Consider the following 54,689-nt stretch of genomic DNA (forward strand, 5'->3'; position numbering starts at 1 on the left):
GCACGGCCGCCTCGACGTGCTCGTCGCGAACGCGGGCGGCCACGGCTTCGCCGCCGTCGGCGACACCGACGACGCTGCCTGGGAGGCCGCGATGCGCGCGAACCTCACGACCGCCTTCGTGATGGCCAGGGAGAGCCTGCCCGCCCTCATCGAGTCGAAGGGGCAGATCGTCGTGATCTCCTCCCTCGCCGGGCTCTTCGCCGGACCCTCCGTCGCCGGCTACACCGTCGGCAAGCACGCCCTCATCGGCCTCACCCGCACGCTCGCGCGCGACTACGGCCGCCACGGCGTGCGGGTGAACGCGGTCTGCCCCGGTTGGGTGCAGACGCCCATGGCCGACGAGGAGATGGACGAGTTCGCCAAGCACGCGGGCTTCGACGGCGGGCGCGAGGCCGGCTACGCGGCCGTGACCGCCGACGTGCCGCTGCGCCGCGCCGCGGCCCCCGCGGAGATCGCCTCGATCGTGCGCTTCCTCGGCTCGGGGGAGTCCTCCTACATGACCGGCTCCGTGATCGTCGCCGACGGCGGCGCGCACGTGGTCGACCTGCCGACGATCGCCTTCGAGCACGCCGGCATGTGACGAACCCCGAGTCGCCCGGCTTCCTTGGAAGTCGGGCGACTCGGGTGTTCGCTCAGGCGGCGGCGCCGCCGAGGTAGGCGCGATGCAGCAGGCTCGCGTCCTCGCGGAGCGTCGCGGCCGGGCCTTGGAAGCTCACCTGGCCGCTCGCGACGACGAGCGCCTCCTCGGCGAGGCCGAGCGCGAGGTGCGTGAACTGCTCGACGAGGAGCACCCCGACGCCCTGCTCGGCGATCTCCGAGACGATCGGCAGCAGCCGCATGAACACGACGGGTGCGAGGCCGAGCGACATCTCGTCAATGAGCAGGAAGCGGGGCCGCGCGGCGAACGCGCGGGCGAGCACCACCATCTGCTGCTCCCCGCCGGAGAGCAGCGCGGTCGGCGCGTCGATGCGCTTCTCGAGTTCCGGGAAGCGGGCAAGCGCGGCGTCAATCTCCGCCGGCGTGCGGGCGGTGAGCGAGAGGTTCTCCCGCACCGTCAGGGAGGGGAACACCGCCCGCCCCTGCTCGATGTGCACGATGCCCTGCTTCGCCCGGGCGACCCGGGAGAGCTTCTCGATCGGCGTCCCGTCGATGCGGATCGTGCCCGCCGAGATCGGCGCGACTCCCGAGATGCCGTCGAGCAGGCTCGTCTTGCCAGCGCCGTTGGGGCCCACGAGCGCGGTCACCCGGCCCTGCTCGAGCCTGAAGGACACGCCCTGGATGACGGGCCCCGCGCCGCGGCTCACCGCGATGTCGTCGATGATCAACGCACTCACAGCATCTCCGTCTCACCCATGTACGCCTTGATGACCGCGGGGTCCGCGAGCACCTCGTCCTGCGGGCCGCTCGCGAGCACCCGGCCGAAGTCGAGCACGGTGAGCGTCGAGCACACCGTGCGCACGAGGTCGAGATCGTGCTCGATGAGCACGATCGCCATGCCGTAGCGGGCGGGCACCTCACGCAGGCGCGCCCCGAGCTCGAGGTGCTCCTCGTGCGACAGGCCCGCAGCGGGCTCGTCGAGCAGCAGCACGCGCGGCTTCGCGAGCACGTTGGCTGCGACCTCGACGAGGCGTCGCGTGCCGACGTCGACCCCGGCGAGCCGGGTGCGGGCGGGCGGGCAGCCGAAGAAGTCGAGCACCTCGGCGACCTCCTCCGCGGTGACCCGGCGGCGGGCGACGAAGCGCACGTACGCGTCGACGGTGAGGGCGGGCGGCACGCGGTCCTGCTGGAAGGTGCGGCGGAGCCCGAGGCGGGCGCGCTTCGTCGGCGACATCCGGCCGAGCGCCGTGCCGCCGAGCCGCACCGTGCCGCTCGCGTGCGGCAGGAAGCCCGAGATCGCGTCGACGAACGTCGACTTGCCCGCGCCGTTCGGGCCGATGAGGCCCATCACGCTGCCGGCCGGCACCTCGAGGCTCACCTCGTCGAGCGCCTTGAGCGCGCCGAACTGCACGGTGAGCCCCGTGACGGAGAGCGCGGGCTCGTCGCTCGCGGACGCAGCAGGAGGGGCGGGCGGCGCGGATGCCTCGGCCGGCGGCTCGACCGCGGCCCGATCCGCCGCGGCATCCGCCTTGGCCGCCTCGCGCGCGGCCGCGGCGCGGCGGTCCGCGCGCTTCCACCAGAGATTCCGGATGCCCTGGCCGAGGTTCGTGCCGCTCGTGAGCGCCTGCACGCCGAGGGCGCCGAAGATCACGAAGCCCCAGTCCTGCGGCACGCCCCAGCGCTTGAGCAGCTCGGGCACGAGCACCCAGAGGATGCCGCCGAAGATCGCCATGTCGATGAGGTACGCGCCGCTCATCACCGCGAGCACGTACAGCGCGAGCGACTGCAGCGGGGTGAAGCTCGACGCGAAGGGCAGCTGCACCTGACCGGCGAGGAGGCCGCCCGAGATGCCGCCGAGCGCCGCGGAGACCGCGAAGGCGGTGAGCTTCGCCTGCTGCACGCTCTGGCCGACCGAGGCGGTGCCGCGCTCGCTGAACGCGACGGCCTTCCAGCTCGAGCCCCAGCGGCCGCGCTGCAGCCAGAACACCACGAGCCCGCAGACCGCGAGCACGATGATGCTGAAGAAGAAGTAGCCGCGGTCGGTCGAGAAGCCCTCGGGCCGCAGCACGGGGATGCCGTCCTTCGAGCCGGGGAACTGGATCTGCAGCAGCGTCACGTCGAACGCCGCGGCGAAGCCGAGCGTCACGACGGCGAGGTTGACGCCCCGCAGCCGCAGCGCGGGCAGACCCACGAGGATGCCGACGACGCCCGCGGCGAGCCCGCCGGCGATCAGCCAGACGACGAAGCCGCCGGGCACCTCGAGCACGTTGAACAGCGAAACCACCCAGGCGCCCACCGCGGCGAAGGTGAGCTGGCAGAGCGCGATCATGCCGGCCGAGCCGGTCACGATGCCGAGACCGAGGATCGCGATGGCCGCGGTCACGGCCGAGACCGCGAGGAAGACGAAGTAGCCCGAGAGCCCGACGCTCAGCAGGTAGCCGGCGACGACGCCGACGACGGCGACGGCGAGCGGCCAGAGGAAGCGCAGGGCGCGCGAGCGGGCGAGGCCGGAGTCAGCGTGCGGCATCCCACACCTCCTTGCGCTGCGTCCAGAGCAGCAGCACGACGATGAACAGGAACGGCAGGAAGTTGCGGATGAGCGAGACCTCGTCGATCTGCGCGACGAGCCCCGAGAGCACGCCGAGCACGAGGCCGCCGACGACGGCGAGGTCCAGCCGCTTGAAGCCGCCGAGCAGGGCCGCCGCCGCGGCGGGCACGATCAGCATCGCGAGGCTGATCGCGTCGTTCGACTGGGTCGGGGCGACGACGACGATCGCGATGGCGCTGATCACCCCGGTCACGACCCAGACCGCGATCGAGAGGGGCTTCGAGGGGATGCCGAGCAGCTCCGCCGTCGTCGGTCGCTCCGAGAGCGCGCGGAGCCGCGTGCCGATCGCCGTCCGGGTGAGCAGGATGCGCACCGCCACGGCGACGACGATCGCGAGCGACACGGTGACGAGCGTCACCTGGCTGATCACCACCCCGCCGACGGTGAACGCCGGCCCCGAGATGATCGAGGCGAAGGGCTGCGGCTTGTTGCCGAACAGGATGAACGAGAGCGAGATGAGCAGCAGCAGCGGACCGACGGTCATCGCCGAGCGGGTGGTCGTGTCCGCCTCGGACAGCCAGGTCGCCGCGATCCAGCCGATGACGCCGGACAGGACGCCGGCCAGCAGCACCCCGAGCACCGAGCCGAGCCAGATCGGCAGACCGGTCTCGGTGACGAGCCACACGGCCACGAAACCGCCGAACATGCCGGTCGCGGCCTGCGAGAAGTTGACGACGCGCACGAGGCGCGACATGAGGGTGAGGCACACGGCGAGCACCGCGTACAGTCCGCCGGCGGCGAGTCCGGCGAGCGCGCCCTGCAGCATGGCGTGCTCCTTCCTTGCGGGGTTCAGGGAGGGGTCGGGGAGCGAACGGCGGGACCGGCCGGGGGGATGGCCGGTCCCGCCGTCCGGCTCACTCCGGGATCACGATCCAGTCGTCCCCGTTGGACTCCCACGCGTTGGTGCCGCTCAGGAGCTTGATCGGCCAGCCGGCGGTGTTGTCGTGGTGCGCGTCGGCGGTGCCGAAGACCCAGGGCGTGCCGACCATGGGGTTCTCGATCGGCTTCATGTCGTGCAGCGCCTTCGTCACCGACTCACGGGTGATGTCGCCGTCCATGCCCTCGAGCACCTCGATGAAGTACTTCGCGGCGAGGAAGCCGCCCTGGCTGAAGGAGGTGAGCGGGATGTCGTTCGCCTCCATGAGCTCGCGCCACTCCTTGTTGACGTCGCTCTCGGCGTCGGTGAAGGGGTAGAACTCGGCGGGCACGTACACGCCGGCGCCGACGTCGGAGACGGCCTTGGCGAAGTTCTCGCTGTAGACGCTCGTGAGGTAGAGCCAGGTCACGTCGTCCCAGCCCTGGGCGGCGGCGGCCTTGACCTGGCCGATGGCGTCGGGCTCGACGGGGTTCACGGCGACGGCCTTGCAGCCGGCGTCCTTGGCCTTCACGATGTACGGCGTGTAGTCCGAGGCGCCGTAGGGCACGGTGTCGTCGACGTAGATCGGCTCCTTGCCGGTGACCTCGGTCCAGCGGTCGATCGCGGCCTGGTAGGTCGGTCGGGTGGAGCCGGCGATCTCGAGCAGCACGCAGATGTCGTCGAGGCCGAGCACCTCGGAGCCGTAGTACAGCGTCAGCGTCATGTCGTTGAAGGGGCCGACGTTCGCGGGGGCGATGTTCGGGGTCGAGAAGCAGCCGGTGTCGACGCCGATGCCGGGGATCGAGAGGATCTGCTCCTGCTCGTAGTACTGCGCGTTGATCTCGCACTCGATGAGGCTCGCCGAGCCGACCATGGCGACGGCCTCGTCGCTGCCGACGATCTCGCGGGCGGCCGCGGAGGCGCTCGCCGGGTCGCCCTTGTCGTCGAGGGACTTGTACTCGATCTTCCGGCCGTCGAGGCCGCCCGCCTCGTTGAAGGCGTCGAAGACGGCGGCCGCGGCGAGGCTCGCCTCGGGGAAGGTCGCGGGGCCGCTCTTCGTGTTGACGGAGCCGACGACGATGGGCGAGCCGCCGTCGCCGCCGCCGGAGTCGCCGCCGGCGCAGCCGGCGAGCACGAGCGCTGTCGCGGCGGCGAGGGCCGTCGCGCCGAGGAGGTGATGCTTCATTGGATCCTGCCTCTCGATGGCCGCGGGGTCGACCGCGGCATCCGTCGTCGATCCGGGCACGGAACGACGTTGGTGCGTGGCATGCAGTCTCCAGCGGCGCCGTGCGCCCTGGAATGCCGTGCAGCGCACGACGCTTGCCTGAGCGGGAAGACGCGCGCGCCGGGTCCCGGCCCGCCCGCTCCGGAGGGGGCGGGCGGGCCGGCGACGGGTGCTGGCCGGTTCAGGCGGGGCGGATGGCCCGGTTCACCAGCTCGGTGTCCGTGAACTGCTCGAAGCCGGTGACCCGGCCCTCCGCGAGCCGCCAGACGTGCGCGACGCGGGCGGCGAAGAAGCGGCCGGTCTCGCGGTAGGTGCCCGAGTAGGTGCCGATGCCGACGACCGTGTCCCCGCCGTCGACGACCTCGTCGATCGTGAGCGTGTAGTCGTCCCACTCGGCCTGGATGCGCTCGAAGACGTGCTCGGCGACCGCCTGCGGGCCGACGTACGTCCCGGCGTACGGGAAGCCCGCCGCCTCGGTCCAGCGCACCGAGTCCGCGAGCGGTGCGAGCATGCCCGCGAGGTCGCCGGCGTCGGAGGCGGCGTAGTGCGCCCGGATGATCTCCGCGTTGCTCATCCCGGTCACACCGGCTGCGCGTCGGGGTACGCGACCGAGCCGAGCGGGTAGACGTGCCCGCCGGCCTTGGAGTGCTCGCTGCGGCCGTCGCCCGTGAGGCCGAGGAAGTTCCCCGTCGTCATGAGCTGGTAGCCGAGGTCGTGCAGCCACACGCTCGCCACGGCGATCCGGAACTCGCGGAAGCAGAACAGGTACAGCCCGTCGTCGAGCCTCCACACGGTCGAGAGGTCCATGTCGCCGTGCCCGCGCTGCACGCCCTCGAGGCACTGCCACGCGTAGCGCAGGCTCGAGACGTAGACGTGCTCGTAGAGGTGCTCGGGGCTGTAGCGGTACACGTTGCGCTTGCCGATGAGGTCGCGGCTCGGGCCGGGGGCCTCGCCGCTCGGCTCGACGCCGTCGATCGTCGCGGCCCAGAAGGTCTGGCCGACCCGGGGCACGTCGTCGGGCGTCTCGTCGTCGGCGATGCGGCTGAGCACGACGATCGCGCGGCCCGTCGGCGCGGAGAGCACGACCGTGATCGACTCGCGCTCGCGGCTCTCGAGGGGGAGGGTCACGAAGTGCACGCCCTCGCGCACCTCGACCGCGTCGTACGGGTCGACGGCGGGCGCCTGCTGGGCGAGGGCGCCGCCGCCCGTCCAGCGCACGGTGCCCTCGTCGAAGGCGAGCTCGAGCCGTTCGCCGTCGTCGAGCGAGAGCCCGACCCGGCGGCCGGCGAGCGAGCCGCTCGGCAGGCGGTACGTGTCGATCCCCGCCGCGAACTCGTCGTAGGTGTGCCAGTCCTCTTCGCCCTTCACCGGGGCGGTGGTGTCGGTCATGCTGCGTCCTTCCGGTCGGTGTTCGAGCCATGCTCGGCCCGGGCCGGAGTCCGCCTCAAGGGCGGCGGCATGATCGTGCGGGGCTGGTCAATCCGCGTGCCGCGCTCGGCAAGCGGGCATCGCGCTCAGCGGGCGCGGAGCTCGCTCGGCGCGTGCCCGTAGGCGGCCTTGAACGCGCGGCTGAAGTGCGCGGCGTCGACGAAGCCCCAGCGCGCCGCGATCGCCGCGACGGGGCGGTCGGCGTAGAGCGGGTTCATCAGGTCGCGGCGGCAGCGCTCGAGCCGCCGGGTGCGGATCCACGTCGACACGGTGGTGCCCTGCGACTGGAAGAGCCCGTGCAGATGCCGGGTGGAGATGTAGTGCGCGGCCGCGATGGAGGCGGGCCCGAGCTCGGTCGAGGCGAGGTTCTCGTCGATGTGGGCGCGGATGCGCTGCATGAGCGCCTGGTGCGGGTCGCCGCCCTCGCGGTCGAGGTCGAGCTCGCGGGCGAACACGGTCGTCACGAGGTCGAGGGCGCTGTGCGTGAGGCGGACGCCGGCGGAGCCGTGCAGCTGTTCGAGGTTGCCGGCGAGCTGGGTGAGGTACGGCACGACGAGCGCGCCGAGCCCCTCGTCGCCCGCCATGCGGACGGCGGTCAGCTGTCCCACCACCTCGGAGGGGAGGTCGATGAGGTGCTTCGGGAACATCACGACCATGGTGCGGAACTCGGCGTCGAAGACGAGCGAGTAGGGGCGGTTGGTGTCGTAGACCGCGAGGTCGCCGGGGCGCAGCACCGCCTCGCGGTTGTCCTGGATCAGGATGCCGGAGCCGGCGAGCATGAGGCTGAGCTTGAACGAGCCGCGGTCGCCGCGGGCGATGAGCTCCGGGGTGCGCTCGACGATGTGGTCGGTGGCCCGCACCTCGCTCACGTGCACCTCGTCGACGTTCGCCGCACGGATGAGGCCGCGGAACGGGTCGGGATGCTCGCTCGTCACCTGCAGCGGCACGAAGGCGTCGCTCACGGCGGTGCGGAAGGCGGAGAAATCACGCGCGAGGATGGTCGAGACGGGGCCTTGCTCGGGACGAGCGGCGGGGGAGCTGTGCACGGGTTCACCTCGATGTGCTCGGAACGCGACTGCGTTGTATACGATCCGTAGCGGCGAGCTTAGCAGGCTCCCGCGGGCACGGCACCCGCCCCGGAACGGGGCACGCCGGGCGTCGGTGCGCTCGCGGTCAAGGCCGCTGCGCCCGCGTCACTGCGGTGCGCACCCCGCGCTCGCTAGCGTCGGGAGCGTGCTCGCCCCCGTCCTCACCGCCGCCGCCCTCGGGCTCACCGCGGCGTCCGGCGCCTGCGCGGGCCTCGCCGTCGTGCGCCGCGCTGCGCCGAAGCGGGTCGTGCCCGCGGCGATCGCGATGGCGGTCTCCGCGGTGGACATGCTGCTCCCCGGCACCCTGCTCGCGCCGGTCGCGTGGGGCGCGCTGCTCCTCCTGCTCGCACTCGGCCTCCTCCTCGGTCGCACTGCGGCCACGGCGCGCGCCGAGCTCGCCTGGCACGCCGGCTCGACGCTCGTGATGGCGGCGATGTGGTTCGGGATGGCGATGCCCGCGGCGGCCGCCGTCACGGAGCCCGCCGTCACGGCGCCCGGCGGTGCAGCGCACGGCGGGCACGGCGGCCCGGTGCTCGGGGTGCTGCTCCTCGTCGCGGCCCTCGCGCTCGCCGTGGCGGCGTTCCGGCACCTGCCGCGGGCCCGCCGTCAGGAGCCGGGCATCGCCGCGTGGCGGCATCCGCTGATGGCCGTCGCGATGCTCGCCATGCTCGCCGCCATGCCCGCCTGGTGACCGCCGGCGAGCGGGCGGCTCCCGCGCGCGGCGCGAACTGAGCGACGCTCGACGCACGGTACACTGATGGCGGGCCGAGGTGCCGCCGCGTCCAGTCCTTCCCACTCCGCGGGTCCGTACAATCCCAGACACCCCCGTATTCGAGTGCGGTCGACGCTGCCCACCTGCGCGCGCGAGGCCGAGAAGGACGCAACGTGAGCCACGAGTTCGAAGCCCGACGTCAGGACTGGATCGCCCGAGAGGAGCTCGCCGAGCGGATGATCCCGCTCATCGGCGGCCTCTACCGAGACCACGGCGTGGTCACGAGCATCCACGGCCGGCGGCTCATCAACCGCTCGGCCGTCGAGCTGCTGAAGGCGCACCGCTTCGCGCGCCAGGCCGGCGACGTCGAGCTCGACCTCGAGGACACCATGCGCGTGCTCGAGGCCCTCCGCGACATCGCCCCCGGCCCGGCCTCGATCGACGTCGCCCGCCTCGTCAGCCGCTACGCCGACGCCGCCGGTGAGCTCGACGACGCCGCCGCGCTCGCCGACTTCCTGCGCGCGGAGCTCGCGCCCGTCCTCGTCGACGTCGACGCGGCCCCGGCCGAGGGCACCGATGTCGTGCTCTACGGGTTCGGCCGCATCGGGCGTCTGCTCGCTCGCATCCTCATCGCCCACTCCGGCGGCGGCCAGGGGCTCCGCCTGCGCGCCATCGTCGTCCGCCGCGGCAGCGACAACGACCTGCAGAAGCGGGCCAGCCTGCTCCGCCGCGACTCGGTGCACGGCCCCTTCCAGGGCACCATCGAGGTCGACGAGGAGGCGAACACGATCCTCGCGAACGGCACGCTCATCCAGGTGATCTACTCGGACGACCCGGCGTCGATCGACTACACCGCCTACGGCATCCGCGACGCGATCGTCGTCGACAACACCGGCCGCTGGCGCGACGAGGCCGGCCTCGAGCAGCACCTGCGCTCCACCGGGGTCTCCCGCGTGCTCCTTACCGCGCCCGGCAAGGGCGCCATCAAGAACATCGTGCACGGCATCAACCACGACGTCATCGAGCCGGGCGACCGCATCCTCTCCGCCGCCTCCTGCACGACGAACGCGATCACCCCGGTGCTCGCCGCCATCGACGAGGCCTACGGCGTCGTCCGCGGTCACGTCGAGACGGTGCACTCCTTCACGAACGACCAGAACCTCATCGACAACTTCCACAAGGGCGACCGGCGCGGGCGCTCGGCCGTGCTGAACATGGTCATCGCCGAGACCGGCGCCGCGAAGGCCGTCTCGAAGGCCCTGCCGCAGCTCGAGGGCAAGCTCACCGGCTCCGCCATCCGGGTGCCGACGCCCGACGTGTCGCTCGCCATCCTGAACCTCCAGCTCGAGCGGCCGACCGACAAGGCGACGCTGAACGGCTTCCTGCGGCAGACCTCGCTGACCTCGCCGCTGCGCCAGCAGATCGACTACATCGAGTCGCCCGAGGTCGTGTCGACCGACTTCGTCGGCTCGAACCGCGCCGGCATCGTCGACGGCCTCGCGACGATCGCCGACGGCACCGACGTCGTGCTCTACGTCTGGTACGACAACGAGTACGGCTACTCCTGCCAGGTGGTCCGCGTCATCGAGGCGATGGCCGGCAGCCACCCGATCGTGCTCCCCGAGCGCGTGCCGGTGGTCGTCGAGCGCGAGATCGCCCCGGTTCCCTGAGCGGGGCCGCGACGTAGGCTGAGGGCATGAGCACCGAAGCCGTCATCGTCGACGTCGTGCGCACTCCGGTCGGGCGGGGCAAGCCCGGCGGGATGCTCTCGGCCGTGCATCCCGTGGACCTGCTCGCCGGAGTCCTCGACGCGATCGTGGGGCGCAACGACCTCGATCCCGCGCTCGTCGAGGACGTCATCGCCGGCTGCGTCAGCCAGGTCGGCGAGCAGTCCATGAACCTCGCCCGCAGCGCCGTGCTCGCGGCGGGATTCCCCGAGACGGTGCCGGCGACGACGATCGACCGGCAGTGCGGTTCGAGCCAGCAGGCCGTGGCGTTCGCCGCGCAGGCGGTGCTCGCCGGACAGGCCGAGATCGTGATCGCCTGCGGCGTGGAGTCGATGAGCCGGGTGCCGCTCGGCTCCTCGCTGCAGGGGGCCGACCCGCAGGGCGAGCGCTTGCGTGCCCGGTACCCGGAGGGCCTCGTCAACCAGGGCGTCGCCGCCGAGCTCATCGCGGCGCGCTGGGGCCTCGACCGGGAGCGGCTCGACGCCTACGCCGCGCGCTCGCACGAGCTCGCGGCCGCGGCGGCCGAGTCGGGCGCCTTCGCCACGGAGCTCGTGCCGGTGCCGGGCATCGATCGCCTGAGCGACGAGACCGTCCGGCCGGGCACGACCGTCGAAGGCCTCGCCGGGCTCCCGGCGGCATTCCGCACCGACGAGCTCGCCGACCGCTTCCCCGAGCTCGACTGGCGCATCACTGCCGGCAGCTCCTCACCGCTCAGCGACGGCGCCTCGGCCGCGCTCATCATGAGCCGGGCCGCCGCCGAACGCCTGGGGCTCCCGCCCCGAGCCCGCTTCCACGCCTCCGTCGTCGTCGGCAGCGACCCGATGACGATGCTCACCGGGGTCATCCCGGCGACGGCCCGCGTGCTCGAGCGAGCGGGCCTCGATCACGACGACATCGACGCCTACGAGGTCAACGAGGCCTTCGCCTCCGTCCCGCTCGCTTGGCTCGCCGACACCGGCGCCGACCCCACGAAGCTCAACCCGCGCGGCGGAGCGATCGCGCTCGGGCATGCGCTCGGCTCCTCGGGCACGCGCCTGCTCACCACGCTCGTGAACCAGCTCGAGGCGAGCGGCGGACGCTTCGGGCTGCAGACGATGTGCGAGGGCGGCGGGATGGCGAACGCGATGATCATCGAGCGGACGACGTCCTGAGCGCTCGCCGCTCCGGGCGACGAGCCTGCGCCGCCCGATCCGAACACGACGAAGGGACCACCCAGGAATGGAACTGACCGGCACTTCAGCGATCGTCACCGGCGGAGCCTCCGGCCTCGGCCGGGCCACCGCGCGCGCCCTCGTCGACGGCGGGGCGTCCGTCGTGCTCGTCGACCTGCCGGGGCCCCGTGGCGAGGAGGCCGTCGCCGAACTCGGCGGCACCGCCCGCTTCGTCGCCGCCGACGTCGCCGACGAGGCGCAGGTGCGCGCCGCGGTCGCGGCCGCGAGCGCACTCGCCCCGCTCCGCGTGGCCGTGAACTGCGCGGGCATCGCCACCGGCAACCGCACGGTCGGCCGGGAGGGGCCCGCCCCGCTCGACGTGTTCGAGCGGACCATCCGGGTGAACCTCATCGGCACGTTCAACGTGACCCGGCTCGCCGCCGCCGCGATGGCGGAGACCGAGCCGGTCTCCGCGGGCGTCGCGGGCGGACCGGCCACCGCCGAACGCGGCGTCATCGTGAACACGGCGTCCGTCGCGGCCTTCGACGGGCAGATCGGGCAGGCCGCCTACTCCGCCTCGAAGGGCGGGGTCGCGGCGATGACGCTGCCGCTCGCGCGCGACCTCTCGAAGCTGCTCATCCGCGTCGTCACGATCGCGCCCGGGATCTTCGAGACGCCGATGATGGCGGGCATGCCGCAGGAGGTGCAGGACTCACTCGCCGCCCAGGTGCCGCACCCCTCGCGGCTCGGCTCACCGGCCGAGTACGCCGATCTCGTGCGCGCGATCGTGCGCAACCCGATGCTGAACGGCGAGACGATCCGCCTCGATGGCGCCATCCGCATGCAGCCGAAGTAGCCGCTGCTCAGGCGGCGGTGCGGCGCTCCCGGCTCGCCCGCCAGGTCTTCACCACGCCGTCGACGACATCGGCGATCGCCACGCCGACGACGGTCACGACCGCGACGGCCACGACGATCGGCCCGGCGTCGCCCCAGGGCCAGCCCATCGCCGCGAGCGCGTCCGGGTTGAACAGGCGGCCCTCGAGGAGGAGCCAGAGGGCGGGCACTGTGAACGCGAGGTTCAGCAGCACGTTGACGCCGGCGAGCCACCACGTCCAGCCGATCGCGTAGACGGCGACGGCGAAGAGGATCTCGAGCCCGATGATGGCGATGAAGTAGGGCAGCCAGAAGCTCCAGAGCGCGGGGTCGAGCAGCGGCACCGACTCGAGCTGCGGAACCCACGGGATGCCGAACTGCTGCCACACGATGGCGACGGCGAACACCACGAGGAAGAACACCGCGGCGATGAGATCCGCGAGTCGCGAGGTGCGCACGGGCTCCACGGTCGCGGGCAGCTGATCGAGCGTCCACAGCGCGTCGAGGCCGCGCTTGCCCTCGGGGGCGGGCGAGCGCTCGAGCACGGCGAAGACCAGTGTCGTCCAGAACCCGATATGCACGACGACCGAGAGCGACACGACGACCGCCGAGCCGATCACGTCGCCGATCGGGGCGCCCGAGATCGCCTTGCCGAGGGCGACCCCGACGGCGGAGATCGGCACCACGATGGCGAGCAGCAGCTTCAGCAGCCGCCACCAGGTGAGGTAGTAGCGCGGCCCGATGAGCTGGAGCGGTCGGTCGACGTAGCCGGCGGCCAGGGCGACCGGATCGCCGAGCTCGGTGAGCACCGCGCGCTCGGCCTCCTCGGGGGAGGAGCCCTGATCGAGCAGGGCGTCGGTCTCGTCGCCGATGCGCTCGCGCAGCTCCCGCTCGAGCTCGCGGCGCTGGGCCTCGGGCACACTGCGGGCGGCCGCCCAGACGTAGCGGTCGGTCAGCGTGGCGGTCATGAGTCGTCTCCCGTCAGGCGCGAGAGCGCCGCGTCGATGAGTTTCCAGTCGCCGGTGAGCGTCTCGGCGAGACGTTCGCCGGCAGGGCTCGTGCGGTAGAACTTGCGGGGCCTCGCCTCGTCGGTGTTCCATTCGCTCGTGAGCAGCCCCTGCTTCTCGAGCCGGCGCAGCAAGGGGTAGAGGGTGTTCGCGTCGACCGTGATGCCGAGCGCGTTCAGCGACTCGAGCAGGGCGTAGCCGTAGTCGGCGGTGCGCAGGCGGATGAGGCAGGCGAGCACGACGGTGCCGCGGCGCAGCTCCTGGAGGTGGCCGGCGGTGAGATCGTCTGTGCTCATGACTCACACGATACTGTGCATCACACACTATTGCAAGACGCACGATGACGTGCGGATATTCGGGCGCGCGCGGGTGCGGGCCCGCGAGCTCCGCTCTCTGCCGCGTGGGATCCGCTCAGGCCGAGCGGAGCTCCGCCTCGATCGCGGGGGAGAGGTCGCCCCGACCCGCGACCGCGACCTCGTCGAGTCCCTGCCAGGCGGCGGCGCGTCGCAGCACCGGCACGAGCCTCGCCGCCGTCTCCTCGGGCGCACCCGGTTCGACCCAGGCGGACTGCACGCGCAGCACGCCGGCCTGTCGATCGCTCTTCAGGTCGACCCGGCCGACGATGCGGTCGTCGAGCAGCAGCGGCAGGCTGTAGTACCCGAACACCCGTTGCGGCTCGGGCGTGTAGATCTCGATGCGGTAGTGGAAGTCGAACATGCGCTCGGTGCGCGGCCGGAACCACACCACCGGGTCGAAGGGGGACAGCAGCGCGGTGGACTCGATTCGGCGCGGACGGCGGGCGTCGCGGTGCAGCCAGCTCGGCGTCGCCTTGGAGCCGGTGCGCCAGCCCGGCACCTCGACGGGCAGGAGCACGCCCGCCTCCTCGAGCTCGGAGATCGCGCGCCGGACCGGCGCGCGCTTCATGCGCCAGTAGTCGGCGAGGTCGGCCTCGGTGCCGATGCCGAGGGCGGATGCCGCGAGCTCGACGAGCTCGCGGACAGCATCGGGCTCGGGCGGCGCCGAGTCGATCAGCTCGGCGGGCAGCGCCTGCTCGGGCAGCGCGTAGACGCGCTCGAAGCGCCGCCGCTCGACGCAGACCACGTCACCGGTGCGGAACATCATCTCGAGGGTGCGCTTGACATCGGACCAGCCCCACCAGGGCCCGCGCCGCTCGTTCGCGTCGTGCTCGATCTCGCTCGCGCGCAGCGGGCCCTTCGCCGCGAGCTCGGACCGCAGCCACCCCGCGAGGCCGCGGTCGTCGGCGACCCAGCCGCCCCAATCCTCGCCGCGGTCGCGGTACTCGGCTCGGCGGAACTCGAAGAGCGGCCAGAGCCGCCGCGGGATGAAGGCCGCCTGATGCGCCCAGTATTCGACCGTGCGGCCGCGCCGGCCGTAGGTGAGCCGGTCGAGCGCCCCGCGGTCGTAGTGGCCGAGGCGGCTGAAGGCGGGGAGGTAGTGACTGCGCTCGAACACGTTCACCGAGTCGATCTGCAGCAGGCCGAGCCGGTCGACCACGCCGCCGATCGCTCGCGGGCCGGCGGCCTCGCCCGGCTCGAAGACCGGCTTGCCGATGCCCTGCGCGGCGAGCGCGATGCGGCGGGCGAGCGCGGGGCTGACGGTGTCGACCATGTCGGGAGGCTACCGGGCGCCGCCGACATCCGCCGAGTCGCGTCGCGTTCGCCCAGGCCAGCCCAGGCCGGGCCAGGCCAGGCCCGGCCCGGCCGGGCCCGCATGCCGGTGCCGGAATAGGCCGCATTTAGACTGGAGCGATGGAGGACTCGAAGGGGCGGGCTCGAGGCAGGTTCCTGCGACGGTCGCGAGCGGCCGACGCGGAGGCGACGAAGCACGAGGCTCCCGACGAACGGGACGCCCGCGAGGGCGTGCCCTACGGCATGCGGCTCGCCGCGGCCTGGTCCTGGCGGCTGCTGCTCGTCGGCGGCGTCGTCGCGGTCGTGATCTTCCTCGTCATCCAGCTCCGGCTCATCGTGATCCCGCTGCTCGTGGCCGTGCTGCTCTCGGCGCTGCTCGTGCCGTTCAGCCAGTTCCTGCAGCGGCACCGCTGGCCCAAGTGGCTCTCCGTCACGACGGCGATGCTGGCGATGCTCGCCGTCGTCGGCGGGCTGCTGACGCTCGGCATCTGGCAGATCGCGCGCGGTTCCGACGAACTCGCCGCGCAGTCGCTCACCGCCTGGGAGGACCTCAAGGTCTGGCTCCTCGAGGGGCCGTTCCACATCACCGAGGCGCAGCTGAACGACTGGGTCGGCCAGGCCGTCACCGCGATCCAACAGGACTCGGGCGTGCTGTGGAGCGGGGCGCTCTCGGTCGGCTCGAGCTTCGGGCACTTCCTCGCGGGCATGCTGCTCGCCCTGTTCGCGACGCTGTTCATCCTCATCGACGGCCGCGGCATCTGGCGCTGGCTCGTCGGCATCTTCCCGCGTCGCGGCCGCGCGGCCATCGACGGCGCCGGACGCGCGGGCTGGACCACGCTGCAGAACTTCGTGAAGGTGCAGATCCTCGTCGCGACGATCGACGCGGTCGGCATCGGCCTCGGCGCGCTCCTGCTCGGCGTGCCGCTCGCCATCCCGATCGCGGTGCTCGTCTTCCTCGGCTCCTTCATCCCCATCGTCGGCGCCGTGGCGACGGGCGCGCTCGCCGTCTTCGTCGCGCTCGTGTACAACGGCTGGGTCATCGCGCTCATCATGCTCGGCGTGGTGCTCCTCGTGCAGCAGGTCGAGGGGCACGTGCTCCAGCCGCTGATCATGGGCACCGCCGTCAAGGTGCACCCGCTCGGCGTCGTGATCGCCGTCGCGACGGGATCGCTGCTCGCCGGCATCCCAGGCGCCCTCTTCGCCGTGCCGATCGCCGCCGTCGCGAACGTCATGATCGCGTACATCGCGAAGGGCGACTGGAAGCGCGGCAGCCCGCCCGCCGACTCCGACGCGACCTCCCCGCTCTGGCGCACCGTCCCGCAGCGTCCCGGCTTCCAACGAGGAGAACCCACCCCGTGACCATCACCTTCCCCGGCCCCGGGCTCGCCGACTTCGAGCGTGCCCGCGGGATCGTCTCCCGCGTCGCCCGCGAGACGCCCATGGAGTCCTCCCGCTACCTCGCCCGCGTCGTCGGCGCCCCCGTGCATCTGAAGTGCGAGAACCTGCAGCGCACCGGCTCCTACAAGCTCCGCGGCGCCTACCACCGCATGTCGAGCCTGAGCCCGGAGGAGCGCGAGCGCGGCGTCGTGGCCTCCTCGGCGGGCAACCACGCGCAGGGCGTCGCCTTCGCCGCCCGCGAGCTCGGCATCAAGGCGACCATCTTCATGCCCGTCGGCGTCGCCCTGCCGAAGCTCGAGGCGACCCGCGCGTACGGCGCGGACGTCATGCTCGCCGGCGCCTCCTTCGGCGAAACTCAGCAGGCCTCGATCGAGTACGCCGAGCGCACCGGGGCCGTCCTCATCCCGCCCTTCGACCACCCCGACGTCGTCGCCGGCCAGGGCACCCTCGGCCTCGAGATCCTCGACCAGGTGCCCGACGCCGCGACCATCGTCGTGCCGATCGGCGGCGGCGGGCTCGCCGCGGGCATCGCGAGCGCCGCGAAGCAGAAGGCCGCCGCCGAGGGGCGCACGATCCGCGTGATCGGCGTGCAGGCGGCGAACGCCGCCCCGTACCCCGTGTCGATCGACGCGGGGGAGCCGGTGCAGGTGCCCGTGCTGCCCACGATCGCCGACGGCATCGCGGTGTACCGGCCGGGCGAGCTGAACTTCCGCATCATCCGCGAGGCGGTCGACGAGGTCGTCACCGTCGGCGAGGACGACATCGCCCGCGCCCTGCTGGTGCTGCTCGAGCGCGCGAAGCTCGTGGTCGAGCCGGCCGGCGCGGTGTCGGTGGCGGCGCTCCTCACCGGTGCGGTGCAGTCCGAGGGGCCCGTCGTGGCGATGCTCTCGGGCGGCAACATCGACCCGCTCCTCATGCAGCGCGTCATCTCGCACGGCCTCGCCGCCTCGGGCCGGTACCTGACGGTGCGCGTCGGCCTGCCCGATCGGCCGGGGCAGCTCCTGCGCATCGCGGAGCTCCTCGCCGGCTCGCACGCGAACGTGGTGGAGGTGCTGCACACGAGGCACGGCCGCGGTCTGCAGATCTCCGAGGTCGAGATCGACATCTCGGTCGAGACGCGCGGCCCCGAGCATCGCACGCAGGTCGTCGAAGTGCTCCGCAGCGCGGGCTACGCGCCCGTCGTCCTCGACGACTGACGACCGGCTCGCGACGCGCGAGCGCCGCAGACGCAGGATGCCCCGGGCGATTCGCCCGGGGCATCCGTTCGTCCGTGGACCGGGTCGGCTACTCGCCGCCCCAGGTCTCGACGCGCACGATCTCGACCGCGATCTCGCGGCCGTTCGGCGCCTCGTAGCTCGTCTTCTCGCCGACCTTCAGGCCGAGGATGGCGGCGCCGAGCGGGGACTGCTCGCTGAACACGTCGAGCTCGGAGTCGCCCGCGATCTCGCGGCTGCCGATGAGGAAGGTCTCCTCGTCGCCGGCGATGACGGCCGTGATGACGGTGCCGGACTCCACGATGCCCTTCGACGCGGGCGCCTCGCCCACCTCGGCGTGCTTCAGGAGCTCGGCGAGCTGACGGATGCGCGCCTCCTGCTTGCCCTGCTCGTCCTTGGCGGCGTGGTAGCCGCCGTTCTCCTTGAGGTCGCCCTCTTCACGAGCGGCCTCGATGCGCTTGGCGATCTCCTCGCGACCGTGCGTGGAGAGGTGCTCGAGCTCGGCGGCGAGCCGGTCGTAGGCCTCCTGGGTCAGCCAGGTGACGGTGGCGTCCTGCGCCATGGTGCACACTCCTGTTCGGAACTGCGTCCGGAATAGACGTGTCGCCCCGGCGGATGCCGGAGCGAATCTCCAATGTTAGGTGAGCCAGCACCGGTTGATCAAACCGGTGTTCGCCTCCTGCGCGGTGCGCACCGTCTCCGTGAACTCGCGGATCGGCTTGTCGGAGGCGGGGATCTCGACGACCTTCCAGCCGACGACCGTGAAGTCCTCGTTGAACGCCTGCACGATGCACGCGGTCTCGTTGCCCGCGGGCACCGAGAGCTGCCAGGTCACCTCGACGGCGCGCTCGTCGGGCTGGAGCACGTGGCCGAGGTCGGTCGCCTGGATCTGCGGCTTGCTGCCGTCGAGTCCGGCCCACACGACCCAGGCGACGAGCACGATCGCGACGGCGGCGCCGCCGAGCACGAGCAGCAGCCGGTCGCGCGATCGGTTGCGCTTCGTGCGACCGTAGCGGGCCTCGATCGCCTCGGAGGGCGCCGCGGGGGTGTCGGCATCGGCGGGCGACCGTTCGTCGCTCGGGGCGGATGCCGCGGCGTCGGCAGGGCTCACTCGGGCTCCTTCGAGGTGGATCGACTAGGCTGCATCCAGCCTAACGCCGCCCCCTGAAGGGATCCCGATGTTCCTGTCCTCCGCCGTTCCCGCGCTCTCCGCCGTCGTCGTCGCGGCAGAGAAGGAGGAGTTCGACCCGAACACGGTGACGCCCGGCGTCATGGGCTTCGTCGTCACCTTCCTCGTGGCCGTCGCGGTGCTGCTGCTCATCCTCGACATGACCCGCCGCATCCGCCGCACGAACTACCGTGCGCAGGTGCAGGAGCAGCTCGACGCCGAGGAGCGCGCCGAGGCCGAGGGCGCCGCGGAGTCGAGCGACGCGGGCGAGCCCGCGGCCGCCGGCGCGGATGCCTCGGACGCTCCCGCCGAGCCCGGCGCCGCGAAGCGCGACTGACCGCGCGACCGGCGGGTCAGCCCGCGTTGTAGGAGGGCGCGAGCGCGATCAGCAGCGTGGCGGTCCAGTGGCACATGAAGGCGAGCACCGTGCACACGTGGAAGATCTCGTGGAAGCCGAAGTGCCCGGGCCACGGGTTCGGTCGTTTCACGCCGTAGACGACCGCGCCGATCGTGTAGAGCACGCCGCCCACGATCACGAGCACCATCATCGCGACGTTCGCGGCGAGCAGATCGCCGAGGTACATGACCGCGGCCCAGCCGAGCAGCAGATAGAGCGGCACGTAGAGCCAGCGCGGCGCCGTGATCCAGAAGACGCGGAAGCCGATGCCGAGCAGCGCGCCGGCCCAGACGATCGCGAGCAGCACGAAGCCCTTCTCAGGCGGCAGCGCCAGCACGGCCAGCGGGGTGTAGGTGCCCGCGATGAGCAGGAAGATGTTCGCGTGGTCGATGCGCTTCAGGATGACCTTGGTGCGCGGCTTCCAGTTGAAGCGGTGGTAGAGCGCCGAGTTGCCGAAGAGCAGCATCGAGGTGAGCATGAAGACCGCCGAGGCCCACTTCGCCGGGGCGCCGTGGGCGAGGGTGATGAGCACGATGCCCGCGGCGATGGTGACCGGGAAGGTGCCCGCGTGGATCCAGCCGCGCCAGCTCGGCTTCAGCTCGGCCGGATTGGCGAGCGAGGCGTCGAGGAGCGGGATGTTCGGCAGCTCGGGGCCGCGTCCCTCGTCGCGGGCGACCGCGGCGTCGGAGGCGTCGAGCTCGGCGAGCGGGTGCTCGAGCCGCTCGGCGACGTCTTCGGGCTCGCGCGCGTCGGTGGGGGTCATGCACCAAGCGTAGGGCGTCGGCCATCACGATCCGCTGTGAGTGTCGGCCCCGGGTGGGGGTAGCGTAGTCGGGTGCAGAACAGCGATCGGTCCCTTGGTCGCGGTCTCCTCTACCGGATGTATCAACGGCGCCTGCAGCGGGGCCTCGGTCCCGGGTCGGTGCCGCGGCACGTCGCGATGATCATCGACGGCAACCGGCGCTGGGCGAAGCAGCTCGGCTACGACACCGCGGCCCACGGGCATCGGGCCGGCGCGGCGAAGATGCGCGAGTTCCTGGAGTGGTGCGACGACCTCGGCATCCGCGTGGTCACGCTCTACCTGCTGTCGAGCGACAACCTCAGCAACCGCGCCCCCGACGAGCTGGCCGACCTCATCGAGATCATCGCCGAGCTCGCCGAGGAACTCAGCCACTACCGCGACTGGCGCGTGCAGCACGTCGGCAGCGACGCCGGCCTGCCCGAGCCGCTCGTGGCCGCGCTCGACGCCGCCGAGCACCGCACCGCCGACAAGCGAGGCCTGCACGTGAACCTCGCCGTGGGCTACGGCGGGCGCACCGAGATCACCGATGCGATGCGGGCGATCGTCGCCGCGCACCACGCCGAGGGCCGCAGTCTGGAAGACCTGGCCGAGCGGCTCACGCCCGACCTCATCGGCGAGCACCTCTACACCGGCGGTCAGCCCGATCCCGACCTCGTGATCCGCACCTCGGGCGAGCAGCGGCTCAGCGACTTCATGCTGTGGCAGTCGGCGCACAGCGAGTTCTACTTCGTCGAGGCGCTCGGACCCGATCTGCGCAAGGTCGACTTCCTGCGCGCCCTCCGCGACTACGCCAAACGGCACCGGCGCTTCGGCGGCTGAGCCCGCTCGCGACTCCGCCGCACGTGCGGCCGAGCCGTCCGGGCGGTCGGTACGAGCGCTGTTCGCCCCGCGAGCGCTATCCTCAGTGCTGGACTTGCGGAAGGGGCCCATGAGCATCGAGGAGTACGCCGCCGGCTTCACGGAGGAGCCGGGCTATCTCGACTACGGTCGAGTCGGTCCGATCGCCTCCGTCGCGGCGGAGGAGACGCTGGCGCTCACGCAGGTGCTCGCCCGCGCCAGGCACGGCAGCCTCGACGTCATGCGGGAGCAGGACGCCCGGGTCCGCGACGCGGCATCCGCGCTCCTCGGGCTGCCGAGCGAGCAGATCGTGGCGCAGCCCAACACGACGCAGGGGCTCATGCACGCGATGTTCGGCCTCACGGGCGGTGTGCTGCTCTCGGCGGGCGAGTTCCCGAGCCTGCCCATCGCGGCCGTGCGCGCCCGGGAGGCGCTGCACGCGATCACGCCGGTGTGGCTCGAGACCGACCACGGCAAGGTCACCCCGGCGCGCATCCGCGAGCAGCTCGACCCGAGCGTGAAGGCCGTCGCGGTCAGCCTCGTCGACTCCCGTACCGGCTACCTGTGCGATCTCGAGGGCATCCGCCAGGTCATCGGCGACCGGCTCCTGATCGTCGACGCCATCCAGGGCTTCGGCGTGGTCGACGCGCCGTGGGCGCTCGCCGACGTCGTCGTGACCGGCGGGCAGAAGTGGTGCCGCGCCGGCTGGGGCACGGGCGTCCTCGCCCTCAGCGAGCGCGCGCTCGACCGGCTGACGCCCGTCTTCTCCGGCTTCACCGGCACGGAGGAGGACGAGCCCTGGGGCGAGGTGCCGCCGCCGGCCTCGTCGGCCCGGGCGTTCCGGGTGACGAACCCCGACCCGATCGCGGAGGCCCGCTTCGCCGTCGTGCTCGAGCAGCTCGCCCGCGTCGGCGTGCCGCAGGTGAACGCCGCGGTCGCGGAGCGCGTGAGCCGGGTGATCGAGCTCGCCGACGAGTTCGCGATCGCCGTGGCCTCGTCCCGGGACGAGCACGAGCGCGCCGGCATCGTCGTGCTCGAACCGCTGGCCGAACAGGCGACGATCCTCTCCGCCTCCCTGCACAACCACGGCGTCACCGCCACGAGCCGGCAGGGCCGGGTGCGGCTGAGCGTGCACGCGGGCACCACCGAGGAGACCCTCGGCATGCTCCGCGATGCGCTCGTCTCCTACTCGACCGCCGCCAGCTACTGACCGCCCGCCGCTCCGGCTCGACGCCGTGCGCCGTGCGCGGTGCGCGGGGGATGCAGGTGAACGCCCGATATCCGCCCGCGTGTCGCTTCCAGGGTTCCCGCGAAACGGTCGTAGCTTCGCCTCAACGGGTAAATCACCTGTTCGAGTCGGCTCGTGACCGCTCGTAGGAGGATCGCCGGCCGGCGCGTGATCCGAGCGAAATGCTCGGGGCGGGAGCGGTTGTGGCGTCATCGGTTACTCCTGAATCGGTCGGTCGTTCCGCTGGGCGTGCGAAGGCGCGCGACACGGCGGCCGAGCACGAGAAGCTCGCACAGGCCGAGCGCACCTACGTCCTCGACACCTCGGTGCTGCTGAGCGATCCGCGCGCGCTGTTCAACTTCCACGAACACGCGGTGGTGCTGCCCGTCGTGGTCATCACCGAGCTCGAGGCGAAGCGCAACGACCCCGAGATCGGCTACTTCGCGCGGCAGTCGCTGCGACTGCTGGACGAGCTGCGGATCGAGCACGAGCGGCTCGACTTCCCCATCCCGGTCGGCGAGGGCGGCTCGCTGCGCGTCGAGCTCAACCACTCGAACCCCTCGGTGCTGCCGAGCGGACTCCAGCTCGGCGACAACGACTCCCGCATCCTCGCCTGCGCCGCGAACCTGCAGGCCGACGGGGTGCCGGTGACGGTCGTCTCCAAGGACCTGCCCCTCCGCGTGAAGGCCGCCTCGATCGGCCTCGATGCGCAGGAGTACCGGCACGAGCTCGCCATCGACTCCGGCTGGACCGGCATGGCCGAGATCACGCTCGGCTCGAACGACATGGCGCGGCTCTACGAGCGCGAGACGCTCACGACGAGCACGGTGGAGGGGATGCCGATCAACACCGGGCTCGTGCTGCACTCGGACCGCGGCTCGGCGCTCGGCCGGGTCGTGGGGGAGCGCGAGGTGCGGCTCGTGCGCGGGGACCGCGAGGTGTTCGGCGTGCACGGCCGTTCGGCGGAGCAGCGGCTCGCGATCGACCTGCTGCTCGACTCGGAGGTCGGCATCCTCTCGCTCGGCGGCCGAGCGGGCACCGGCAAGTCGGCGCTCGCGCTGTGCGCCGGGCTCGAGGCGGTGCTGGAGCGCCAGCAGCACAAGAAGATCATGGTGTTCCGCCCGCTCTACGCGGTCGGCGGCCAGGAGCTCGGCTACCTGCCCGGCGACCAGGGCGAGAAGATGAACCCCTGGGGGCAGGCGGTGTTCGACACCCTCGGCGCGCTCGTCTCGCAGAACGTGCTCGACGAGGTCGTCGAGCGGGGCATCCTCGAGGTGCTGCCCCTGACCCACATCCGCGGGCGCTCGCTGCACGACGCCTTCGTGATCGTCGACGAGGCGCAGTCGCTCGAACGGAACGTGCTGCTCACGGTACTGAGCCGGATCGGCCAGAACTCGCGGGTCGTGATGACGCACGACGTCGCCCAGCGGGACAATCTGCGGGTGGGCCGGCACGACGGCGTCGCCTCGGTGATCGAGACGCTGAAGGGGCATCCGCTGTTCGGCCACATCACGCTCACCCGCAGCGAGCGCAGCGCGATCGCGGCGCTCGTCTCGGAGATGCTCGACGGCAACGAGCTCGCGTAGCCGGTGCGAGGCGGCCCGGGGCTCCGGCTCCGGGCCGCTTCGCGTGTCGGGCAGGCCGGGTCAGTACATCCGTTCGGCGTAGCTCGGGCCGTAGTACTCCTCGAGCGCCGCGACGGACTCGCCCGGCCGTTCGAGCGCCTGGGCGATGACGGCGCGCCGGGGCGCGGCGTCGGGGGTCCAGCTGGCGGCGTCCCAGGTCTTCGAGCGCAGGAACGCCTTCGAGCAGTGGAAGAACACCTGCTCCACGGCGACCTCGAGCACGAGCTGGGGCACATGTCCGCGCACGGCCATCCGCTCCGCGTACGGGACATCACGGAGCACGCGCGCCCGGCCGTTCACCCGCAGCGTGTCGCCGCGGCCGGGGATGACGAAGACGAGGCCGACGTTCGGGTTCTCGAGCACGTTGTGGAAGCCGTCGGCGCGCCGGTTGCCCGGGCGCTCCGGGATCGCGATCGTCGCGTCGTCGAGGACGAGCGCGAAGCCCGCCGGGTCGCCTTTCGGGGAGACGTCCGCGGCGCCCGAGGCATCCGCCGTCGCGATGAAGCAGAGCGGGGATGCCGCGAGGAACGCCCGGTCGAGCGCGTGCAGCCTCGTGCGCTCCTTCGCCTTCGCGGCGGGCAGCGGCGTGCCGATCAGGGCCTCGAGCTCGGCGCGGTCGGTGACTGGCGTGCCTCCGTGATCCATGCTGCAACGCTACTCCGCCGCAGCACAGCGCGCCGGAGGGTCCGGGTTTCCGTGGCATTGCGGCGCTATCTCGATATAGCTAGAGTTTGGGGATGGCCGCCATCCGGATCACCGACGCCACCGCCGACGTGCTCGAATCACTGCTCGCCGCCGACGAAGCCACCTGGGGCCTTGCCGTCGTGAAGGGCACCGGCCGGCCGGCCGGCACCGTCTACCCGCTCCTGGAACGGCTCGAACGGGTGGGCTGGCTTGACTCCGAGTGGGAGGCCGATACGGAGCGGCCTGGGCCGCGACGTCGGCTCTACCGCCTCACCGGCGAGGGACGCGCCGCCGCGGCGCGGGCGATCGCGCACCGCATCGCCCGGCGGGCGGCCACCACGGCCATCCGCCCGGCGAGCGGCGTCGCGCACGCCGGGGCCGGCGCGTGAGCGCCGAGGGCTGGCTGCGCGGGGCCCTGCTGCTGCTTCCGGACGGGCTGCGGCCGCGCTACCGCGAGGAGTGGCTCGGCTCACTGCGCGACGCCCACGAGCTCGACGTCCCTCGCGCCGCGATCGTTCGAGGCGCGTACCTCACGGCCCTCGGCACGCCGCGCTCGCCCGCCGCGTTCGGGCTCACCCCTGGCGAACTCGGATTCCGCCGCCTGCGCTGGGCGGCGGCGTGGTTCGCGGCGGCGCTGGTGCTGCTGAACGGCGGATGGCTCGTCCCGGGTGAGGCACTGCCGGCGCCGCTCGCGAGCCTCGTCTCGACCGGTCTCGCCGGGCTCGCCATCGTCGCGGCCGGGTCCGGCGCGGTCGCAGCCACGATCGGACTGCGGACGCTGCTGCCCGTGCGGCGGCCGTGGCTCGGCTGGTTCCTCGCCGCCGGCATCGCGCTCGCCGGCGCCGCGGTCGTGCTCGCCCTGCTCGGCGTGTTCGCCCTCGCCTTCGCGCTGCTGCTCGGCTATGTCGCGGGACTCGGCCTCGTCGTGATCGCGATGGCCTGGCCCATCGCCCGCGAGCCCGCGCTGCGCCGCACCGTTCCCGGCATCCCCGCGCGGCTCGGCGTTCGGCGCTCGGCCCTGCTGGCGGCGGCGACGCTGCTCGCCGCCCTCGTCGTCGCCGTGCTGCACCTGCTCGTGTGGAACCCGATGGCGAAGGTTCCCGGCCTCGGTCTCGCCGAGATCTACGCCGAGCTCGCCGCTCGCGGCGAGCATCCGTCGCTCGGCATCGGCTTCGTGATGGCCTGGGCGGCGATGTGGCTGCCGCTCGTGCTGCTGTTCCTCGCGGTGGCGGTGATCGGCCCGCGGGGACCGCTGCGGAACCTCGACGAGCGCCGAGTGGCGCGCTCCGCGCTCGCGGGGCTCGCCGGGATCGGCTTCGGCGTGTTCATCGCCGGCTTCAACCTCGGCATGTCGCTCGCCGACGCCTTCATGACCTCCGGCGGGGACGCCGCGTTCAGCGGTGCGCTGCTCACCGCCGCCGCCACCGTCGCGGGGGTCGCGGCCTGCCTCCGGATCATCCCGCACACCACGGCGCCGGCCGCCGGCTGAGTCGGCGAAGCCGAGCCGGAACGACGGATGCCCCGCGCCGACGAGCGGCACGGGGCATCCGAGTGCTGAGCGCTACAACGCCTGCGGCGGGCGCGTCATGGAAAGCAGGTCGAGCGCCTCGTCGAGCTGGGCCTCGCTCAGCTCGCCGCGCTCTACGTAGCCGAGGTCGATGACGGCCTCGCGCACCGTGATGCCCTTGGCCACCGAGTGCTTCGCGATCTTCGCCGCCGCCTCGTAGCCGATGAGCTTGTTCAGCGGGGTCACGATCGACGGCGACATGCCGGCGAGGGCGGTCGCGCGCTCGGTGTTCGCCTGCAGCCCGTCGACGGTCTTGTCGGCGAGCACGCGCACCGAGTTCGAGAGCAGCCGGATCGACTCGAGCAGTGCGGTGCCCATGACCGGGATCTGCACGTTCAGCTCGAACGAGCCCGAGGCGCCGCCCCAGGCGACGGTCGCGTCGTTGCCGATGACCCGTGCGCAGACCATGAGCACGGCCTCCGGCACGACGGGGTTCACCTTGCCCGGCATGATCGAGGAGCCCGGCTGCAGGTCGGGGATGTGCAGCTCGCCGAGGCCGGTGTTCGGGCCGGAGCCCATCCAGCGCAGGTCGTTGCAGATCTTGGTGAGGCTCACCGCGATGGTGCGCAGCGCGCCCGAGGCGTCGACGAGGCCGTCGCGGTTCGCCTGCGCCTCGAAGTGGTCGGCGGCCTCCGTGATCGGCAGCTCGGTCTCCTGCTGGAGGAGCTCGATGACGAGCTGCGGGAAGCCGGCCGGCGTGTTGATGCCGGTGCCGACGGCGGTGCCGCCGAGCGGGACCTCCGCGACGCGGGGGAGCGCGGTGCGCACCCGCTCGATGCCGAGGCGGATCTGGCGGGCGTAGCCGCCGAACTCCTGGCCGAGGGTGACCGGGGTGGCGTCCATCAGGTGCGTGCGGCCGGCCTTCACGACCCCGGCCCACTCGGCGGCCTTCGCCTCGAGGGACACGGCGAGGTGGTCGAGCGAGGGGATGAGCTCGTCGATGAGCGCGGCCGTGACGGCGATGTGCACCGAGGTCGGGAACACGTCGTTCGAGGACTGCGAGGCGTTGATGTGGTCGTTCGGGTGCACCGGGCGGCCGAGCTTCTCGGTCGCGAGCGTGGCGAGCACCTCGTTCATGTTCATGTTCGAGCTCGTGCCCGAGCCGGTCTGGTAGACGTCGACCGGGAAGTGCTCGACGAAGCCGTGACGGCCCGCGATGACCTCGTCGGCCGCGGCGACGATCGCCTCGGCGAGGTCCTGCTCGAGCACGCCGAGTTTCGCGTTGGCCTGGGCGGCCGACTTCTTGATGCGGGCGAGCGCGGCGATCTGCGCGGGCTCGAGGCCGCTGCCGGAGATCGGGAAGTTCTCGACGGCGCGCTGCGTCTGGGCGCGGTAGAGGGCCTTCGCGGGAACCCTCACCTCACCCATCGTGTCGTGCTCGATGCGGTAGTCGGCGGCGTTGTCCACCACGATGTGTTTCCCTTTCGATCGGCGATGCCGGACGCTCCGGCGGGGCCCGGCTGGCGGCTGGCGTCGGCGGTCAGACCGCGCCGACGACGATGTCGGTCTCGACCCGGCCCTCGAGGAGCCGGTAGTTCGCGCCGACGATAGCCAGCGTACCCGCTGCGATCGCGTCGCTGATCATCTCGGAGGACTCGACGAGCCCGGTCACGGTGTTGCGCAGGTGCTCGCGACCGACGTAGCCGGCGTCGATCCGCGCGGGCTCGACCGGGGCATCGCTCGGCACCCCGGCGACCTTGCGCACGGCCGGCACGATCTTCTCGACGAGCCCGCCGATGTAGGAGGGCAGCGGCGCCGCGTCGGCGGCCTGCGAGTCGATGGCGGCGCGCACCGCGCCGCACTCGTCGTGGGCGAGCACGAGCACGAGCGGCACGTTCAGCACGCCCACCGCGTACTCGAGCGAGCCGAGGGCCGAGTCGGAGACGACCTGACCGGCGTTCCGCACGACGAAGGCGTCGCCGAGCCCGACGTCGAAGATGATCTCCGCCGCGAGGCGCGAGTCGCTGCAGCCGAAGATCGCGACGAGCGGGCGCTGGGCGTGCGCGAGCGAGGCGCGGCGCTCGACGTCCTGACGGGGATGCATCGGGGCGCCGGACACGAAGCGGGCGTTGCCGTCGCGGAGCTCCCGCCAGGTGTCGGCGGGCGTCTTCGGGGTGGAGCTCTTCACGGAGGGATCCTCTCGTTCGGCGGCGGTCGCCGGCTCGGTCACTCGGAACCGGCCGAGCCGTGGGCCGTGATGGTCGGCGCGAGCGCCGTGGCCAGCTCGGCGAACTCCTCGGGCGAGGCGGTGCCGATCAGGATGATGGTCTGCTCGCCGGCCTCGGCGACGAGCCCGTAGCGGGCGTTGCCGACGTCGGCGTCGCTCGTGCGGTTGTCGTACACGGTCCAGTCGACGCCGGCGATCTCGGTCGTGCCGACGGGGAGGGTGCGGGCGAGCTGCGTCGACACCCAGCTCGGGTTCGCGCCGACCGCCTGCGACATGCCGATGTACTCGTCGCCCGGGGTGAGGTAGCCGACGTACCAGGCGGTGACCTGGTCGGCCTTGCTGGTGCGGATCTCGGCGGCGTTCGCGCGCCAGCCCTCGGGCAGCACGGGCACGGCGAGGTCGTTCGAGAACGCGGGCTGCACCTGCTCGGCGACCGCGGGCACGTCGACGTCGCGCTCGATGGCGGTGTTGCTGCGCGGCACGATGAGCACGATGAAGAGCATCAGGCCGAGGCTCGCGACGAGTGCGAGCACGAGGTTGCGCAGCGTCTGGCGCTGGCGGTGCTTGCGGGAGTTCTCGGCCTTGCGGGCGGCGGTCTCTTCCGGCGTCTCCGGGCGGCCGAGCTCGGCGACGACCCGCGGGGCGCGCTCGGCCATCAGGCCTCGCCCTCCGCGTCGGACGGGCTGGATGCCTCGGCGCCGACGCCGGCGCGGGCGGCGTCGAGCCGGGCCTTCGCGCCGATCAGCCACTCCTCGCAGCGCGCCGCGAGGGCCTCGCCGCGCTCCCACAGCGCGAGCGACTGCTCGAGCGTCGCGGAACCCTGCTCGAGTTCGGCGACGACGCGCACGAGCTCGTCGCGCGCCTGCTCGTAGCTGAGCTCGGCGAGGTCGGGGGAGGAGGGCATGTCCGTCATTCTATTCGCCGCGGCCGGCGGCATCCGGCGCGGGCCCCTCGGAGACCGCGGCGACCGTGCCCTCGGCGAGGGTGAGCGTGAGCCGGGCGCCCGGGGGCGCCGCGGCGGGGGCGCGTACGACGTGCCCGTCGTCGCCCTGCACGATCGCGTAGCCGCGGTCGAGCGTCGCCTGGGGGGAGAGGGCGCGGAGGTGCCCGCGCAGTTCGCCGAGGCGGTGCTCCTGCCGCTCGACGAGCCGGTCGACGAGCTCGGTGCCGCGGGCGACCCAGCGGGTGAGCTCCTCGGCGCGGCGGTCGACGATCCAGCCGCCGTCCGCGAGCGAGGGCCGCGAGCGCAGGTGCCCGATGCGGTCGATCTCGTGGGCGAGGAAGCCCTGCAGGCGCATCGTCAGCCGGGAGCGCGCCTGCCCCACCCGGGCGAGCTCCTCGGCGACGTCGGGCACGACGCGCTTCGCGGCATCCGTCGGCGTCGAGGCGCGCAGGTCGGCGACCTCGTCGAGGAGCGGCCGGTCGGCCTCGTGGCCGATCGCGCTCACGATCGGGGTCGTGGCCGCCGCGGCGGCGCGGACGACGCGTTCGTCGCTGAACGGCAGCAGGTTCTGGAAGTCGCCGCCGCCGCGGGCGACGATGATGACCTCGACCTCGGGGTCGGCGTCGAGCCGCTCGATCGCGCGGGTCACCTCGCCCACGGCGCGGTCGCCCTGCACGGCGGCGTGCACCACGCGGAAGTCGACCGCGGGCCAGCGCAGCCGGGCGTTGCGCAGCACGTCCTTCTCGGCGTCGGAGTCCTTGCCGGTCACGAGCCCGACGACACCCGGCAGGAACGGCAGCCGGCGCTTGCGCTCGAGCGCGAACAGCCCCTCGGCGGCGAGCTGGGCGCGCAGGCGTTCGAGGCGCTCGAGCAGGTCGCCGAGGCCGACGTGCTTCAGCTCGAAGACCTGGAAGGTGAGGCTGCCGCCCTTCACCCACCAGTTCGGCTTCACGAGCGCGACGACCCGGTCGCCCTGCTTGAAGTCCTCCGGCAGCCGCGCCCGCACGCTCGACCACAGCGTGAACGACACCGTGGCCGCCTGATCGAGGTCCTTCAGCTTGCCGTAGACGTTGCCCGCGGAGACGCCCCACTGGGTGATCTCGCCCTCGACCCAGACCGTGCCGAGCCGGTCGATCCACTCCTTGACCTTCGTCGAGAGCAGGGCGACGGGCCAGGGCTCGTCGCGCGTCGCCGGCGCCTGCGTCACTCTGCCTCCCGGGAGCTCGTCAGCCTGGGCCACGTAGGATGGACATCGTGACGAGCTCGATTGATGCCCCGCGGGTCGGCCTCGGCATGCCGAGGATTCCGAGCGTGCGAGGCCGGCTCAAGGATATCCCCGCCGGCCGACCCAAGCGCGTGCTGCTCGCCGCGCCCCGCGGCTACTGCGCCGGCGTCGACCGCGCCGTGATCGCCGTCGAGAAGGCGCTCGAGCACTACGGCGCCCCCGTGTACGTGCGCAAGCAGATCGTGCACAACATCCACGTCGTGACCGAGCTCGAGAAGCAGGGCGCGATCTTCGTCGACGAGGTCGACGAGGTGCCGGAGGGCGCGCACATCGTGTTCAGCGCGCACGGCGTCTCACCCGCGGTGGTCAACGCTGCAGCCGACCGCGGCCTGCACGCGATCGACGCGACCTGCCCGCTCGTGACGAAGGTGCACCGCGAGGCCGTGCGCTTCGCCCGCGACGACTTCGAGATCCTGCTCATCGGCCACGAGGGCCACGAGGAGGTCGAGGGCACGGCCGGCGAGGCGCCCGACCACGTCACGCTCGTGAACAGCCCCGACGACGTGCCCGACATCGAGGTGCGCGACCCCGACAAGGTCGTCTGGCTCTCGCAGACGACGCTCTCGGTCGACGAGACGATGGAGACCGTGCGCCGGCTGCGCGAGCGCTTCCCGAACCTGCAGGACCCGCCGTCCGACGACATCTGCTACGCCACGCAGAACCGCCAGGTCGCGATCAAGAAGGTCGCCGCCGAGGCGGAGCTCGTGATCGTGGTGGGCTCGGCCAACTCGTCCAACAGCGTGCGCCTCGTCGAGGTCGCGCTCGAGAACGGCGCCAAGGCCGCCTACCGGGTCGACTACTCGAGCGAGATCCGTCAGGAGTGGCTCGACGGCGTCGCCACGGTCGGCGTCACGAGCGGCGCCTCGGTGCCGGAGGGGCTCGTCAAGGAGGTGCTCCTCGAGCTCGCCGACGCGGGCTACGGCGAGGTCGCCGAGGTGAAGACGGCCGAGGAGGACCTGATGTTCTCGCTGCCGAAGGAACTCCGCAAGGATCTCGCGGGCAACCGCGACGCGCGCGCCCTCGGCGGACGCACGCGCGCGAACGGCTGAGCGCCCCGCCCCGTCGGGCGGACGGACCCCCTGATCGGCATTCGCCTCGGGCGAACACGATTGGAGTGAGCGCTCACTCAGCGTAGGCTCCCGCTCGTGAGCACGACGAGCGAGACCCGCAGAGGGCGGGCGAAGCCGATGTCCGTCGACGAGCGCCGCGAGGCGATCGCCCGGGCGACCCTGCCGCTGCTCATGGCCCACGGGCGCGACGTCACCACCCGGCAGATCGCCGAGGCGGCGGGGGTCGCCGAAGGCACGCTCTTCCGCGTCTACGAGAACAAGGACGCGATCGTGGATGCCGCGGTCGCGGCCTACCTCGAGCCGGGCCCCTTCCGCGCGGAGCTCCGGCGCATCGATCCCGGGCTGCCCTTGGAGCTCAAGGTGCGGATGATCATCGACCGCTTCCACGACCGCTTCGCCGGGATCTTCGGCGTCTTCGCCGCGCTCGGCACCCACCCGCGGCCCCCGGTCGACGTGAACGTCGACGCGATCGTGGCGATCTTCGCCGAGCTGCTCGAGCCGGAGCTCGAGCGCCTCCGGGTGCCGCCGGCCACCGTCTTCGCCTTCGTCCGGGTCGTCGCGTTCGCCTCGGCCCTGCCGCACTTCAGCTCCACGATCTCGCTCGATTCCGCCGAGCTCGCGAGCCTCGTCTGCCGGGGCATCGCGCACGATCCGCCGCCCGCGGCGGCCGAGCCATCCGCCATCCCCACCGACCTTCCCACCACCGAGAGGAGCGAGCCGTGCTCGTAACCCTGCTTCGGCGATATCTGCGGCCGTACTGGCCGCTCCTCGTCGCCGTCGTCGTCTTCCAGCTCGCGCAGTCGATCGCCTCGCTCTACCTGCCGAGCCTCAACGCCGACATCATCGACGACGGCGTCGCGACCGGCGACACCGGCACCATCTTCCGCCTCGGCGGGATCATGCTCGCGATCACCCTCGTGCAGGTCGCCTGCGCGATCGCCGCCGTCTACTTCGGCGCCCGCGCCGCGATGGCCCTCGGCCGCGACCTCCGCCGCGCCGTGTTCCGCCGCGTCTCCGACTTCTCGGAGCAGGAGGTGTCCCGCTTCGGCGCGCCGAGCCTCATCACCCGCTCGACGAACGACGTGCAGCAGGTGCAGATGCTCGTGCTGATGAGCTGCACGATCCTCGTGTCCGCGCCGATCCTCGCGATCGGCGGCGTCATCATGGCGCTCCGAGAGGACCTGCAGCTCTCCTGGATCATGGTCGTCGCCGTGCCCGTGCTGCTCGTCTCGGTGGGGCTCATCATCAGCCGCATGGTGCCGCTGTTCCAGTCGATGCAGCGCAAGATCGACAACGTCAACCGGGTGCTGCGCGAGCAGCTCACCGGCATCCGCGTCATCCGCGCCTTCGTCCGCGAGGGCGTCGAGAGCGAGCGCTTCGACGAGGCCAACGACCAGCTCACCGACACCGCGCTCAAGGCGGGCCGGCTGTTCGCGCTCGTGTTCCCGATCGTCATGCTCGTGCTGAACCTCTCGAGCATCGCCGTGCTCTGGTTCGGCGCGTTCCGGGTCGAGGACGGCTCCATGCAGATCGGCTCGCTCACCGCCTTCCTCAGCTACCTCATCCAGATCCTCATGGCCGTGATGATGGCGACGATGATCGCGTTCCTGCTGCCGCGCGCGGCGGTGTCGGCGGGACGCATCGGCGAGGTCCTCGAGACCGAGCCGAGCGTCGTCGAGCCGACCGCCCCCGTGAGCGAGCTCAGCGAGCCCGGCACCGTCGAGTTCCGCGACGTCACCTTCGCGTACCCCGGCGCCGACGAACCCGTGCTGCGCAAGGTGAGCTTCACCGCCCGTCCCGGCGAGGTGACCGCGATCATCGGCAGCACCGGCGCGGGCAAGACGACGATCGTGAACCTCGCCGCGCGGCTCTTCGACGCGACCTCCGGCAGCGTGCGCGTCGGCGGCGTCGACGTGCGCGAGCTCGACCCCGAGGTGCTGAACGCGCAGTTCGGCCTCGTGCCGCAGAAGCCGTACCTCTTCGCCGGCACCGTCGCCTCGACGCTGCGCTACGGCAACCCGGACGCGAGCGACGCAGAGCTCTGGGCCGCGCTCGAGACCGCGCAGGCCCGCGACTTCGTCGAGGCGATGCCGGAGCAGCTCGAGGCGCCGATCGCGCAGGGCGGCACGAACGTGTCCGGCGGGCAGCGGCAGCGGCTCTCCATCGCCCGTGCGCTCGTCAAACGGCCGTCGGTGTTCCTCTTCGACGACTCGTTCTCCGCGCTCGACACCGCGACCGACGCGCGCCTGCGGGCCGCGCTCGAACGCACCGTCGGCGACGCCACGATGATCGTCGTCGCCCAGCGCGTCGCCACGATCACGGGCGCCGACCAGATCCTCGTGATCGAGGACGGCCGCATCGTCGACCGGGGCACCCACACCGAACTGCTCGAACGCTCGCAGCCGTACCGCGAGATCGTCGAGAGCCAGCTGAGCGTCGAGGAGGCGGCATGAGCGAGACGAGGACCCCGCGTCCCCCGGTGCGCCGGGGCCCCATGGGCGGCGGGCCGATGGGCGGCATGGGCATGCCCGCCGAGAAGTCGATGAACTTCGGCCCCTCGGCGAAGCGCCTCGTCGGGCGGCTCGCACCCGAGCGCGGCCCCGTCGTGTTCGTCATCCTGCTGGGCGTCGTGAGCGTCGTGTTCTCGGTGCTCGGCCCGAAGATCCTCGGCCAGGCCACGAACCTCATCTTCGAGGGCTTCTTCTCGGCGCAGCTGCCGGCGGGCGCCACCAAGGAGCAGATCGTCGAGGGGCTGCGCGCGCAGGGACAGGACCAGCAGGCCGATCTGCTGTCCTCGCTGAACCTCACGCCGGGGCAGGGCATCGACTTCGGCGCGGTCGCGACCGTGCTGCTCTGGGTGCTCGCGCTGTACGTGCTGTCCTCGCTGTTCGGCTGGGCGCAGGCGTACGTGCTGAACGGCGTCACGCAGCGCACCGTGTACCGGCTGCGCCGCGAGGTCGAGGAGAAGATCCACCGGCTGCCCCTGTCGTACTTCGACAAGATGCAGCGCGGCGAGCTGCTCTCCCGCGTCACGAACGACATCGACAACATCTCCCAGACGCTGCAGCAGACGATGAGCCAGCTGCTCACCTCGCTGCTCACCGTCATCGGCGTGCTCGTGATGATGTTCGTCATCTCGCCGTGGCTCGCGCTCATCGCGCTCGTCACGATCCCGGCGACGCTGCTCATCACGACCGTCATCGCCAAGCGCTCGCAGAAGCAGTTCGTGGCGCAGTGGACCCACACGGGCGTGCTGAACGCGCGCATCGAGGAGGCCTACTCGGGCCACTCGCTCGTGCGCGTCTTCGGCCGCAGGAAGGAGGTCGAGCAGTCCTTCGACGAGAAGAACGAGGAGCTGTACCAGGCCAGCTTCGGCGCCCAGTTCGTGAGCGGCATCATCATGCCCGCCATGATGTTCGTCGGGAACCTGGTCTACGTCGTCATCGCGGTCGTCGGCGGCCTCATGGTCTCGGGCGGCTCGATCTCGCTCGGCGACGTGCAGGCGTTCATCCAGTACTCCCGGCAGTTCACCCAGCCGCTCAGCCAGCTGGGCGCGATGGCGAACCTGCTGCAGTCCGGCGTCGCGAGCGCCGAGCGCGTGTTCGAGCTGCTGGACGCCGAGGAGCAGGTGCCCGACCCCGTCGAGCCGGAGGCGCCCGCCGAGGAGTCCGGCCGACTCGTCTTCGAGGACGTCTCGTTCTCCTACGACCCCGAGACTCCCCTCATCGAGGACCTCTCGCTCGTCGCGGAGCCCGGCCAGTCGATCGCGATCGTCGGCCCGACCGGGGCCGGCAAGACGACACTCGTGAACCTGATCATGCGTTTCTACGAGCTCGACGGCGGCCGGATCACCCTCGACGGCGTCGACGTCACGAAGATGACCCGCGACGAGCTGCGCGGCCGCATGGGCATGGTGCTGCAGGACACCTGGCTGTTCGCCGGCACCATCCGCGAGAACATCGCCTACGGCCGGCCGGATGCCACGGAGGAGGAGATCCTGGACGCCGCCCGGGCGACGTACGTCGATCGCTTCGTGCGCTCGCTGCCCGACGGCTACGACACCGTGCTGGACGACGAGGCGTCGAACCTCTCGGCGGGCGAGCGGCAGCTCGTGACCATCGCGCGGGCGTTCCTCGCGCAGCCCTCGGTGCTCATCCTCGACGAGGCGACGAGCTCCGTGGACACCCGCACCGAGCTGCTCCTGCAGCACGCGATGAACGCCCTGCGGGCCGACCGCACGAGCTTCGTCATCGCGCACCGGCTGTCGACGATCCGTGACGCCGACCTCATCCTCGTGATGGAGGCGGGGCACATCGTCGAGCAGGGCACGCACGGCGAGCTGCTCGCAGCGGGCGGCGCGTACGCCCGCCTCTACGAGGCGCAGTTCGCCGCCCCCATCGAGGACGACGCGGAGGACGCGGTCGCCTCCTGACGGGCCGCCGCCGGTGAGACGAGCGCGGGGTCCGGATGCGTCATCCGGACGCCGCGCTCAGCCGGTGCTCTGCGGGCTACGGCGTCGGGCTCGGCGTCGGCGTGGTGACGCCGGTGACGAAGTCGACGTACGTGGGGTCGTTCAGCATCACGATCGACAGCAGCACGAGCGTCACGACGAAGGAGGCCGCACCGCCCGCGAGCGGGATCCAGAAGGCGAGGCGCCCCGCGCGCAGACGGAGGACCGAGAGGCCGAGCACGACGGCGTAGAGGGCGAGCTGGATGATCGTGCCGACGAGCACGAGCGTGGGCAGCCACTCGGGCGGCGTGAACGTGCCGACGCCCATCAGGTCGTAGCTGAGCTGCATCTGCCGGGGGATCTCCTGCAGCGACGCCGCGGAGTTCCAGGCGCCGAACGCGCCGAACGCGAGCAGGCCGATGGTGAGGATGCGGTCCCAGCCGGGGGCGCGACGGGCCGGCTTCGCCGGGGCATCCGACGGCGTCGGCTGCTGCGGGGCCGGGACGGGCTCGGGGCGCGCCGGCTGGGCGGGCGTGCTCGACTCGGCCGACTCCGGCGGCTGCCAGCTCCAGCCGGGCGGCGCGTACTCGCCGTAGCGAGGACGAGGCCGCTCGTCCGCGGACGGGGGAGCGGGGGTGCCCGGCTCCGGCGTCTCGGGACGGGCGGCCTCGTCGTTCGTCATCTCGGCCTTAGGCGCTGATCGACTGGCCGGCGGAGCCGAGCTGGCGGGTCGACTCGCCGACGCGGACGGCCATCGCCGACTCGGCGACCTTGCCCCAGGCGCGCGGGTCGTACTGCTTCTTGTTGCCGACGCCGCCGTCGACCTTCAGCACGCCGTCGTAGTTCTGGAACATGTAGCCCGCGATCGAACGGGTGAACGCGTACTGGGTGTCGGTGTCGATGTTCATCTTCACGACGCCGTTCGCGACCGCCTCGGCGATCTCGGCGTCGGTCGAGCCGGAGCCGCCGTGGAAGACGAGGTCGAGCGGCTTCGGGCCCGTGCCGTACTTGGCGGCGAGGCCGTCCTGGATCTCCTTCAGGAGCGCGGGGCGCAGCTTGACGTTGCCGGGCGCGTAGACGCCGTGCACGTTGCCGAAGGTCAGAGCGGCCATGTAGCGGCCCTGCTCGCCGAGGCCGAGCGCCTCGACCGTCGAGATCGCGTCCTCGAGCGTCGTGTAGAGCGCCTCGTTGGAGCCCTCGTGCTTGACGCCGTCCTCCTCGCCGCCGACGACGCCGATCTCGACCTCGAGGATCGCGTTGATCGCCTTCATGCGGGGCAGGATCTCCTTGGCGATCTCGAGATTCTCGTCGAGCGGCACGGCCGAGCCGTCCCACATGTGCGACTGGAAGATCGGGTTGCCACCGGCCTTCACCGCCTCCTCGGAGGCCTCGAGCAGGGGGAACACGAAGTCGGCGAGGGCCGGCTTCGGGCAGTGGTCGGTGTGCAGCGCGACGGTGATCGGGTACGACTTGGCGACCTCGTGCGCGAAGCGCGCGAAGGCGAGGGCGCCGGTCGCGCGGGCCTTCACGGTGTGCCCGGCGAAGTAGTCGGCACCGCCCGTGGTGACCTGGATGATGCCGTCGGAGCCCGCCTCGGTGAGGCCCTGCAGCACCGCGTTCAGCGTCTGCGAGCTCGAGACGTTGAAGGCCGGGAAGGCGAAGCCTTTGGCCTTGGCGGTGTCGAGCATCTCGGCGTACTGCTCGGGAGTTGCGATGGGCATGGAGGCTCCTTCGTGACGACAGCGGGATCGGCACGAGTCTACCGAGTTCGCGCGCCGCGCCCAGGGGTGCACCGGGGTCGGCCAGGATGATGGCGTGATCGTTTCGCTCGATGTCGTTGATCTGACGGACCCCCTGCGCTCGGCGGTCGCCGCTGCGGCGGCCGGATGCCTGCCGCTCGTCGGCGGGGGCGATGGCGACGCGCTCGACGGGGCGGCGGTCGCGGCCATGCGAGGGGCGCTCGCCTCGGTGCCGGTCGAGGGACGTGTCGTCGTCGGCGAGGGCGAGAAGGACGGGGCCCCGATGCTGAGCCCGGGCGAGCGCTTCGGCCGGGGCGGCGTCGCCGTCGACCTCGCGGTCGATCCCGTGGACGGCACCCGGCTCGCGGCGGCCGGCCGGCCGGGCGCGATGGCCGTGGCCGCGGCGACGGCCCGGGGCGGCTTCTTCGACATCGGGCCGGCGCACTACCTCGACAAGCTCGTCACCTGGGTGCCGGGCCTCGGAGCGACGGATGCCCCGGACGGCGAGCTCCTCGCGGCGGTTCCCGCGCTCGTGGCGCGGGCGGCCGAACTGCGCGGCGTCCGCGCCGCCGAGGTGCGCATCGCCGTGCAGGAGCGCCCGCGCAATCGTGCTCACGCCGCGGCGGTGCGGGCGAGCGGGGCCGAGCTCGTCGCCTTCGAGCACGGAGAGGTGGAGCGCAGTCTGCGTGCGCTGCACCGGGGAGCGCGCGACGCGGCGACGCGCGCCGGGGCGTCCTGGGCGTCCGAGGCATCCGACCTCGGATCGCTCGGCGACGGGCCCCTCGATGCCGTCCTCGGCATCGGCGGCGCGCCGGAGGGGATCATCGTGGCCGGGGCGGCCCTCGCACTCGGCGGATCGATGCTCGCCCGCTTCGCCCCGCAGTCCCGGCGCGAGGACGAGCGGGTCCGCAGCGCCCTCGGAGCGGACGTCGTCGACCCGCGGCGGGTGATTCCTCTCGACGTGCTCTGCGCTGGGCCGGCCGAGCTCGTCGTCGCCGCCGTCACCCCGTGCGAGATCGGCGTCGAGCTCCCGGGCGCCGAGGATCGTGCCGGCGGGGTGCGGGTGGCGTGGTGGTCGGCCGCCTCGGGACGGCACGGGCGGATGGACTTGCCGCGCGGTTAAGAACGGGCGAAATTGCACGGCCGTGCACGCCGAAACCGCGTCGGGTTTCGTGGCGGCTCGTTAGGCTCGTGGTGGCGGGAACACCGCCGATCGGCGCGCCGCGAGACGATCCGCGGCGCAGATGCGTCCTGGAGGACCCCCTCATGAGCAACGAAGCCAGCCTGTTCCACCACCCCGACCGCAACCTCGCGCTGGAGCTCGTGCGTGCGACCGAGGCGGCGGCGATCCGGGCGGTTCCGTGGATCGGCAAGGGCGACAAGAACGCGGCCGACGGCGCCGCGGTCGACGCCATGCGGGCTTTCCTCGCGACGGTCGACTTCGACGGCGTCATCGTCATCGGCGAGGGTGAGAAGGACGAAGCCCCGATGCTCTTCAACGGGGAGCGCGTCGGCTCGGGCAACGGCCCGGCCTGCGACATCGCGGTCGACCCGATCGACGGCACCTCGCTCACCGCGGCGGGCCGTTCGCACGCGCTCTCGGTGCTGGCGGTCTCCGACCGGGGCACGATGCTCGACGCCTCCAGCGTCTTCTACATGGACAAGATCGTCACCGGCCCGGCGGGCCGTGGCGTCGTCGACATCCGCAAGCCGATCGGCGAGAACATCCGCGCGTATGCGGCCGCGATCGGCAAGGACGTCGCCGATGTGCGCGTCGCCGTGCTCGACCGTCCGCGACACGAGCAGTTGATCGCCGACATCCGCGCCGCGGGCGCCGGCACCCGGCTCATCCTCGACGGCGACGTCGCGGGCGGCATCAACGCGGCCCGGCACGACTCGCGCATCGACATGTGCGTCGGCATCGGCGGCAGCCCCGAGGGCATCACGACCGCGTGCGCCGTGAAGGCGCTCGGCGGCTTCATGCAGGGCCGCCTCGCGCCGAAGGACGACGAGGAGCGCGCCCGCGGTGCCGCGGCGGGGCTCGATGTCGACGCGGTGCTCGAACTCGAGGACATGGTGCGCGGCGACAACACCTTCTTCGTCGCGACCGGCGTGACCGACGGCGCGCTCGTCGCGGGCGTGAAGCGCGAGGGCGACTACATCACGACGGAATCGGTCGTGCTGCGCTCGAAGTCGGGCACGCTGCGCCGCGTGCAGGCGGAGCACCTCGCCTCGAAGTGGCTCGACGAGGACTGAGTCCAGCCCCTCGACGCGATCCTGCTCGCGTGCCAGGCTGTGCCCTGGACCGATCGAGGAGGGTGCCATGATCGAGATTCGCGATGCGTTCCCCGGCTTCGCCGTGCGGGAGGTCGAGGCGGCGCTCGCGTTCTATCGCGACGTGCTGGGGCTCGAGGTGGGCGAGGCGATGGGCGGTTTCCGCTTCGCGCTGCCGTCGGGCCAGTCGGTGTTCGTCTACGGCAAGCCGGACCACAGTCCGGCGCCGTTCACGATCCTGAACTTCGAGGTCGACGACCTCGACGCCGCCGTCGACGCGCTGAACGCGGCGGGCGTGGTGACGAAGATCTACTCGGGCGAGCAGGACTACGGCACCGACGAGCGCGGGATCGCGCACGGCCGGGAGTCAGGCATGAGCCCGGACATCTGCTGGTTCCGCGACCCCTCCGACAACGTGCTCAGCGTGCTGCGCAGCTGAGCTTCTGGACGTCGCTGCGCGGCTCACTCCGGCTGCCGGCGGCTGAGCGCGGCGGGCGTCGCCGGACTCAGTCGTCGTCGCCGAGCCGAGCCCGGATGCCCGCATCGATGTCGGCGAAGACGTCGAGTTCGTCGGCCGCTGCGCCTGAGGGCTCCGCGGGCGACTCGAGCACCTCGGCGTCGGCGACGTCGCCTGCGGCCTCGACAGCGTCGCGCTCGGCGGGGATGGCCGTGGTGAACTCGTACGCGGTCAGCTCGCGCGGGCTCTCTTCGATGCCTTCGAGGGTGGCGAGCACCTTCGTCTCGTCGAGCGCCTTGAGCTTGCGGGCGGTCGGCAGCACACGCGACTCGAGCGAGCCGACGAAGGTGTTGTAGTCCTTCACGGTGCGTTCGATGGTGCGGCCGAGCTTCTCGATCTGCCCGGCGGTGGTGGCGAGACGGCCGTAGAGCTCGCGGCTGAGGTCGAAGAGCGTCTTCGCCTCCTTCGTGAGCACGTCCTGCTGCCAGCTGAACGCGACGGTCTTCAGCACCGACCAGAGCGTGACGGGCGAGGCGAGGGCGACCCGCTTCGAGAAGGCGAACTCGAGCAGCGAGGGATCGGCCTCGAGCGCGCTCGAGATGAGGGACTCGCTCGGGATGAACGCGATGACCATCTCGGGGGAGGCGCCGAGCCCCTCCCAGTACGTCTTGCCGCCGAGCGCCGTGATGTGGTCGCGCACGGCCTTCACGTGGTTCTTCATCAGGCTCTCGCGGCGGCCGGCGTCGGCGCCGGTCGCGGTCGCCGGGATCTGGCTCGCCTCGAGGTAGGCGTTGAACGGCACCTTGGCGTCGACGGCGATGTGCTTGCCGCCCGGCAGGTGGATGACCATGTCGGGGCGGCCGGCGCCGGCGTCGGTGGTGACCGAGTGCTGCGTGTCGAAGTCCACGCGCTCGATGAGCCCCGCGGCCTCGACCACGCTGCGCAGCTGGGTCTCGCCCCAGACGCCACGGGTGCTGTTGGACCGCAGGGCCGAGGCGAGCGACTCGGCCGTGGAGCGGAGCCGCTCCTCGTTCTCGGCGGCGATCTTCAGCTGCTGGCTGAGCTCGCCGTGCTGCTGATGCCGCTGCGTCTCGAGCGCGGTGACCTTGCTCTGCATCTCGGTGAGGGTCTGCTTGACGGGCGCGAGCGCCTGGAGCACCTTGCTGTCGGCGGCCTCGCGCTGCTCGCGCTCGCGCCGCTCGAGCTCGTGGCGCTCGACGATCTCGCGGTACTGCTGCCTGGCGCTGAGGATCTGCTCGCGCAGCCCCTCGGCGGTCGCCTCGATCGCGGAGAGCTCGGCGCGGAGCTCGGCCTGCGCACGCTGCTCGTCGGCGAGCAGTCGGGAGCGCTCGGCCGCGTGCTCGGCCTGCAGGGCGGCCAGCTGCGCCTCGTGGCGGGCCGCGACGAGCGCCGGGTCTTCGGTCGGTGCGGCGTCGGGGATGCCGGCGGCCCGGCGCGACGCCAGCACCCAGGTGGCGAGCCCCCCGAGGGCGGCGCCGACGAGGAGGCCGATGATGAGCAGCAGGATCTCCATGCCGACAGTGTCGCAGCCGCCTCCGACATCGGCGCCGAGGCGCCCGGCGAGCCGGGACCGCGCACCGGCCGAGTACGCCTACTGCAGGGCCATCGGCCCGTGCGCGGCCTCGCGGGCCTTGACGGCGCGGGCGCCGAGCGCACCGACGCGCACGCCCGTGACGTGGGCGAGTCGCTCGAGGTCGTCGGCCTCGTGGCGCTTGGCGGAGTGCGCGACGATCGCGGCGCACGCCTCGGCGTCGTCGAGCGCGTTGTGGTGCGAGAAGTCCTCGAAGCCCGCCGCCATCGCGGCGACCGGGAGCCGGTACGAGTCGAGGTGGTAGGTCTTGCGCGCCACCTGCAGGCTGCACAGGTAGCGGTGGTCTGGAACGGGCAGTTCGAGCACCGCGCAGCTCTTCTCGATCACGCCCATGTCGAAGCCCGCGTTGTGCGCGACGAGCCAGTCGCCGCCGGCGAACTCGCGGAACTCGGCGAGTCGATCGCCCCAGCCGGGGGCTTCGGCGACCATCTCGGGCGTGATGCCGTGGATGCGCACGTTCCACTCCATGAACTCGTCGTGCGGGAACGGCGGGCGCAGCAGCCAGTACTCGCGCTCGACGACGCGGCCGTCGCGCACCTTCACCATGCCGATCGAACAGGCGGAGGCTCCAGAGGAGTTCGCGGTCTCGAAGTCGATGGCGGTGAAGTCCACTGGCATGCGGGCATCGTCGCACGCGCCTCCGACGGTTGACGGATGCCTCGCCGCGGGCGTGGAATGGGAGGCATGAATCCGGGGGATGCCGAGACGCAGCGGCACGCGAGGTCGTTCGGCGACGCGGCATCCGTCTATCAGGCCGCCCGTCCCGGCTACCCGGCCGAGGCGGTCGCCTGGCTGATCGGCGACGCCGCCCGGGTGCTCGACCTCGGCGCCGGCACCGGCAAGCTCACCCAGGCGCTCGTCGCGCTCGACCGCGAGGTGATCGCGGTCGACCCGGTCGAGGAGATGCTCGAAGAACTGGAGGTCGCGGTGCCCGGCGTGCCGCGCATCCTCGGTACGGCCGAGGACATCCCGCTCGAAGACGGCTCGGTCGACGCGGTCGTCGCCGGTCAGGCGTGGCACTGGTTCATCCCGTCCCGCGCGGTGCCGGAGATCGCGCGCGTGCTGCGGCCGGGCGGCGTGCTGGGCCTCGTCTGGAACAGCCGCGACACGAGCGTGGGCTGGCTCAAGGAGGCCGGCGAGATCATGCACGAGCGGCACGACGCGAGCGCGAGCTTCGAGCAGTACGTGCAGATCGGCCCGCCCTTCGGCCCGATCGATGAGCACACCGTGGAGTGGACCGCCCGGATGAGCCGCGCCGGATTCCTCGACCTCGTGCGCTCCCGCTCCTACTTCATCACCTCGAGCCCCGGCGCCCAGCGCGACACGATCGCCCAGCTGGAGCGGCTGTTCGCGCGGCATCCCGACCTCGCCGGCCACGACGAGCTCGACGTGCCGTACCGCACCCGCTGCTTCCGCGCCCGCCTCGACGGCTGAGCCCCACGCCGGGCCGGCGAAGCCCGGCCGGGCGGAACCGCGCGGCACCGGTACGATAGAGCCCCGTGGCTCTCACTATCGGCATCGTCGGCCTGCCCAACGTCGGCAAGTCCACCCTCTTCAACGCCCTCACCAAGAACCAGGTGCTCGCGGCGAACTACCCGTTCGCGACGATCGAGCCGAACGTGGGCGTCGTGAACCTGCCCGACCCGCGGCTCGAGACGCTCGCCGGCATCTTCGGCTCGGAGCGCATCCTGCCCGCCGCGGTGTCCTTCGTCGACATCGCCGGCATCGTGCGCGGGGCGAGCGAGGGCGAGGGCCTCGGCAACAAGTTCCTCGCCAACATCCGCGAGGCCGACGCGATCGCGCAGGTCGTCCGGGGCTTCACCGACGGCGACGTCGTGCACGTCGACGGCAAGGTCGACCCCAAGTCCGACATGGAGACGATCAACACCGAGCTGATCCTCGCCGACCTCGAGACCCTCGAGCGGGCCATCACCCGCTACGAGAAGGAGGTCAAGGGCAAGAAGCTCGACCCCTCCGTGCTCGCGGCGGCCAAGGAGGCCCAGGAGGCCCTGCAGGCCGGCACCCCGCTCTCGGCGACGAAGATCGACCTCGAGCCCGTCAAGGAGCTCGGGCTGCTCACCGCGAAGCCCTTCATCTACGTCTTCAACGTCGACGAGGGCGTGCTGACGGATGCCGCGCGCAAGGCCGAGCTCGCCGCGCTCGTCGCGCCGGCGGAGGCGGTCTTCCTCGACGCGAAGATCGAGTCCGAGCTCATCGACCTCGACCCCGAGGACGCGGCGGAGCTGCTCGCCTCGACCGGGCAGGAGGAGTCGGGGCTCGACCAGCTCGCCCGCGTCGGCTTCGACACCCTCGGCCTGCAGACCTACCTCACGGCGGGCCCCAAGGAGTCGCGCGCCTGGACCATCCACAAGGGCTGGAAGGCGCCGCAGGCAGCCGGCGTCATCCACACCGACTTCGAGCGCGGCTTCATCAAGGCCGAGGTGATCTCCTTCGCCGACCTCGTCGAGACCGGCTCGGTCGCCGAGGCCCGCGCCAAGGGCAAGGCGCGCATGGAGGGCAAGGACTACGTCATGCAGGACGGCGACGTCGTGGAGTTCCGTCACAGTTAGCGGTGTTGCGACAGGGTGTGTGTCAGGCCTCCGCTACGCTCGCGCTATGGATGACGAGTGGCAGGTTGTTGAGGGAACTGGCTGGATTGCTATGCCGGGATTCGGTCGAATCGCACCTCGACGTGACAACGTGGCGGGCGGACGCCAGTATTTCACGGCGCACGTGGACGGTGATGAATACGCGACTGCGTCAGGCGCAGAAGTCACTGGCGGCCCGGAGACCTACTACTTCGAGTTCGATCAGCCGTTCCTGCTGGCAGACCGCACTCGGGAACAGTGCGTCGAGGCGACGATCTCGCTGTTGGTCGGAGGGCGCTACGCAGTGAAGTATCGCAAGGGACAGTGGCCGAGCGGCGGCGGTGCTTGGTGAATCGGGCCCTCGCAGCCCACGAGCGCCAGACTGACGAGCCGATCATCAACGGTGGTAGGCAACAGAATCAGGACGGCTCTGGATGACGAATTCAAGCCGATCCGTGTGCGGCTTCCGAGTTTGAGCTCAACACCCGTTCTTGGATACGTTCATCGCACGGCTCCATGCCGCCGTCGGGAGTGAAGGATGCAGAACGCAGTCAGCCAGGCAATCAGTCAGGGCATTCATGTACGCCGTGAGATCCTGGGAAGCCTGACGTACGAACAGCGCGTCTTCCTCCTTGAGGATCTCTTTGTTGACTTGTTCGGCCACCAGCACGTGATGCTCCAACGATGGGCAGCCCTAACTGGGCAGTCTGCACAGGTAGACACCGGCTACATCGCCCAGTTCGTCGCTTCCATCGTGCTGGGCGAGCCTGGGCAGGGCTTCCGAGGAAAGGGCGACGACCTGGCCGACGGGAGCGAGGTCAAGAGCGCCGCAAACATTTCGGGTGTTGATCGGCCGAGATGGAATCACAATTTGGGGTCCCTGGACGACGACGAGCACCGCCGCTCGCGCGGGCTGCCAACTGCCGGCGAAGAATACCTGGGCGTGCCCTACATGTTCTATCTGCTGGTAGACCGCCCACACGGCGTCTCAGACCCGGCCCCAATCCGCATCCGGGCTTGGTGCATCGATGCCCAGGAGGACGGAGACTGGCGCGATCTCTTCGAGACCTTCCTTACTTCGCGCAGGGGGCGGACCTACAACTTTCAGCTCCACCCCCCGGTCGGCTATGACGACGACGTGGTTGTGAACACACTCGGGAATCTTGACTTCTCGAACGTGCTCGTTTTCGACGCTCGATTGAGCCTTGCGGACAGGGACCGCCCCGAGATCGACTGGCATGTTCCGCTGCCGACTCAGGTAATTCCAGTCACCGGTCGAACCCGAGCGCTCCGGTACGGGGGGAGGGGTGCACGCCCCACGCGCCTGACCAATACTGCCGACATTGTCCTCGGGACCAACGATCTCGGCGCTCTCTTCCCTGGCGTCCTCGCTCCGCGGGACAGCTACGACCTCGCGACCGTCTCAGAGATCGAGACGGAAGCGGAGGTGGAGGAATACAGCTGAATCAGCCGGGCTGGTGGAGCGCTGCGAGCCGTAGCCGGGAAGACTCGATGTTTCGAACTTCGCGGCGGGCCTGCTCGCCGATTTCGGCTAGCTCGGACGGCGTCTTGAACGGCACGATGAGAGCGAGCACGTCCTCCGGCCCAATTCGACGTCGTGAGCTCGATGTGCCACTGCCAAGGGGTCGAAGCTGCGCTTGGACGCGGGGGTCGTAAAGCAGTGCAAGGAGCGCATAGGGGTCTACCAAAGCCTTAAACACGCCGAACTCCCCGCTGCACATCACCGTGGGATAGTCCTCTGCGATCACCGCCGCCCGCAGCTTGGAAGGGTTGAGCAGCGAGACGATCAAATCACCCGATGACGCCCACTGGCCTGGAGTAGTGGGGTTGTATTGGAGTGTTTCGTTCCAACTGACGGTGCCGAGCTGATCCACGTGAAGAACGGAGACGAAGGGCTCGTCTGTGCGCTTCCCCTTCCTTGACCTAGGAGCAGTGCGAAGCAGCTCACCGAGCTCGATTCCGCCCGTCGCGAGAAGCTCATGGCGGGACTTCACTGCTTCCGGGTCTAGGCGGTTCGGGTCCACGCTGGTGAGCCCGTCCGACGGGACAGATGCCACGAGCGGACGAGAGGACACCGTCTCGATCTCGTCCGACGCGGGATTGGACTTGAGTGTATTGAGCAGCGCGGCAGTTACAGCGGGAATATCGCTTCCCTCGGGATCGGCGACTGCTCGCCCAGCCTGCTTAATGAAGCCGACGTGATCAACTCGAGCGAGAGTAGTCCGTTCCCCCCGTGGAACCCGTCGAATGAATACCGCGCTGGTCTTCGCCACAGTGCCGCTGAGGGCGAAGGTGACAGTGGGGAGGCTTACTGAAGCGACGACGTGAAAGTCCGGATTGGACAGGATGTCCTGGAACTGTCGCCCGTTCACAATGCCTTCCGGAAGAACTATCCCAAGGACTCCCCCGGGTCGCAGAAGTTCGAGAGACAGCGCGAGTCCAGCAATCGCGGGGTCCATGGGTCGATTCGGACGGACACTGGGGAACAGCTCGCGGGTCCGGTCGATGCCCAGGGCGTCGTCGTACTTACCGCCCCCAAACGGCGGATTCGTAAGTACGGCAGCAAGAGTTCCTCTTAGCCGGTCCAGCCCGGGATCTGTCATCGAGTCGGCGACTGCGTAAACCTCTGGTTGTTGCGCACCGTAAAGGAGCAGGTTCAGACCCGACTTCGCAATTGCGGTCGTAGATTGATCGGCCCCCACCAGACCTCCATCGAGGAGACCCGCCAAGTCCACGTTCTCATGTCGCTCTTCCGCGGCGTCGAATGCGGCCACGAGAAATCGACCAGTTCCGCAGAAGGGGTCCGCGATGATGGGTGCCCTCACGTCAGCTAGGGCGTCGCTCGAGAGGAGATCGAGGACCACCTCAGCCATCATGCGAGCGACGGAACTTGGCGTGAGGTAAGTGCCGAGGCCACCGGAATGGTCATACCGGCCGCTAAGGAAGGCGTCGAAAGCCGTGCCTAGCGGGTCCGCGACTCGGGTTCCGCCGCCGAGAATCTCGTTCACCAGTGCAAGTGCGCTCTGGAGCACCGTCGGTTCCGCTAGGCGGAACGGTTCGTCGTAGGGCCAGAGCGGACGGCTGCTGCCATCCACCGCACGCAAAGACATGCGATCGACCGTAAGAACTTGTGTGAAGGCTTTCTTTGTCACCTCCACTACCGACTCGTCCGGAACTGCTCCGTCGAACAGTGCTCGAAGGCCTACTCCATCGACTGAGGCCTCGTCGTCCCGGCTCAGCCACAGGCGAAGCAGTAGCAGCTTGCCGACCTCCTCAATGGCTGCGTTGGTCGGTCGTACGCCTCCGCGCGTGTACAACAGCTGGTGAAGCCCATCGAACCGGGCCGCGAGCGCGAGTTCGTCGACAGTCGCGTTTCCCGCCGAACCCAAGAGCGGAGCATGAAGATCCTCTGGGAACAGGGTCAGATCGGTTTCGAGGGTCACAGTGGAAGATCCTACGGCGTGCCTCAGAGGCCTCATCGTGCGCCGCGCCACGGCTGGCATTCGGCTCACGCAGCCACCTTCTTGACCGGAGCCTTCCGTGCCGGTGCCTTGGCAGCAACCCTGGCCTGGGCCGGGCTCCGCTTCGCGGCAGACTTGGACGCAGCCTCAAGCTCCCAGCCGGAAGGCAGCTCGTCCACGTTGGCACTGGCCCGCTCGACCAGCGCGTCGAACTCGCCGGCCTCGATGGCCTCGACGAACGCCTGCCAAGCGATCGCTCGCATGGCCTTGTAGCGGTTCTTCTGCACGTTGATGTCGTGGGCCTCGATTACACGCATGATGCCCTCGTTGACGATCTGCAGGGGCGGGAGCTCGACAGTCTCGGTGGTCTCGACGGCTGCCTTGGTGGTGGTCTTGGTGGCCATGGTGGTGTTCTCCTTGAGTGTATGAACATCGAACATGTGTTCGAACAAAAGCATTTTGCCTGACTTCGATCAGGGCGCGCAAACCTGCTGACGGGCGTGGTTCCATGGCAAGGCACAGGCGTAGCCGGAGGTTTCTGCCTGAACTAGCGGCGGCCATCTCGCCTTGCTACCTAGGGTGTGTCTGTTGCACTCATGGGGCCAGGTCTGTGACTTCGGACGCAGAACGGACACCGTCACGGTCGAGCGCTTCGACCAGGTCGGGCAGGTGGGTGTAGACGTTCGGCCGTTCATCGCGACGCGCCAAAAGTTGCGTCAACTGGCGACCAGTCGACCGTTCGGCCGCCACGTAGTCGCAGTACGCAGCAGCGCAGGTCAGGAACATGATGTCGTTGAGATCATTGGGTAACCATCGTCGGTTCGGATCTCGATGTCGCTCGGCCATGACGGCGGTGTAGAGACCGCCAAAACGGGTGTCGCTTACCGCGCTAGCCACATCCTGCGGTCCGAGACGGCTGACCAGCGTCGAGGGTGCTTCGATAAGAGACAGCGCAGACGACATCAGGCCTTCGTTGTCCCGAATCGCCGCCAACGTGGTTGCCGATGATCGCTGTTCCCTCGTCAGCGAAGCCACCCACTTTGCGATGTCGCCGTTGCTGTCGGCCCATCGTGTGGGAGGAACCCCGGCGATGGACTCAGGGTCGATCAGCATGGAGACAAGCACTGAAGGCCAGGTCAAGGCATCCATGAACTTGCGCATGCTTTCGCTCAGGTCGTCGTCCGCCGCAGACTCGACGCGGTCGCCGAACACGCTTCTTGGCTCGAGCGTGACAGCGTCCGTCTCAGGAACAGCGGCATTCATGGAGAGGCGCTCGGCGAACCACGCGGCGAACTCCCGGCGACGAAGTTCGAGCGGGTCGCGGAGTTGCCAACCCCCACTGAGTGATGCAATCGTGATGCCGACCTCGTAGCGTCTACCCCCGAACAGGGCGGCTGTTTCTTGCATCGTCGCTGACGAGAGGGGGAGCCTGATACCACCATCGTGACCGAGCTTCATGATTCGTCGTGCGGCGGTGCGGTCCTCTTCAGACACGGCCTCCGGCTTCACGACGGTCTTTGCAATCGTGCTCCAGCGGTTTTGGTCGAGATACACGGACGGCCGACCCTTTACAGGATCACCAACCGGGCTCCACACTTCGGCGAACACGAGATGGCCTCTTTCGGTCTCAGTGGTCAGCCACCAGCGGTCCCAATCGAAGAACGTTCGCGCGATTTCATCGCTAGGTCGGCGCATATCCGAGTCCATGGGAGCGACGTGCTCTTCACCTGATTGCATGACGATGCGAATCTGGTGCGCTTTCCAGTCAAGGACCCACATGCTGTAGTCGTCTGCTGACAGGGTCAGCGTGCGCCCGCCTCGCTTCGTCATATCGAAATGGTCTCAGCGTGCGCCGACATCTGATCATCGCCGGCACATCCGATTGGACGCTCAAGTCCTCGTGGCAGACGCGTAGGCGCGGCGCACAGTGGACTCCTGCCACTGGGGCAGGCCGGTCGGCGACAGCACGCCTTCGGTCGTGAGGGTGACAGGAGTCAAGGGCCAGTCAAGCAGGATCTACTCCATGGATTTGCGGGACTAGGACCTTCTGAGGTTGTTCGGCTGCGTGGCGTCGTGGAGTTCCGCTTCAACGTCTGATCAACTGAGGAGATGCAGTCGACGAAGCGCCAGTTGCGAGCGCGGTGGACGCCCGAGCTCACGAGCGCGTTCGAGCGTGAGCTCGTCCTCGCCTCGCAGCGACCCGGGGCCGCGTTTCCGGCGTCCCCGTTCGGAACGACCGCCGCGGGTCGCGTCGATCTGCGCGGAGCGCGGCTGACGACGCCGATCCGGCAGCTCGGGGCAACGGGCGTCGACCTGTCGGATGTCGTCTTCGCGGACGGGGCGTCGGTGATCGAGTCGGAGCTGGAGGACTGCGTCCTCGACCGGATCGACATGCGGCGCGTGTTCGTCAGACGACGCTTCGTGGACTGCAGCTTCGTGGGGGCGAAGCTCAGCGGCGCACGCCTCGGCGGCGTGTTCGAGGGCTGCGACTTCTCCGACGCAACCCTGTCGCGCTCCGTCGCGTCGGGCGTGCGGTTCGAACGCTGCAGCTTCACCGGCGCGAGCGTGCGGGACGTGATGTGGACGACGCGCTGCGTCTTCGACCACTGCGAGTTCGAGGGCGTCGCCGCCTTCACCGGCTCCGTCGCCGGCAGTGTGTTCATCGGCCCGACGCCGCCCGACCTCGGCGGATGCATCGTCGACCACGTGCAGTACGAAGGCGGATTCCCAGTCTGAGCTGCTCGCTCGGTCGCCTCGATTCGCGTTCGGGATTCCATCGGCGAGCGGCTTCCCGGTCATGCGTGCGCAGTTCGCCGCCAGGCTTCATCGGAGAGTTCGCCGAAGGAGTCGGCCATCGCGGGCTCGGTCTCTCTGGCATCTGGACTACTCTGGATACCAAGAATCCTCTCCGTCCCCGGCAGAAAGGCCCCCGTTCCATGCGCAGAACCGCACTCCTCGCCCCCGCTTGCCTCGCAGCGCTGGTCCTCGCCGGCTGCTCCAGTGCGCCGACCGAGGCGAGCATCGGGGAGCAGCTCGAGGTGGGCGTGCGCCAGGCGGAGGTCGACGCCACCGCAGCGGTCACCGTCACCGAGGTGTCCTCGATGTCGGTCGCCGAGGCGAAGGGTGAATTGCAGCTCCCCGACGCGTATGACGACGGCACGGTCTTCCTGGTCCGGTTCGAGGCGGTTCTCCTGGAGGGCGAGTACCCGGAGGACAGCGTCTACGGCTTCGGGATCGAGAACTGGGCGGCCGCGGGCAAGGATGACGTCGACGTCGTCACGATCAACGCTCGACCGGACGTGAACGTCGACGGCTGTGCGGTGTTCTCCAGGGATGACGCGAAGGAATTCGCTTCCGGGGCGGAAGTTTCCTCCTGCGCGCTTTTCGCCAGCGAGCGCGCGGACGCGGCGATCGAGTCGGTCGTCTACGGCCAGAAGTCCGTCAGTCGGCGCGGCTCCGGCGACGGCTGGGCTTGGACCGTCAACGGCTGAAACGCACTGAGTCCGGAGCGAAGCCGGTCGCTCGGAGTCCGGGCCGCATCTCGGGACGAGAGCGAGCCCTACCGCAGCACGCGGTAGCGCAGGTGCGTCTCGCTCGCGTAGGCGGAAGTCTCCAGTCGTTCGAGTTCGATCCGCTGCCCCAGCCCGGCGAACAGGGAGATGCCCTCGCCGAGGAGCACCGGTGCCACGTCGAGGTGGAGCTCGTCGACGAGTCCGAGCCGGAGGCACTGCCGCGAGATGCTGCCGCCGAGCAGGCTGACCCAGCGGTCTCCGGCGGCCGCCGAGGCGAGCGCGACCGCCTCGGCGATGTCGTCCACGACGAAGGTGTAGGTGGTGTCGTCGCGCTCGATCGGATCGTGGGGGCGGTGGGTCATCAGGTAGACGGGCACCTTCAACATGCCGCCGTAGGGGAGTTCGCCGTCCTCGATGGTCTGCGAGCGGTTCGCGCCGCCGACGACCGCGCCGATCCGGGCCATCACCCGTTCCACGACGGCATCGTCCTCGGGGGCGGAGGGGCGTCCGAACATCCAGTCGACGCCGCCGTCAGGGTCGGCCAGGAAACCGTCGAGGGTGATGGTGGCGTGGACGATCACGGTGGCCATGGTGCGCTCCTTCACGGATGCGGGTAGAGGTGAGTCGGTTGACTCACCTCTGCACCGTACGCGCATCCGAAGAGGTGAGTCAAGGCACTCGTCTCTGCGATACTGGCCGGATGGCACGCGGAACCTCGTCCTACCATCGCGAGCTGGCGACGTCGAAGCGCGAGTCCGTGCTGGCCGCGGCGACCGAGCTCTTCCTGGAGGACGGCTACGATCGCACCTCGCTCGCGCGGATCGCCGAGCGAGCGGGCGTCTCCAAGGCGACGCTCTTCAAGCAGTTCCCGACCAAGGCGGCGCTGTTCGAGGCGACCGTGCTCGCCGCTGGCGGCACGGCCGTGCCGCAGCCCGTCGACGTCCCGCTCGCAGACTTCACGGCCGGCCTGGTGGCGCTCGGCCGCGCCTACGCCGAACTCGTGACGCGGCCCGAGATGACCGCGCTCATGCGCACCGTCATCGCCGAGTCGCCCAGGTTCCCCGAGTTGCGCGAGCGCACCTTCGATTTCGGCACCCTGCCGGTGCTCGCGGCGCTGGGGCGCTACCTCCGCGATGCGCACGCGGCCGGGGTCGCCGAGATCGACGATCCCGACACGGCATCCGCCCAGTTCCTCGGCATGATCGCGTCGTCGGTCTTCTGGCCCCGGCTCGTGCACGGCACCTGGTCGATCACCGACGAGGAGCAGGAGCAGGTCGTCGAGGCCGCGGCCCGCACGATCGCCGCCCGTTACGGCGCCTCCTGAGCAGACCTCAGTCGCCGAGGGCGCGATCGGCCTCGCTCGGCAGCTGTTCGACCGGCACCACCACGACGTCCTGCACCTTCCAGTCGAGCCGGGCGATGCCTTCCGAGGCCGCGGAGAGCGTCTCCGTGCGCACCTTGACTCGGCGCGGCACGACGAACGCCTCGACGTGGAAGACCTGCCCCTCATCGCGCAGCCGCACGCCGGCATCCAGCACCCAGGGCAGGCCTCGCAGGTACCGGGTGATCTCGCCCGCGAGCGGGTGCGGCTGCTTGTCGTCGTAGCTGCGCGCACGCTGGTCCATGAGGTCGATGACCGCGCCCTTGGTGTTGCGCACGCCGTCCCAGACGATGCCGATCGAGATGAAGAGCGCGGCGGCGCCGTCGAGCCACCAGATGCCGAGCCCGATGCCCAGCACACCGACGATGGACGCCGCGTTCGTCTGCCAGTCGGCTTTCGCCATGTCGGCGTCGGCGTAGAGCAGCTTGTTGTGCAGCACCGGCGCGAGCTTTGCCTTCGCCGGGCCGTAGATGAACACGGGACCGACGACGACGATCACCATCACGGCGATCATGAGCCAGCCGAGCCAGATGGTCTGGCCGAACAGCTGAACGGTGCCGATCGTGGGATGCTCCGCGGCGATGAGGCCGGTCACGGCCTCGACGGCGAGGTTGAGGCCCACGGCGAGCAGGGCGATGCCGGCGACGAGGTGACCCACGCCCATCGCGCGGTGCAGGCCGTAGGGATGCTTCACCGTCGGCCGTCGCCGCACGAAGATGACCGCGGTGAGGAACGCGAGCTGGGGGAGGAGCGAGAGCATGTCCTCGATCCAGGCGGTGCGCATGGCCTGCGATCCGCCGACGACGAAGGCGACGACGGTGATCGTGATCGAGGTGTACACGATCGTGAACAGCTCCCAGCGGATCGCCTTCTTGAGCGCGATCCGCTGCGTCTCCGGCAGGTCGGTGCGGCCGAACTGCGCACTGCTCGGCCGGGTCATCCGCCGACCTCCTCGTCGAGATAGCGCTCCAATGCCGAGAGGAACGCGTTCTCGCCCATCGGCACGAGCAGCACGAGGCTGCGTCCGCCAGCGTGCTCGATGTCCCGGTACCCCCGCGTGAGGCCCGCCCGCTCGATCCACGGGGTCTGGTCGGTGAACCCGCCGATCACCAGGTCGAGCTCGCCGTCCTCCAGGGCGGTGACGAGCGTCTCCTCGCTGCCGACCCGCCACGTCACCCGTGCGTCGATGGTGTCGGCGAAGCCGCGGACGAGCTCGGGGAGCGGCCCCTCGGGGCTCGGTCCCTCGGTCTCGACGAGTCCCGGCTCCTCGACGGCGCCGACGCGGAGCTCGCCGCCGCCGACCCGGTCGAGCGTGCCGTCCGGGTCGCTCGGCACCTGCACGCCGCACGCGGCGAGGGAGAGGGCGGCGAGGCAGGCGACGACGCCCAGCAGGAGCCGTCTCGCCGTACGACCGCCGGGTGACTGCACACCGTTCACGGAGCTTCGCACCCGCCCATCATCGCCGAGCGGGGGTGCCGGCCGCAGCTGCTTGACGAGCCGGTGCGCGATCTGCCATGGGCGAGGTCAGGCCCGTGACGCCGCCTCGCGCCGGACTCGTTCGGCGTGGGCGCGCACACGGTTGCGATTGCCGCAATCGGCGGAGCTGCACCAGCGGCGGTTGTGCTGCCGGGAGGTATCGAGGAACACCCAGCCGCAGTGCCGGTCCTCGCAGCGGTGGAAGCCCGAGAGCGCGGGGGAGGCGAAGAGGCGGGCGAACTCGAGCGCGAGCAGGTGCCGCGGCGTGCCGAGCTCCAGCGTGCGCGGGTGCCGGGCCCAGGTGCCGTCCGCGCTGCGCTCGAGGCGGCTCGCCGCGTGCGCGAGTGGCAGCTCCCGCTCGAGCACGGCGGGCGAGCTCGCGTCGCCGGTGAGGGCGGCGTAGCTGTCGTCG

General features: G+C 71.0%; 57 protein-coding genes (1 of these 57 only partly in view). 27 read left to right on the forward strand and 30 right to left on the reverse strand.

Going from position 1 to position 54,689, the window contains the following annotated elements; genetic code table 11:
* A partial coding sequence (locus IEY71_RS06790; protein ID WP_189084480.1) for an SDR family NAD(P)-dependent oxidoreductase occupies nt 1-580 on the forward strand: 580 nt, incomplete at its 5' end.
* Between the two features lie 52 nt (nt 581-632).
* Here the strand turns inward: IEY71_RS06790 and IEY71_RS06795 are convergent.
* From IEY71_RS06795 to IEY71_RS06825, 7 genes are all read right to left on the reverse strand, one after another.
* Nucleotides 633-1,334: an ABC transporter ATP-binding protein gene (locus IEY71_RS06795; RefSeq protein ID WP_189084481.1), complete on the reverse strand. Its 702-nt coding sequence runs from the start codon at nt 1,332-1,334 to the stop codon at nt 633-635.
* Nucleotides 1,331-3,124: a branched-chain amino acid ABC transporter ATP-binding protein/permease gene (locus tag IEY71_RS06800; RefSeq protein ID WP_189084482.1), complete on the reverse strand. Its 1,794-nt coding sequence runs from the start codon at nt 3,122-3,124 to the stop codon at nt 1,331-1,333. The genes IEY71_RS06795 and IEY71_RS06800 overlap by 4 nt, the downstream gene beginning before the upstream one ends.
* On the reverse strand, nt 3,111-3,971 hold the full coding sequence (locus IEY71_RS06805) for a branched-chain amino acid ABC transporter permease (RefSeq protein ID WP_189084483.1): 861 nt from the start codon (nt 3,969-3,971) through the stop codon (nt 3,111-3,113). Before IEY71_RS06805 ends, IEY71_RS06800 begins: the two co-directional genes overlap by 14 nt.
* 88 nt (nt 3,972-4,059) lie before the next feature.
* Nucleotides 4,060-5,247 carry an ABC transporter substrate-binding protein gene (locus tag IEY71_RS06810; protein ID WP_189084484.1) on the reverse strand — a complete coding sequence of 396 codons (1,188 nt, stop codon included), beginning with the start codon at nt 5,245-5,247 and terminating at the stop codon, nt 4,060-4,062.
* 220 nt (nt 5,248-5,467) lie between these two features.
* Nucleotides 5,468-5,860 carry a nuclear transport factor 2 family protein gene (locus IEY71_RS06815; RefSeq protein ID WP_189084485.1) on the reverse strand — a complete coding sequence of 131 codons (393 nt, stop codon included), beginning with the start codon at nt 5,858-5,860 and terminating at the stop codon, nt 5,468-5,470.
* A gap of 5 nt (nt 5,861-5,865) precedes the next feature.
* On the reverse strand, nt 5,866-6,675 hold the full coding sequence (locus IEY71_RS06820; protein WP_189084486.1) for a MoaF C-terminal domain-containing protein: 810 nt from the start codon (nt 6,673-6,675) through the stop codon (nt 5,866-5,868).
* A 125-nt stretch (nt 6,676-6,800) separates the two neighbouring features.
* Nucleotides 6,801-7,760 carry an AraC-like ligand-binding domain-containing protein gene (locus IEY71_RS06825; protein ID WP_189084487.1) on the reverse strand — a complete coding sequence of 320 codons (960 nt, stop codon included), beginning with the start codon at nt 7,758-7,760 and terminating at the stop codon, nt 6,801-6,803.
* 187 nt (nt 7,761-7,947) lie between these two features.
* Here IEY71_RS06825 and IEY71_RS06830 point away from each other — a divergent pair, with 187 nt between their 5' ends.
* From IEY71_RS06830 to IEY71_RS06845, 4 genes are all read left to right on the forward strand, one after another.
* On the forward strand, nt 7,948-8,493 hold the full coding sequence (locus IEY71_RS06830) for a hypothetical protein (protein ID WP_189084488.1): 546 nt from the start codon (nt 7,948-7,950) through the stop codon (nt 8,491-8,493).
* Nucleotides 8,494-8,687: 194 nt separating this feature from the next.
* Entirely contained in the window at nt 8,688-10,184 is a 1,497-nt protein-coding gene (locus IEY71_RS06835) for a glyceraldehyde-3-phosphate dehydrogenase (protein WP_189084489.1), read from the forward strand.
* A 26-nt stretch (nt 10,185-10,210) separates the two neighbouring features.
* Nucleotides 10,211-11,392, forward strand: a complete 1,182-nt coding sequence (locus IEY71_RS06840; protein WP_189084490.1) for a thiolase family protein — start codon at nt 10,211-10,213, stop codon at nt 11,390-11,392.
* A 67-nt stretch (nt 11,393-11,459) separates the two neighbouring features.
* Nucleotides 11,460-12,248, forward strand: a complete 789-nt coding sequence (locus IEY71_RS06845) for an SDR family NAD(P)-dependent oxidoreductase (protein WP_189084491.1) — start codon at nt 11,460-11,462, stop codon at nt 12,246-12,248.
* Nucleotides 12,249-12,255: 7 nt separating this feature from the next.
* Here the strand turns inward: IEY71_RS06845 and IEY71_RS06850 are convergent, their stop codons facing one another.
* The 3 genes from IEY71_RS06850 to IEY71_RS06860 all read right to left on the reverse strand — a co-directional run bounded on the left by IEY71_RS06850 (nt 12,256) and on the right by IEY71_RS06860 (nt 14,901).
* Complete coding sequence (locus IEY71_RS06850; RefSeq protein ID WP_189084492.1) at nt 12,256-13,233, reverse strand: permease prefix domain 1-containing protein; 978 nt, start codon at nt 13,231-13,233, stop codon at nt 12,256-12,258.
* Nucleotides 13,230-13,568 carry a PadR family transcriptional regulator gene (locus IEY71_RS06855; protein WP_189084493.1) on the reverse strand — a complete coding sequence of 113 codons (339 nt, stop codon included), beginning with the start codon at nt 13,566-13,568 and terminating at the stop codon, nt 13,230-13,232. The genes IEY71_RS06850 and IEY71_RS06855 overlap by 4 nt, the downstream gene beginning before the upstream one ends.
* 115 nt (nt 13,569-13,683) lie before the next feature.
* Entirely contained in the window at nt 13,684-14,901 is a 1,218-nt protein-coding gene (locus IEY71_RS06860; RefSeq protein ID WP_189084494.1) for a winged helix-turn-helix domain-containing protein, read from the reverse strand.
* A 140-nt stretch (nt 14,902-15,041) separates the two neighbouring features.
* Between IEY71_RS06860 and IEY71_RS06865 the strand changes: the two genes are divergently transcribed.
* Both IEY71_RS06865 and ilvA read left to right on the forward strand, forming a co-directional pair.
* Nucleotides 15,042-16,280: an AI-2E family transporter gene (locus IEY71_RS06865; protein ID WP_189084495.1), complete on the forward strand. Its 1,239-nt coding sequence runs from the start codon at nt 15,042-15,044 to the stop codon at nt 16,278-16,280.
* Nucleotides 16,277-17,515, forward strand: a complete 1,239-nt coding sequence (ilvA, locus tag IEY71_RS06870; protein WP_189084496.1) for a threonine ammonia-lyase — start codon at nt 16,277-16,279, stop codon at nt 17,513-17,515. The genes IEY71_RS06865 and ilvA overlap by 4 nt, the downstream gene beginning before the upstream one ends.
* Before the next feature lie 88 nt (nt 17,516-17,603).
* Here the strand turns inward: ilvA and greA are convergent, their stop codons facing one another.
* Nucleotides 17,604-18,095: a transcription elongation factor GreA gene (greA, locus tag IEY71_RS06875; protein ID WP_189084497.1), complete on the reverse strand. Its 492-nt coding sequence runs from the start codon at nt 18,093-18,095 to the stop codon at nt 17,604-17,606.
* 75 nt (nt 18,096-18,170) lie between these two features.
* A complete protein-coding gene (locus tag IEY71_RS06880; RefSeq protein ID WP_189084498.1) occupies nt 18,171-18,644 on the reverse strand; it encodes a DUF4307 domain-containing protein in 474 nt (157 codons plus the stop codon).
* A 67-nt stretch (nt 18,645-18,711) separates the two neighbouring features.
* Here IEY71_RS06880 and IEY71_RS06885 point away from each other — a divergent pair, with 67 nt between their 5' ends.
* A complete protein-coding gene (locus IEY71_RS06885) occupies nt 18,712-19,038 on the forward strand; it encodes a hypothetical protein (protein ID WP_189084499.1) in 327 nt (108 codons plus the stop codon).
* 16 nt (nt 19,039-19,054) lie between these two features.
* Here the strand turns inward: IEY71_RS06885 and trhA are convergent, their stop codons facing one another.
* Nucleotides 19,055-19,861 carry a PAQR family membrane homeostasis protein TrhA gene (gene trhA, locus IEY71_RS06890; protein ID WP_189084500.1) on the reverse strand — a complete coding sequence of 269 codons (807 nt, stop codon included), beginning with the start codon at nt 19,859-19,861 and terminating at the stop codon, nt 19,055-19,057.
* A 72-nt stretch (nt 19,862-19,933) separates the two neighbouring features.
* Between trhA and IEY71_RS06895 the strand changes: the two genes are divergently transcribed.
* The 3 genes from IEY71_RS06895 to phoH2 all read left to right on the forward strand — a co-directional run bounded on the left by IEY71_RS06895 (nt 19,934) and on the right by phoH2 (nt 23,551).
* On the forward strand, nt 19,934-20,719 hold the full coding sequence (locus tag IEY71_RS06895; protein ID WP_189084501.1) for an isoprenyl transferase: 786 nt from the start codon (nt 19,934-19,936) through the stop codon (nt 20,717-20,719).
* A gap of 109 nt (nt 20,720-20,828) precedes the next feature.
* On the forward strand, nt 20,829-21,947 hold the full coding sequence (locus IEY71_RS06900) for an aminotransferase class V-fold PLP-dependent enzyme (protein ID WP_189084502.1): 1,119 nt from the start codon (nt 20,829-20,831) through the stop codon (nt 21,945-21,947).
* A 200-nt stretch (nt 21,948-22,147) separates the two neighbouring features.
* Entirely contained in the window at nt 22,148-23,551 is a 1,404-nt protein-coding gene (phoH2, locus tag IEY71_RS06905; RefSeq protein ID WP_189084503.1) for an RNA 5'-3' helicase PhoH2, read from the forward strand.
* Between the two features lie 60 nt (nt 23,552-23,611).
* Here the strand turns inward: phoH2 and IEY71_RS06910 are convergent, their stop codons facing one another.
* Nucleotides 23,612-24,235: a pyridoxamine 5'-phosphate oxidase family protein gene (locus IEY71_RS06910; RefSeq protein WP_189084504.1), complete on the reverse strand. Its 624-nt coding sequence runs from the start codon at nt 24,233-24,235 to the stop codon at nt 23,612-23,614.
* A 92-nt stretch (nt 24,236-24,327) separates the two neighbouring features.
* On the opposite strand from IEY71_RS06910, the gene IEY71_RS06915 reads away from it, so the two are divergent.
* Complete coding sequence (locus tag IEY71_RS06915; protein WP_189084505.1) at nt 24,328-24,663, forward strand: helix-turn-helix transcriptional regulator; 336 nt, start codon at nt 24,328-24,330, stop codon at nt 24,661-24,663.
* Nucleotides 24,660-25,763 (forward strand): hypothetical protein, encoded by a 1,104-nt coding sequence (locus tag IEY71_RS06920; RefSeq protein WP_189084506.1) that lies wholly within the window; start codon nt 24,660-24,662, stop codon nt 25,761-25,763. Before IEY71_RS06915 ends, IEY71_RS06920 begins: the two co-directional genes overlap by 4 nt.
* Before the next feature lie 72 nt (nt 25,764-25,835).
* Here the strand turns inward: IEY71_RS06920 and IEY71_RS06925 are convergent, their stop codons facing one another.
* The 5 genes from IEY71_RS06925 to xseA form a co-directional block, all read right to left on the reverse strand.
* Nucleotides 25,836-27,251, reverse strand: a complete 1,416-nt coding sequence (locus IEY71_RS06925) for a class II fumarate hydratase (protein WP_189084507.1) — start codon at nt 27,249-27,251, stop codon at nt 25,836-25,838.
* A gap of 70 nt (nt 27,252-27,321) precedes the next feature.
* The gene (locus IEY71_RS06930; RefSeq protein WP_229781562.1) at nt 27,322-27,969 is read right to left on the reverse strand and encodes a carbonic anhydrase; all 648 of its coding nucleotides are present in this window, start codon (nt 27,967-27,969) and stop codon (nt 27,322-27,324) included.
* 38 nt (nt 27,970-28,007) lie between these two features.
* Nucleotides 28,008-28,664, reverse strand: a complete 657-nt coding sequence (locus IEY71_RS06935; protein ID WP_189084508.1) for a DUF4245 domain-containing protein — start codon at nt 28,662-28,664, stop codon at nt 28,008-28,010.
* Nucleotides 28,664-28,921, reverse strand: a complete 258-nt coding sequence (locus IEY71_RS06940; RefSeq protein ID WP_189084509.1) for an exodeoxyribonuclease VII small subunit — start codon at nt 28,919-28,921, stop codon at nt 28,664-28,666. Before IEY71_RS06940 ends, IEY71_RS06935 begins: the two co-directional genes overlap by 1 nt.
* Nucleotide 28,922: 1 nt before the next feature.
* Nucleotides 28,923-30,158, reverse strand: a complete 1,236-nt coding sequence (gene xseA / locus IEY71_RS06945) for an exodeoxyribonuclease VII large subunit (RefSeq protein ID WP_229781563.1) — start codon at nt 30,156-30,158, stop codon at nt 28,923-28,925.
* A gap of 86 nt (nt 30,159-30,244) precedes the next feature.
* On the opposite strand from xseA, the gene IEY71_RS06950 reads away from it, so the two are divergent.
* From IEY71_RS06950 to IEY71_RS06965, 4 genes are all read left to right on the forward strand, one after another.
* Entirely contained in the window at nt 30,245-31,285 is a 1,041-nt protein-coding gene (locus IEY71_RS06950) for a 4-hydroxy-3-methylbut-2-enyl diphosphate reductase (protein WP_189085112.1), read from the forward strand.
* A 96-nt stretch (nt 31,286-31,381) separates the two neighbouring features.
* Entirely contained in the window at nt 31,382-32,035 is a 654-nt protein-coding gene (locus tag IEY71_RS06955) for a TetR/AcrR family transcriptional regulator (RefSeq protein ID WP_189084511.1), read from the forward strand.
* Complete coding sequence (locus tag IEY71_RS06960) at nt 32,026-33,759, forward strand: ABC transporter ATP-binding protein (RefSeq protein WP_189084512.1); 1,734 nt, start codon at nt 32,026-32,028, stop codon at nt 33,757-33,759. Before IEY71_RS06955 ends, IEY71_RS06960 begins: the two co-directional genes overlap by 10 nt.
* Nucleotides 33,756-35,738: an ABC transporter ATP-binding protein gene (locus IEY71_RS06965; RefSeq protein ID WP_189084513.1), complete on the forward strand. Its 1,983-nt coding sequence runs from the start codon at nt 33,756-33,758 to the stop codon at nt 35,736-35,738. Before IEY71_RS06960 ends, IEY71_RS06965 begins: the two co-directional genes overlap by 4 nt.
* A gap of 76 nt (nt 35,739-35,814) precedes the next feature.
* On the opposite strand, the gene IEY71_RS06970 is transcribed toward IEY71_RS06965, so the two are convergent.
* Nucleotides 35,815-36,438 carry a DUF6264 family protein gene (locus IEY71_RS06970; RefSeq protein WP_189084514.1) on the reverse strand — a complete coding sequence of 208 codons (624 nt, stop codon included), beginning with the start codon at nt 36,436-36,438 and terminating at the stop codon, nt 35,815-35,817.
* Nucleotides 36,439-36,445: 7 nt separating this feature from the next.
* The gene (gene fbaA / locus IEY71_RS06975; protein ID WP_189084515.1) at nt 36,446-37,477 is read right to left on the reverse strand and encodes a class II fructose-bisphosphate aldolase; all 1,032 of its coding nucleotides are present in this window, start codon (nt 37,475-37,477) and stop codon (nt 36,446-36,448) included.
* 94 nt (nt 37,478-37,571) lie between these two features.
* On the opposite strand from fbaA, the gene IEY71_RS06980 reads away from it, so the two are divergent.
* The 3 genes from IEY71_RS06980 (at nt 37,572) to IEY71_RS06990 (ending at nt 40,208) form a co-directional block, all read left to right on the forward strand.
* Nucleotides 37,572-38,618 (forward strand): fructose-bisphosphatase class II, encoded by a 1,047-nt coding sequence (locus tag IEY71_RS06980; protein ID WP_189084516.1) that lies wholly within the window; start codon nt 37,572-37,574, stop codon nt 38,616-38,618.
* A gap of 143 nt (nt 38,619-38,761) precedes the next feature.
* Nucleotides 38,762-39,751: a class II fructose-bisphosphatase gene (gene glpX, locus IEY71_RS06985; RefSeq protein ID WP_189084517.1), complete on the forward strand. Its 990-nt coding sequence runs from the start codon at nt 38,762-38,764 to the stop codon at nt 39,749-39,751.
* 67 nt (nt 39,752-39,818) lie between these two features.
* A complete protein-coding gene (locus tag IEY71_RS06990) occupies nt 39,819-40,208 on the forward strand; it encodes a VOC family protein (protein ID WP_189084518.1) in 390 nt (129 codons plus the stop codon).
* A gap of 67 nt (nt 40,209-40,275) precedes the next feature.
* On the opposite strand, the gene IEY71_RS06995 is transcribed toward IEY71_RS06990, so the two are convergent.
* Nucleotides 40,276-41,760, reverse strand: a complete 1,485-nt coding sequence (locus IEY71_RS06995) for a DNA recombination protein RmuC (protein ID WP_189084519.1) — start codon at nt 41,758-41,760, stop codon at nt 40,276-40,278.
* Nucleotides 41,761-41,838: 78 nt separating this feature from the next.
* The gene (locus IEY71_RS07000) at nt 41,839-42,456 is read right to left on the reverse strand and encodes a 3'-5' exonuclease (RefSeq protein ID WP_189084520.1); all 618 of its coding nucleotides are present in this window, start codon (nt 42,454-42,456) and stop codon (nt 41,839-41,841) included.
* A 66-nt stretch (nt 42,457-42,522) separates the two neighbouring features.
* On the opposite strand from IEY71_RS07000, the gene IEY71_RS07005 reads away from it, so the two are divergent.
* The 4 genes from IEY71_RS07005 to IEY71_RS07020 all read left to right on the forward strand — a co-directional run bounded on the left by IEY71_RS07005 (nt 42,523) and on the right by IEY71_RS07020 (nt 45,891).
* Nucleotides 42,523-43,272 (forward strand): class I SAM-dependent methyltransferase, encoded by a 750-nt coding sequence (locus IEY71_RS07005; RefSeq protein WP_189084521.1) that lies wholly within the window; start codon nt 42,523-42,525, stop codon nt 43,270-43,272.
* A gap of 65 nt (nt 43,273-43,337) precedes the next feature.
* On the forward strand, nt 43,338-44,408 hold the full coding sequence (gene ychF, locus IEY71_RS07010; protein ID WP_189084522.1) for a redox-regulated ATPase YchF: 1,071 nt from the start codon (nt 43,338-43,340) through the stop codon (nt 44,406-44,408).
* Between the two features lie 46 nt (nt 44,409-44,454).
* A complete protein-coding gene (locus tag IEY71_RS07015) occupies nt 44,455-44,778 on the forward strand; it encodes a hypothetical protein (protein ID WP_189084523.1) in 324 nt (107 codons plus the stop codon).
* A gap of 186 nt (nt 44,779-44,964) precedes the next feature.
* Nucleotides 44,965-45,891, forward strand: coding sequence for a MamI family restriction endonuclease (locus IEY71_RS07020; RefSeq protein WP_189084524.1), 927 nt, complete (start codon nt 44,965-44,967; stop codon nt 45,889-45,891).
* Between the two features lies 1 nt (nt 45,892).
* Here IEY71_RS07020 and IEY71_RS07025 read toward each other — a convergent pair whose 3' ends face one another.
* The 3 genes from IEY71_RS07025 to IEY71_RS07035 all read right to left on the reverse strand — a co-directional run bounded on the left by IEY71_RS07025 (nt 45,893) and on the right by IEY71_RS07035 (nt 49,738).
* Nucleotides 45,893-47,890, reverse strand: coding sequence for an HsdM family class I SAM-dependent methyltransferase (locus IEY71_RS07025; RefSeq protein WP_189084525.1), 1,998 nt, complete (start codon nt 47,888-47,890; stop codon nt 45,893-45,895).
* Between the two features lie 65 nt (nt 47,891-47,955).
* A complete protein-coding gene (locus IEY71_RS07030; RefSeq protein WP_189084526.1) occupies nt 47,956-48,312 on the reverse strand; it encodes a hypothetical protein in 357 nt (118 codons plus the stop codon).
* 190 nt (nt 48,313-48,502) lie between these two features.
* On the reverse strand, nt 48,503-49,738 hold the full coding sequence (locus IEY71_RS07035) for a hypothetical protein (protein WP_189084527.1): 1,236 nt from the start codon (nt 49,736-49,738) through the stop codon (nt 48,503-48,505).
* Between the two features lie 279 nt (nt 49,739-50,017).
* Between IEY71_RS07035 and IEY71_RS07040 the strand changes: the two genes are divergently transcribed.
* Together IEY71_RS07040 and IEY71_RS07045 are read left to right on the forward strand one after the other, a co-directional pair.
* Nucleotides 50,018-50,644, forward strand: coding sequence for a pentapeptide repeat-containing protein (locus tag IEY71_RS07040; RefSeq protein WP_189084528.1), 627 nt, complete (start codon nt 50,018-50,020; stop codon nt 50,642-50,644).
* A 200-nt stretch (nt 50,645-50,844) separates the two neighbouring features.
* Nucleotides 50,845-51,399 (forward strand): hypothetical protein, encoded by a 555-nt coding sequence (locus tag IEY71_RS07045; RefSeq protein ID WP_189084529.1) that lies wholly within the window; start codon nt 50,845-50,847, stop codon nt 51,397-51,399.
* 68 nt (nt 51,400-51,467) lie between these two features.
* On the opposite strand, the gene IEY71_RS07050 is transcribed toward IEY71_RS07045, so the two are convergent.
* Entirely contained in the window at nt 51,468-52,010 is a 543-nt protein-coding gene (locus IEY71_RS07050) for a dihydrofolate reductase family protein (protein WP_189084530.1), read from the reverse strand.
* A gap of 110 nt (nt 52,011-52,120) precedes the next feature.
* Here IEY71_RS07050 and IEY71_RS07055 point away from each other — a divergent pair, with 110 nt between their 5' ends.
* Nucleotides 52,121-52,744, forward strand: coding sequence for a TetR/AcrR family transcriptional regulator (locus IEY71_RS07055; protein WP_189084531.1), 624 nt, complete (start codon nt 52,121-52,123; stop codon nt 52,742-52,744).
* Nucleotides 52,745-52,751: 7 nt separating this feature from the next.
* On the opposite strand, the gene IEY71_RS07060 is transcribed toward IEY71_RS07055, so the two are convergent.
* The 3 genes from IEY71_RS07060 to IEY71_RS07070 form a co-directional block, all read right to left on the reverse strand.
* Nucleotides 52,752-53,741, reverse strand: coding sequence for a cation efflux transmembrane domain-containing protein (locus IEY71_RS07060; protein ID WP_189084532.1), 990 nt, complete (start codon nt 53,739-53,741; stop codon nt 52,752-52,754).
* A complete protein-coding gene (locus IEY71_RS07065; RefSeq protein WP_229781564.1) occupies nt 53,738-54,250 on the reverse strand; it encodes a transglycosylase SLT domain-containing protein in 513 nt (170 codons plus the stop codon). Before IEY71_RS07065 ends, IEY71_RS07060 begins: the two co-directional genes overlap by 4 nt.
* A 75-nt stretch (nt 54,251-54,325) precedes the next feature.
* Nucleotides 54,326-54,689, reverse strand: partial view of a CGNR zinc finger domain-containing protein gene (locus IEY71_RS07070; RefSeq protein WP_189084533.1) — the 3' portion only. It continues 245 nt past the right edge of the window; 364 of the gene's 609 nt are visible here — the last part of the coding sequence; its start codon lies beyond the right edge, outside the window — the gene reads right to left on this strand; its stop codon occupies nt 54,326-54,328.

The organism is Agromyces mediolanus, assembly GCF_014648575.1.
GTDB classification, from domain to species: Bacteria; Actinomycetota; Actinomycetes; order Actinomycetales; family Microbacteriaceae; genus Agromyces; species Agromyces mediolanus.

Bases quoted from the DNA above. Each gene is read 5' to 3' on its own strand.
- IEY71_RS06800 (WP_189084482.1), bottom strand. From the start codon at position 3,124: ATGCCGCACGCTGACTCCGGCCTCGCCCGCTCGCGCGCCCTGCGCTTC.
- IEY71_RS07055 (WP_189084531.1), top strand. From the start codon at position 52,121: ATGGCACGCGGAACCTCGTCCTACCATCGCGAGCTGGCGACGTCGAAG.
- IEY71_RS06810 (WP_189084484.1), bottom strand. From the start codon at position 5,247: ATGAAGCATCACCTCCTCGGCGCGACGGCCCTCGCCGCCGCGACAGCG.
- trhA (WP_189084500.1), bottom strand. From the start codon at position 19,861: ATGACCCCCACCGACGCGCGCGAGCCCGAAGACGTCGCCGAGCGGCTC.
- IEY71_RS07035 (WP_189084527.1), bottom strand. From the start codon at position 49,738: ATGACGAAGCGAGGCGGGCGCACGCTGACCCTGTCAGCAGACGACTAC.
- IEY71_RS06850 (WP_189084492.1), bottom strand. From the start codon at position 13,233: ATGACCGCCACGCTGACCGACCGCTACGTCTGGGCGGCCGCCCGCAGT.
- IEY71_RS06900 (WP_189084502.1), top strand. From the start codon at position 20,829: ATGAGCATCGAGGAGTACGCCGCCGGCTTCACGGAGGAGCCGGGCTAT.
- IEY71_RS07020 (WP_189084524.1), top strand. From the start codon at position 44,965: ATGCAGAACGCAGTCAGCCAGGCAATCAGTCAGGGCATTCATGTACGC.
- IEY71_RS06840 (WP_189084490.1), top strand. From the start codon at position 10,211: ATGAGCACCGAAGCCGTCATCGTCGACGTCGTGCGCACTCCGGTCGGG.
- phoH2 (WP_189084503.1), top strand. From the start codon at position 22,148: ATGCTCGGGGCGGGAGCGGTTGTGGCGTCATCGGTTACTCCTGAATCG.
- greA (WP_189084497.1), bottom strand. From the start codon at position 18,095: ATGGCGCAGGACGCCACCGTCACCTGGCTGACCCAGGAGGCCTACGAC.
- IEY71_RS06965 (WP_189084513.1), top strand. From the start codon at position 33,756: ATGAGCGAGACGAGGACCCCGCGTCCCCCGGTGCGCCGGGGCCCCATG.
- IEY71_RS06995 (WP_189084519.1), bottom strand. From the start codon at position 41,760: ATGGAGATCCTGCTGCTCATCATCGGCCTCCTCGTCGGCGCCGCCCTC.
- IEY71_RS06910 (WP_189084504.1), bottom strand. From the start codon at position 24,235: ATGGATCACGGAGGCACGCCAGTCACCGACCGCGCCGAGCTCGAGGCC.
- IEY71_RS07005 (WP_189084521.1), top strand. From the start codon at position 42,523: ATGAATCCGGGGGATGCCGAGACGCAGCGGCACGCGAGGTCGTTCGGC.
- IEY71_RS06990 (WP_189084518.1), top strand. From the start codon at position 39,819: ATGATCGAGATTCGCGATGCGTTCCCCGGCTTCGCCGTGCGGGAGGTC.
- IEY71_RS06915 (WP_189084505.1), top strand. From the start codon at position 24,328: ATGGCCGCCATCCGGATCACCGACGCCACCGCCGACGTGCTCGAATCA.
- IEY71_RS06940 (WP_189084509.1), bottom strand. From the start codon at position 28,921: ATGACGGACATGCCCTCCTCCCCCGACCTCGCCGAGCTCAGCTACGAG.
- IEY71_RS07015 (WP_189084523.1), top strand. From the start codon at position 44,455: ATGGATGACGAGTGGCAGGTTGTTGAGGGAACTGGCTGGATTGCTATG.
- IEY71_RS06950 (WP_189085112.1), top strand. From the start codon at position 30,245: ATGCCGAGGATTCCGAGCGTGCGAGGCCGGCTCAAGGATATCCCCGCC.
- IEY71_RS07045 (WP_189084529.1), top strand. From the start codon at position 50,845: ATGCGCAGAACCGCACTCCTCGCCCCCGCTTGCCTCGCAGCGCTGGTC.
- fbaA (WP_189084515.1), bottom strand. From the start codon at position 37,477: ATGCCCATCGCAACTCCCGAGCAGTACGCCGAGATGCTCGACACCGCC.
- IEY71_RS06970 (WP_189084514.1), bottom strand. From the start codon at position 36,438: ATGACGAACGACGAGGCCGCCCGTCCCGAGACGCCGGAGCCGGGCACC.
- IEY71_RS07050 (WP_189084530.1), bottom strand. From the start codon at position 52,010: ATGGCCACCGTGATCGTCCACGCCACCATCACCCTCGACGGTTTCCTG.
- IEY71_RS06855 (WP_189084493.1), bottom strand. From the start codon at position 13,568: ATGAGCACAGACGATCTCACCGCCGGCCACCTCCAGGAGCTGCGCCGC.
- IEY71_RS07040 (WP_189084528.1), top strand. From the start codon at position 50,018: ATGCAGTCGACGAAGCGCCAGTTGCGAGCGCGGTGGACGCCCGAGCTC.
- glpX (WP_189084517.1), top strand. From the start codon at position 38,762: ATGAGCAACGAAGCCAGCCTGTTCCACCACCCCGACCGCAACCTCGCG.
- IEY71_RS06885 (WP_189084499.1), top strand. From the start codon at position 18,712: ATGTTCCTGTCCTCCGCCGTTCCCGCGCTCTCCGCCGTCGTCGTCGCG.
- IEY71_RS06815 (WP_189084485.1), bottom strand. From the start codon at position 5,860: ATGAGCAACGCGGAGATCATCCGGGCGCACTACGCCGCCTCCGACGCC.
- IEY71_RS07060 (WP_189084532.1), bottom strand. From the start codon at position 53,741: ATGACCCGGCCGAGCAGTGCGCAGTTCGGCCGCACCGACCTGCCGGAG.
- IEY71_RS07030 (WP_189084526.1), bottom strand. From the start codon at position 48,312: ATGGCCACCAAGACCACCACCAAGGCAGCCGTCGAGACCACCGAGACT.
- IEY71_RS06935 (WP_189084508.1), bottom strand. From the start codon at position 28,664: ATGGCCGAGCGCGCCCCGCGGGTCGTCGCCGAGCTCGGCCGCCCGGAG.
- IEY71_RS06845 (WP_189084491.1), top strand. From the start codon at position 11,460: ATGGAACTGACCGGCACTTCAGCGATCGTCACCGGCGGAGCCTCCGGC.
- IEY71_RS06805 (WP_189084483.1), bottom strand. From the start codon at position 3,971: ATGCTGCAGGGCGCGCTCGCCGGACTCGCCGCCGGCGGACTGTACGCG.
- IEY71_RS06820 (WP_189084486.1), bottom strand. From the start codon at position 6,675: ATGACCGACACCACCGCCCCGGTGAAGGGCGAAGAGGACTGGCACACC.
- IEY71_RS06860 (WP_189084494.1), bottom strand. From the start codon at position 14,901: ATGGTCGACACCGTCAGCCCCGCGCTCGCCCGCCGCATCGCGCTCGCC.
- IEY71_RS07000 (WP_189084520.1), bottom strand. From the start codon at position 42,456: ATGCCAGTGGACTTCACCGCCATCGACTTCGAGACCGCGAACTCCTCT.
- IEY71_RS06865 (WP_189084495.1), top strand. From the start codon at position 15,042: ATGGAGGACTCGAAGGGGCGGGCTCGAGGCAGGTTCCTGCGACGGTCG.